59 protein-coding genes (2 of these 59 only partly in view) are annotated in these 54,021 nt (G+C 73.2%); 33 read left to right on the top strand and 26 right to left on the bottom strand.

Annotated features, from left to right (window positions below):
• Positions 1-764, bottom strand: partial view of an AfsR/SARP family transcriptional regulator gene (locus ACIQU4_RS08150; protein WP_403727243.1) — the 5' end (the start) only. The gene continues 2,197 nt to the left of window position 1, outside the view; only the first 764 of its 2,961 coding nucleotides appear in the window; it begins with the start codon at positions 762-764; its stop codon lies beyond the left edge, outside the window.
• Positions 765-881: 117 nt separating this feature from the next.
• Here ACIQU4_RS08150 and ACIQU4_RS08155 point away from each other — a divergent pair, with 117 nt between their 5' ends.
• The 3 genes from ACIQU4_RS08155 to ACIQU4_RS08165 are packed head-to-tail and all read left to right on the top strand — an operon-like array spanning position 882 to position 3,360.
• Entirely contained in the window at positions 882-2,318 is a 1,437-nt protein-coding gene (locus tag ACIQU4_RS08155) for a zinc ribbon domain-containing protein (RefSeq protein ID WP_403727245.1), read from the top strand.
• A 24-nt stretch (positions 2,319-2,342) separates the two neighbouring features.
• Positions 2,343-2,714, top strand: a complete 372-nt coding sequence (locus ACIQU4_RS08160; RefSeq protein WP_403727247.1) for a hypothetical protein — start codon at positions 2,343-2,345, stop codon at positions 2,712-2,714.
• Positions 2,715-2,733: 19 nt separating this feature from the next.
• Positions 2,734-3,360, top strand: a complete 627-nt coding sequence (locus ACIQU4_RS08165) for a hypothetical protein (protein ID WP_403727249.1) — start codon at positions 2,734-2,736, stop codon at positions 3,358-3,360.
• Positions 3,361-3,381: 21 nt separating this feature from the next.
• On the opposite strand, the gene ACIQU4_RS08170 is transcribed toward ACIQU4_RS08165, so the two are convergent.
• Together ACIQU4_RS08170 and ACIQU4_RS08175 are read right to left on the bottom strand one after the other, a co-directional pair.
• Positions 3,382-4,101 (bottom strand): beta-glucanase, encoded by a 720-nt coding sequence (locus ACIQU4_RS08170; RefSeq protein ID WP_403727251.1) that lies wholly within the window; start codon positions 4,099-4,101, stop codon positions 3,382-3,384.
• A gap of 95 nt (positions 4,102-4,196) precedes the next feature.
• Entirely contained in the window at positions 4,197-4,601 is a 405-nt protein-coding gene (locus ACIQU4_RS08175) for a DUF5997 family protein (protein ID WP_403727253.1), read from the bottom strand.
• 58 nt (positions 4,602-4,659) lie between these two features.
• Here ACIQU4_RS08175 and ACIQU4_RS08180 point away from each other — a divergent pair, with 58 nt between their 5' ends.
• Positions 4,660-5,478: a LysR family transcriptional regulator substrate-binding protein gene (locus tag ACIQU4_RS08180; RefSeq protein WP_403727255.1), complete on the top strand. Its 819-nt coding sequence runs from the start codon at positions 4,660-4,662 to the stop codon at positions 5,476-5,478.
• A gap of 47 nt (positions 5,479-5,525) precedes the next feature.
• On the opposite strand, the gene ACIQU4_RS08185 is transcribed toward ACIQU4_RS08180, so the two are convergent.
• The 4 genes from ACIQU4_RS08185 to ACIQU4_RS08200 all read right to left on the bottom strand — a co-directional run bounded on the left by ACIQU4_RS08185 (position 5,526) and on the right by ACIQU4_RS08200 (position 9,006).
• Entirely contained in the window at positions 5,526-6,266 is a 741-nt protein-coding gene (locus tag ACIQU4_RS08185) for a PP2C family protein-serine/threonine phosphatase (RefSeq protein WP_403727257.1), read from the bottom strand.
• A 37-nt stretch (positions 6,267-6,303) separates the two neighbouring features.
• Positions 6,304-7,449: a site-2 protease family protein gene (locus ACIQU4_RS08190; protein ID WP_403727259.1), complete on the bottom strand. Its 1,146-nt coding sequence runs from the start codon at positions 7,447-7,449 to the stop codon at positions 6,304-6,306.
• A gap of 90 nt (positions 7,450-7,539) precedes the next feature.
• Positions 7,540-7,896 carry a hypothetical protein gene (locus ACIQU4_RS08195; protein WP_403727261.1) on the bottom strand — a complete coding sequence of 119 codons (357 nt, stop codon included), beginning with the start codon at positions 7,894-7,896 and terminating at the stop codon, positions 7,540-7,542.
• 99 nt (positions 7,897-7,995) lie between these two features.
• Positions 7,996-9,006, bottom strand: coding sequence for a methyltransferase (locus ACIQU4_RS08200; RefSeq protein WP_403727262.1), 1,011 nt, complete (start codon positions 9,004-9,006; stop codon positions 7,996-7,998).
• Between the two features lie 300 nt (positions 9,007-9,306).
• Here ACIQU4_RS08200 and ACIQU4_RS08205 point away from each other — a divergent pair, with 300 nt between their 5' ends.
• The 15 genes from ACIQU4_RS08205 to hypE all read left to right on the top strand — a co-directional run bounded on the left by ACIQU4_RS08205 (position 9,307) and on the right by hypE (position 24,452).
• Positions 9,307-11,097, top strand: coding sequence for a hydrogenase maturation protein (locus ACIQU4_RS08205; protein WP_403727264.1), 1,791 nt, complete (start codon positions 9,307-9,309; stop codon positions 11,095-11,097).
• A gap of 114 nt (positions 11,098-11,211) precedes the next feature.
• Entirely contained in the window at positions 11,212-12,270 is a 1,059-nt protein-coding gene (locus ACIQU4_RS08210) for a hydrogenase expression protein HypE (protein WP_030155565.1), read from the top strand.
• A 100-nt stretch (positions 12,271-12,370) separates the two neighbouring features.
• Entirely contained in the window at positions 12,371-14,155 is a 1,785-nt protein-coding gene (locus ACIQU4_RS08215) for a nickel-dependent hydrogenase large subunit (RefSeq protein WP_403727265.1), read from the top strand.
• Positions 14,152-14,673, top strand: a complete 522-nt coding sequence (locus ACIQU4_RS08220; protein ID WP_403727267.1) for a hypothetical protein — start codon at positions 14,152-14,154, stop codon at positions 14,671-14,673. Before ACIQU4_RS08215 ends, ACIQU4_RS08220 begins: the two co-directional genes overlap by 4 nt.
• Before the next feature lie 68 nt (positions 14,674-14,741).
• Positions 14,742-15,359 carry a DUF5947 family protein gene (locus ACIQU4_RS08225; RefSeq protein WP_403727737.1) on the top strand — a complete coding sequence of 206 codons (618 nt, stop codon included), beginning with the start codon at positions 14,742-14,744 and terminating at the stop codon, positions 15,357-15,359.
• The gene (locus ACIQU4_RS08230) at positions 15,356-16,057 is read left to right on the top strand and encodes a DUF6084 family protein (RefSeq protein WP_403727269.1); all 702 of its coding nucleotides are present in this window, start codon (positions 15,356-15,358) and stop codon (positions 16,055-16,057) included. The genes ACIQU4_RS08225 and ACIQU4_RS08230 overlap by 4 nt, the downstream gene beginning before the upstream one ends.
• Positions 16,054-17,484, top strand: coding sequence for a hypothetical protein (locus ACIQU4_RS08235; protein WP_403727271.1), 1,431 nt, complete (start codon positions 16,054-16,056; stop codon positions 17,482-17,484). Before ACIQU4_RS08230 ends, ACIQU4_RS08235 begins: the two co-directional genes overlap by 4 nt.
• The gene (locus ACIQU4_RS08240) at positions 17,481-18,011 is read left to right on the top strand and encodes a hydrogenase maturation protease (RefSeq protein WP_403727273.1); all 531 of its coding nucleotides are present in this window, start codon (positions 17,481-17,483) and stop codon (positions 18,009-18,011) included. Before ACIQU4_RS08235 ends, ACIQU4_RS08240 begins: the two co-directional genes overlap by 4 nt.
• 9 nt (positions 18,012-18,020) lie before the next feature.
• The gene (locus tag ACIQU4_RS08245; RefSeq protein WP_385575052.1) at positions 18,021-18,125 is read left to right on the top strand and encodes a DUF6893 family small protein; all 105 of its coding nucleotides are present in this window, start codon (positions 18,021-18,023) and stop codon (positions 18,123-18,125) included.
• Positions 18,126-18,266: 141 nt separating this feature from the next.
• Positions 18,267-18,686, top strand: coding sequence for a hydrogenase maturation nickel metallochaperone HypA (locus tag ACIQU4_RS08250; RefSeq protein ID WP_403727275.1), 420 nt, complete (start codon positions 18,267-18,269; stop codon positions 18,684-18,686).
• A gap of 3 nt (positions 18,687-18,689) precedes the next feature.
• The gene (gene hypB, locus ACIQU4_RS08255; RefSeq protein ID WP_403727276.1) at positions 18,690-19,574 is read left to right on the top strand and encodes a hydrogenase nickel incorporation protein HypB; all 885 of its coding nucleotides are present in this window, start codon (positions 18,690-18,692) and stop codon (positions 19,572-19,574) included.
• Positions 19,574-21,955 carry a carbamoyltransferase HypF gene (gene hypF, locus ACIQU4_RS08260; RefSeq protein ID WP_403727278.1) on the top strand — a complete coding sequence of 794 codons (2,382 nt, stop codon included), beginning with the start codon at positions 19,574-19,576 and terminating at the stop codon, positions 21,953-21,955. The genes hypB and hypF overlap by 1 nt, the downstream gene beginning before the upstream one ends.
• Positions 21,924-22,253: a HypC/HybG/HupF family hydrogenase formation chaperone gene (gene hypC / locus ACIQU4_RS08265; protein WP_387286790.1), complete on the top strand. Its 330-nt coding sequence runs from the start codon at positions 21,924-21,926 to the stop codon at positions 22,251-22,253. Before hypF ends, hypC begins: the two co-directional genes overlap by 32 nt.
• Complete coding sequence (gene hypD, locus ACIQU4_RS08270) at positions 22,250-23,386, top strand: hydrogenase formation protein HypD (RefSeq protein ID WP_403727280.1); 1,137 nt, start codon at positions 22,250-22,252, stop codon at positions 23,384-23,386. The genes hypC and hypD overlap by 4 nt, the downstream gene beginning before the upstream one ends.
• A 76-nt stretch (positions 23,387-23,462) precedes the next feature.
• Complete coding sequence (gene hypE, locus ACIQU4_RS08275) at positions 23,463-24,452, top strand: hydrogenase expression/formation protein HypE (protein WP_403727739.1); 990 nt, start codon at positions 23,463-23,465, stop codon at positions 24,450-24,452.
• A gap of 33 nt (positions 24,453-24,485) precedes the next feature.
• Here hypE and ACIQU4_RS08280 read toward each other — a convergent pair whose 3' ends face one another.
• Positions 24,486-25,325 carry a class II glutamine amidotransferase gene (locus ACIQU4_RS08280; RefSeq protein ID WP_403727741.1) on the bottom strand — a complete coding sequence of 280 codons (840 nt, stop codon included), beginning with the start codon at positions 25,323-25,325 and terminating at the stop codon, positions 24,486-24,488.
• Positions 25,326-25,518: 193 nt separating this feature from the next.
• Between ACIQU4_RS08280 and ACIQU4_RS08285 the strand changes: the two genes are divergently transcribed.
• The 7 genes from ACIQU4_RS08285 to ACIQU4_RS08315 are packed head-to-tail and all read left to right on the top strand — an operon-like array spanning position 25,519 to position 29,823.
• Positions 25,519-26,007: a hypothetical protein gene (locus ACIQU4_RS08285; RefSeq protein ID WP_403727282.1), complete on the top strand. Its 489-nt coding sequence runs from the start codon at positions 25,519-25,521 to the stop codon at positions 26,005-26,007.
• Positions 26,004-26,294 carry a monovalent cation/H+ antiporter complex subunit F gene (locus tag ACIQU4_RS08290; RefSeq protein WP_403727284.1) on the top strand — a complete coding sequence of 97 codons (291 nt, stop codon included), beginning with the start codon at positions 26,004-26,006 and terminating at the stop codon, positions 26,292-26,294. Before ACIQU4_RS08285 ends, ACIQU4_RS08290 begins: the two co-directional genes overlap by 4 nt.
• Before the next feature lies 1 nt (position 26,295).
• On the top strand, positions 26,296-26,601 hold the full coding sequence (locus ACIQU4_RS08295) for a monovalent cation/H(+) antiporter subunit G (RefSeq protein WP_403727286.1): 306 nt from the start codon (positions 26,296-26,298) through the stop codon (positions 26,599-26,601).
• The gene (locus ACIQU4_RS08300; protein WP_403727288.1) at positions 26,594-26,884 is read left to right on the top strand and encodes a Na(+)/H(+) antiporter subunit B; all 291 of its coding nucleotides are present in this window, start codon (positions 26,594-26,596) and stop codon (positions 26,882-26,884) included. The genes ACIQU4_RS08295 and ACIQU4_RS08300 overlap by 8 nt, the downstream gene beginning before the upstream one ends.
• Positions 26,881-27,633 carry an MnhB domain-containing protein gene (locus ACIQU4_RS08305; RefSeq protein WP_403727290.1) on the top strand — a complete coding sequence of 251 codons (753 nt, stop codon included), beginning with the start codon at positions 26,881-26,883 and terminating at the stop codon, positions 27,631-27,633. The genes ACIQU4_RS08300 and ACIQU4_RS08305 overlap by 4 nt, the downstream gene beginning before the upstream one ends.
• Positions 27,633-27,980 (top strand): sodium:proton antiporter, encoded by a 348-nt coding sequence (locus tag ACIQU4_RS08310; protein ID WP_053693555.1) that lies wholly within the window; start codon positions 27,633-27,635, stop codon positions 27,978-27,980. Before ACIQU4_RS08305 ends, ACIQU4_RS08310 begins: the two co-directional genes overlap by 1 nt.
• A gap of 4 nt (positions 27,981-27,984) precedes the next feature.
• Complete coding sequence (locus ACIQU4_RS08315) at positions 27,985-29,823, top strand: complex I subunit 5 family protein (protein WP_403727292.1); 1,839 nt, start codon at positions 27,985-27,987, stop codon at positions 29,821-29,823.
• A 9-nt stretch (positions 29,824-29,832) separates the two neighbouring features.
• On the opposite strand, the gene ACIQU4_RS08320 is transcribed toward ACIQU4_RS08315, so the two are convergent.
• Positions 29,833-30,249, bottom strand: a complete 417-nt coding sequence (locus ACIQU4_RS08320; RefSeq protein ID WP_403727294.1) for a hypothetical protein — start codon at positions 30,247-30,249, stop codon at positions 29,833-29,835.
• Between the two features lie 209 nt (positions 30,250-30,458).
• Here ACIQU4_RS08320 and ACIQU4_RS08325 point away from each other — a divergent pair, with 209 nt between their 5' ends.
• Together ACIQU4_RS08325 and ACIQU4_RS08330 are read left to right on the top strand one after the other, a co-directional pair.
• Positions 30,459-31,106, top strand: coding sequence for a DUF4360 domain-containing protein (locus tag ACIQU4_RS08325; protein WP_403727296.1), 648 nt, complete (start codon positions 30,459-30,461; stop codon positions 31,104-31,106).
• Positions 31,107-31,154: 48 nt separating this feature from the next.
• Positions 31,155-31,829: a DUF4360 domain-containing protein gene (locus ACIQU4_RS08330; RefSeq protein ID WP_403727298.1), complete on the top strand. Its 675-nt coding sequence runs from the start codon at positions 31,155-31,157 to the stop codon at positions 31,827-31,829.
• Positions 31,830-31,949: 120 nt separating this feature from the next.
• Here ACIQU4_RS08330 and ACIQU4_RS08335 read toward each other — a convergent pair whose 3' ends face one another.
• The 3 genes from ACIQU4_RS08335 to ACIQU4_RS08345 form a co-directional block, all read right to left on the bottom strand.
• Positions 31,950-33,371, bottom strand: coding sequence for an Ig-like domain-containing protein (locus ACIQU4_RS08335; protein ID WP_403727300.1), 1,422 nt, complete (start codon positions 33,369-33,371; stop codon positions 31,950-31,952).
• Positions 33,372-33,617: 246 nt separating this feature from the next.
• On the bottom strand, positions 33,618-33,845 hold the full coding sequence (locus ACIQU4_RS08340) for a DUF6296 family protein (protein WP_385575028.1): 228 nt from the start codon (positions 33,843-33,845) through the stop codon (positions 33,618-33,620).
• Between the two features lie 115 nt (positions 33,846-33,960).
• Positions 33,961-34,629, bottom strand: a complete 669-nt coding sequence (locus tag ACIQU4_RS08345) for a 1,4-alpha-glucan branching protein (protein ID WP_403727301.1) — start codon at positions 34,627-34,629, stop codon at positions 33,961-33,963.
• Between the two features lie 186 nt (positions 34,630-34,815).
• Here ACIQU4_RS08345 and ACIQU4_RS08350 point away from each other — a divergent pair, with 186 nt between their 5' ends.
• Positions 34,816-35,238 (top strand): ribonuclease domain-containing protein, encoded by a 423-nt coding sequence (locus ACIQU4_RS08350; RefSeq protein WP_403727303.1) that lies wholly within the window; start codon positions 34,816-34,818, stop codon positions 35,236-35,238.
• Positions 35,239-35,368: 130 nt separating this feature from the next.
• Positions 35,369-36,346 (top strand): hypothetical protein, encoded by a 978-nt coding sequence (locus ACIQU4_RS08355; protein ID WP_403727305.1) that lies wholly within the window; start codon positions 35,369-35,371, stop codon positions 36,344-36,346.
• A 38-nt stretch (positions 36,347-36,384) separates the two neighbouring features.
• On the opposite strand, the gene ACIQU4_RS08360 is transcribed toward ACIQU4_RS08355, so the two are convergent.
• Both ACIQU4_RS08360 and ACIQU4_RS08365 read right to left on the bottom strand, forming a co-directional pair.
• Positions 36,385-37,005: an L-threonylcarbamoyladenylate synthase gene (locus ACIQU4_RS08360; RefSeq protein WP_403727306.1), complete on the bottom strand. Its 621-nt coding sequence runs from the start codon at positions 37,003-37,005 to the stop codon at positions 36,385-36,387.
• Positions 37,006-37,014: 9 nt separating this feature from the next.
• Complete coding sequence (locus ACIQU4_RS08365) at positions 37,015-37,731, bottom strand: TetR/AcrR family transcriptional regulator C-terminal domain-containing protein (RefSeq protein ID WP_403727308.1); 717 nt, start codon at positions 37,729-37,731, stop codon at positions 37,015-37,017.
• 108 nt (positions 37,732-37,839) lie between these two features.
• Between ACIQU4_RS08365 and ACIQU4_RS08370 the strand changes: the two genes are divergently transcribed.
• The gene (locus ACIQU4_RS08370) at positions 37,840-38,649 is read left to right on the top strand and encodes a DUF4386 domain-containing protein (RefSeq protein WP_403727310.1); all 810 of its coding nucleotides are present in this window, start codon (positions 37,840-37,842) and stop codon (positions 38,647-38,649) included.
• Here ACIQU4_RS08370 and ACIQU4_RS08375 read toward each other — a convergent pair.
• From ACIQU4_RS08375 to ACIQU4_RS08390, 4 genes are all read right to left on the bottom strand, one after another.
• A complete protein-coding gene (locus tag ACIQU4_RS08375; protein ID WP_403727312.1) occupies positions 38,574-40,217 on the bottom strand; it encodes an FAD-dependent monooxygenase in 1,644 nt (547 codons plus the stop codon). The two genes, ACIQU4_RS08370 and ACIQU4_RS08375, sit on opposite strands and share 76 nt — an antisense overlap.
• 145 nt (positions 40,218-40,362) lie before the next feature.
• The gene (gene lysA / locus ACIQU4_RS08380) at positions 40,363-41,700 is read right to left on the bottom strand and encodes a diaminopimelate decarboxylase (RefSeq protein WP_403727313.1); all 1,338 of its coding nucleotides are present in this window, start codon (positions 41,698-41,700) and stop codon (positions 40,363-40,365) included.
• 13 nt (positions 41,701-41,713) lie between these two features.
• Positions 41,714-42,073: an SAV_915 family protein gene (locus ACIQU4_RS08385; protein ID WP_403727314.1), complete on the bottom strand. Its 360-nt coding sequence runs from the start codon at positions 42,071-42,073 to the stop codon at positions 41,714-41,716.
• Positions 42,074-42,297: 224 nt separating this feature from the next.
• Complete coding sequence (locus tag ACIQU4_RS08390) at positions 42,298-43,344, bottom strand: cation diffusion facilitator family transporter (RefSeq protein ID WP_403727316.1); 1,047 nt, start codon at positions 43,342-43,344, stop codon at positions 42,298-42,300.
• A 70-nt stretch (positions 43,345-43,414) separates the two neighbouring features.
• On the opposite strand from ACIQU4_RS08390, the gene ACIQU4_RS08395 reads away from it, so the two are divergent.
• Both ACIQU4_RS08395 and ACIQU4_RS08400 read left to right on the top strand, forming a co-directional pair.
• The gene (locus tag ACIQU4_RS08395; protein ID WP_403727318.1) at positions 43,415-43,771 is read left to right on the top strand and encodes an ArsR/SmtB family transcription factor; all 357 of its coding nucleotides are present in this window, start codon (positions 43,415-43,417) and stop codon (positions 43,769-43,771) included.
• A gap of 10 nt (positions 43,772-43,781) precedes the next feature.
• Positions 43,782-44,750: an alpha/beta fold hydrolase gene (locus tag ACIQU4_RS08400; protein WP_403727319.1), complete on the top strand. Its 969-nt coding sequence runs from the start codon at positions 43,782-43,784 to the stop codon at positions 44,748-44,750.
• Between the two features lie 44 nt (positions 44,751-44,794).
• On the opposite strand, the gene ACIQU4_RS08405 is transcribed toward ACIQU4_RS08400, so the two are convergent.
• The 8 genes from ACIQU4_RS08405 to ACIQU4_RS08440 all read right to left on the bottom strand — a co-directional run.
• Positions 44,795-45,052: a hypothetical protein gene (locus ACIQU4_RS08405; RefSeq protein WP_403727321.1), complete on the bottom strand. Its 258-nt coding sequence runs from the start codon at positions 45,050-45,052 to the stop codon at positions 44,795-44,797.
• On the bottom strand, positions 45,049-46,959 hold the full coding sequence (locus ACIQU4_RS08410) for a peroxidase family protein (protein ID WP_403727323.1): 1,911 nt from the start codon (positions 46,957-46,959) through the stop codon (positions 45,049-45,051). The genes ACIQU4_RS08405 and ACIQU4_RS08410 overlap by 4 nt, the downstream gene beginning before the upstream one ends.
• Positions 46,960-46,967: 8 nt before the next feature.
• Complete coding sequence (locus ACIQU4_RS08415) at positions 46,968-48,323, bottom strand: hypothetical protein (RefSeq protein ID WP_403727325.1); 1,356 nt, start codon at positions 48,321-48,323, stop codon at positions 46,968-46,970.
• 96 nt (positions 48,324-48,419) lie between these two features.
• Positions 48,420-49,841 carry a cytochrome P450 gene (locus tag ACIQU4_RS08420; RefSeq protein ID WP_403727327.1) on the bottom strand — a complete coding sequence of 474 codons (1,422 nt, stop codon included), beginning with the start codon at positions 49,839-49,841 and terminating at the stop codon, positions 48,420-48,422.
• Positions 49,838-51,244, bottom strand: coding sequence for an FAD-binding oxidoreductase (locus ACIQU4_RS08425; protein WP_403727329.1), 1,407 nt, complete (start codon positions 51,242-51,244; stop codon positions 49,838-49,840). Before ACIQU4_RS08425 ends, ACIQU4_RS08420 begins: the two co-directional genes overlap by 4 nt.
• A 58-nt stretch (positions 51,245-51,302) precedes the next feature.
• Complete coding sequence (mdlC, locus tag ACIQU4_RS08430; protein WP_403727331.1) at positions 51,303-52,910, bottom strand: benzoylformate decarboxylase; 1,608 nt, start codon at positions 52,908-52,910, stop codon at positions 51,303-51,305.
• A gap of 217 nt (positions 52,911-53,127) precedes the next feature.
• Positions 53,128-53,514, bottom strand: coding sequence for a VOC family protein (locus tag ACIQU4_RS08435; protein ID WP_403727332.1), 387 nt, complete (start codon positions 53,512-53,514; stop codon positions 53,128-53,130).
• 113 nt (positions 53,515-53,627) lie between these two features.
• Positions 53,628-54,021, bottom strand: partial view of a MarR family winged helix-turn-helix transcriptional regulator gene (locus tag ACIQU4_RS08440; protein WP_385574989.1) — the 3' portion only. It continues 80 nt past the right edge of the window; the window shows 394 of its 474 coding nt (coding positions 81-474); its start codon lies off the right edge, out of view; the stop codon is at positions 53,628-53,630.

The raw sequence follows: 54,021 nt of genomic DNA on the forward strand, positions 1-54,021 counted from the left end.
CGGCGCAGCACCGCTTCGTACACCCGGCTGAGCGCGTCGCCGGGGCTGACCCCGAGCTCGTCGCGCAGCCGCTCGCGCATGCCCTGATAGGCGTTCAGCGCCTCGGCCTGGCGCTGGTTGGCGTACAGGGCACGCATGTGCAGGGCCAGGAGCGACTCGTCGTACGGCTCGGCCGCGGACAGCGTGGCCAGACCGTCCAGGGCCTCGGCGGCGCGGCCCAACAGGAGGAGGCATTCGAGCCGCTGCGACTGGAGTGTCCTTCGGCGTTCGGTCAGCCGCCGCCGCTCGGCCTGAGCGAACGGCCCCGGCAGCCCGGCCAAGGGCTCTCCCCGGAACATCGCGAGGGCGTCGGCGAGCAGGGCCATCGCGGTGGCCACGTCACCGGACGCCTTCACCCGCCGCGCCTCCTGGACCAGCTCGGCCAACTCGGCCACGTCGACGCGGATTGCGTCCACGGCCATGCCGTACCGGCCCTGGCTGCTGCGGATCACCGACTCCTCGTACCCGGTTCCCTCCGGGTCGAGGGCCTTGCGCAGGGCGTAGACGTAGCTCGGCAGGACCCGGTGACCGGAGCCCGGCAGCGCCGAGCCCCACACCCCGTCGAGCAGGTCCTCGTGGCTCACGGTGCTGCCCGGCCGCAGTGCCATCGCGGCCAGTACGGCTTGGCGCCGGACGGGTCCCAAGGCCAGCGGCGTCGTACCCCGCCAGGCCCGTACCGGTCCGAGCAGCTCGATCCTGAGCCGCTGCGGAGATTCCCCGTCCACTCGAACCCCTTCACGCACATCATCGAAATTTCATCAGCATTGCAGTGCCCCCGGCCACGCTTGGCAAGGCTCATGGTGCACGAGTGCATGCGGAATGGCTTGAAATCGGGGGGAGTCATGACGGGTTCGGCCCCTGCGCGCCGCACCGCCGTGCCGGGTTGGGGCGGCAGCCGGGACGTGACCAGATATTTGTGCGCGGCCGCGTACCTGGATCGCGCCTACGCGACGTCGCTCGTCAAGGACGTGGCGGCTGAGCCGCATCTGGGCGTGGCCGCGGCGCCGGCGTGCGACGTCCCGGTGGTGCTCAGGCACGCGTACCTCGCGAACGCCCGCAGGCACAGCCGGGACATCCTGCTCGTCTTCCTGTTGCTGTTCGCCGTCATCTTCCAGCTATTGGTGGGAATGCCCGGGATCGCCCTGTTGATGTTGTTCCTCGCGTGGGTGACGGTGTTCTCGTTCGAGCTCTCCACCAAGTACGGCCGGTCGATGCAGGGTCTGCGCCCGGACAGCTTCGACCCCGCGGCCGCCCCTGAGCCGATCAGCAGGAGCGTCGCCGCGCGCCTGCGTGAGGTCGGCGAGTACGCCGAGGGGAACGTCACCACCTACAGCGGCTACTCGCCGTTCGCCGGGTACGGGTCCGCACGCGACTCGTGGTCACTGGCCTTCGACGTCACCTCGCCGAGCCGGCCGGGGGTCGAACCGCGGGATTTCGACGTGACGGACCTGTACGCGCACGTCGCGGGACGGCTCGGCACGCTGGGCCTGCCCTGTCTGGAAATCGAGGAGCGGGTCTTCGTCGACGGCTCGGCCGTCCGGGAGGACCGGCGCTTCCTGCCCGATCCCCTCGGCCGGCCCGTCACCGTCATCACGCCCGAGGCCATGGACGCGCTGAAGCGGTCGCCGGAGGAGAAGGTCCGGCCCTACCTCGCCGTGCACTCCACGGGCTGGGGCGGTGAGCTGGTGACGTCCCTCTTCATCCGCCTCGTCCGCTCGGATTCGAGCCTCGTCGTGGAGGCGGCCCCGACGGTGCTGTTCCCCCTGCGCGACAGCTACCGGGTCGTCGACACGCTGATGCCCAGCCCGCCCCTGTTCGAGGTCCTGAGGCTCGCGGCGGGAACCCTCGTACCGACCGTGTTCGAGCTCCTGGCCTCGCCCGTGCGCGCGATCGCGGGATTCGCCCCCGACTTCTGGATGTACTTCCGGGTTCGGGGGCAGGACAAGCTGATCACGCAGTTGCGCCGCTTCGACTACGGGGCCCGGCAGGCAGTGCGTCGCAACGTCGCCGACAAGAGCCACCAGCGCTACTTCCAGGAAGCGGACAGCGGCATGGTCCTCAAGGCGATCGAGAAGAGGGTGCTGAACGCGATCGTGGAATTCGCGGAGGCTCATGGAATCCACACGGACGAGCTGGTGCAACGGCAGGAACTGATCATCAATCACGGGATCATCGCGAGTCACGGAGCGAGTGTCCGAGGCAGCTCGGTCGCCTCCGGTGAGAACTCCAAGGCCTCGTCGAGAATCCTCAGGAAAATGCCGCGCGTGAAAATGGACTGACCATGGTGAGGGGCGAGGAGAGAAATGCGGAGTAACGAAGGGATCATCGCCACGGGGGGTTCGCAAGTCGTCTCCTCCGCCGTGGCGAGCGGCAGGAACGCGCACGCCGAGGTGCACAGCAGCGGGTCGACGCAGATCGGAGACGGGCGACAGCGATCGCCCCAGGAGATCCGGGACCTGTTCTCCCGGCTGATCGACGAACTCGGCCGTTCCGATCACCCCGACCGCGCCGATCTGATCGAGATCGCGGAGGACGCGCGTGAGGAACTCGCCTCCGAGAACCGGCGTATGGGAAAGCTGAGGATGCTCGCCAGGATGCTCCTGAGTGCGGTGGCGGGATTCACCGCGCTGGTCTCCCTCGCGGAGCCGATCGAAGAGGCGATCCGCGGTCTATGAGTGAGGGAGCCCGCAGGAAATGACCACGCCACCCACCCGGCCCGCCGGGCTCGGTTACGTCCGCGTGGGATTCACGGTGCTTCCCCGGTGGCTGCTGTGGCTGGTGGCGGCCCTCGTGGTGGTGGGCGGGGGGAGCGCGGCCGTTCTGCTCGCCGTGGCTCCCACGCCCGGGGAGCGGGCGGCCGCCGCGGCCCCGAGCGGCCCGCCGCCGGGAGCGGACAGCGGCTCCTCCCTGCCGTCGGCGGTCGTCCCGCCTCCCACCCCGCGATCGAGCGATCCCATTCCTCCCGCCTTCCCCTCCGCATCGGCCACCCGGCTCGTCCAGCCTCCGGTCGAGCCGAGTCCGGCGCGTGCGGACGACCCGGGCGAGGTCGTGGAGGAGTACTACCAGGACATCGCGAACCGGGACTTCGCCGCGGCCTGGGAACTCGGCGGCAAGTACATCGCCCACACCTCCTACGCGAAGTGGGTGGCGGGGTACGACACGACGGCGAGCATCTCGCTCGGCTCGGCGAGCACGGTGGACCCCGGCCGGGTCCGGGTCGTGATCCGTGCGTTCCAGACGGACGGCACGCTGAGGGCGTACGAGGGGACCTACACCGTGTCCGGTGGTGTGATCGTCGGCGCCCAGGTCACCGAGAAGTGACCCTGATCCGCCGGACACCCCCTAACTGCGGTACACGCGGAGGTCCGAGACCTCGTACGACATCTCCCGGACGTCAGGGTCGGGGGCCGGGTGGTAGCGGCCCGCGCACACGGAGAGGTTGACGATGAGGTACGCCCGCCAGCGCCGGCCCACCCCGCTGTGGTCGGAGTACGCGCGGGTGCCGTTGACCCACCAGACGACCGTGTTCGTACCGAACTTGACCTTGAGGTCGACCCAGGCGCCGGGGCGGATGGCGGGGTCGTGGAAGTAGTGCGAGCCCCCGCCCCGGACGTGGTTGGAGAGTTCCAGCAGGTCCGGGTTGTCGGGGTGGTACTCGAAGACGTCGACCTCCTGGCCGCCGTCCCGCCAGGTCCAGATCGCGGGCCAGGCGCCGACCGCCTCCGGGAGCCGGACCCGGGCTTCCAGCACGTCCTCGGCGCGCAGCAGGAAACCCTCGTCACTGCCTTCGGTGGTCAGCAGTCCGGAGTCCCAGTTGCCGTCCGGCCGCCGGGTGGCGCGGAAGGTACCGCCGCGGCTGTAGGAGGGGTCGTCGACCAGATGATCGAGTTTGTTGTCGCCCGGATTGACCGGGCCGTTGTCGGGAAAGGCCGAGGTCCGGCCGGCGACCCAGCGGGAGGTCGAGCCGAAGTCGGCGGAGAAGACGAGGGTGCGGGGGCTCCGGAACGGGGCGAGGAGTCGGGAGATCACGCCGCAGCTCTGCCCAGGGCGCGCCGTCCGCATTCCGGTGATCTTTGTCGAAATGCGGACGGGAGGGGCGCTTCAGGGCACTTCCGGCCACCGAGGCGCCGCCCCGGCGCCCCACGGGCGCACGTCGGTCAGGAGCCGGACTGCTGCTGGCGCTCGGCCTGCTCGGCGTGCTTCTCCTTGATGCGGACCGCTTCCTTGCGGACATCGGCCTGGGTGCCGCGCTCCTTCTGGAGCCACTCCGGGTTCTCCTGCTTCAGCGCGTCGATCTGCTCCGTGGTGAGGGCCTCGGTGACCCCGCCGCGCGCGAGGCCGGCGATCGAGACGCCGAGCTTGGACGCGACCACCGGGCGGGGGTGAGGGCCGTTGCGTCGCAGTTCCTGCAGCCACTGGGGCGGCTCGGCCTGCAGCGCGTTCAGCTCGCTGCGGGTCACGACACCCTCCTGGAACTCAGCGGGGGTGGCTTCGAGGTACACACCCAGCTTCTTCGCCGCGGTGGCGGGCTTCATGGTCTGGGTGGTCTTGTGCGACGTCATGGGGTCAAGGGTATCGAGCGCGTGCGCTACTTCTGACCACGGCCGGTAATCTGGGCGGGTGACAGGCTCGGAAGCATCTCCCACGGCATCTCCCACGGCATCTCCCTCGTTCCGGCTCGCGTACGTCCCCGGAGTGACGCCCGGCAAGTGGGTGCGGATCTGGAAGGAGCGCCTGCCCGACGTCTCGCTGACCCTCCTCCAGGTGTCCGCCGCCGAGGCCCCGGACGTACTGCGGGGCAGCGACGCCGACGCCGCCTTCGTGCGGCTGCCGATCGACCGGACGGGCCTGGCCGCGATCCCCCTCTACACCGAGACCACGGTCGTCGTGGTCCCGAAGGACCACCTCGTGGCGGCCGTGGAAGAGGTCTCCACCGGGGACCTCGCCGACGAGATCGTGCTGCACCCGCTGGACGACACCCTGGACTGGGAGAGCCTGCCCGGGCGGCCCGCGCTGGAACGCCCCGCCACGACGGCGGACGCGATCGAGCTGGTGGCGGCCGGGATCGGCGTCCTCCTCGTCCCGCAGTCCCTCGCCCGCCTGCACCACCGCAAGGACCTCACGTACCGGACGGTGACGGACGCCCCGCAGTCCCGGGTGGGCCTGTCGTTCCTCGAACACGACGGTGAACCCACCGACCTGGTCGAGGAGTTCATCGGGATCGTGCGCGGCCGGACCGTCAACAGCACGCGCGGCCGCGGCGCCCCGACCCCGCCGCAGCCGAAGCAGCGCAAGCGCCCCGACGCGGCGGGCGCGGGGCGGGGGTCCGCGGCCGGGAAGTCGGGCGGCAAGAACCCGCGCGGCGGCTCCGGCGCAGCCAAGGGCGGCGCCAAGGGCGGCAAGAGCAGCAAGGGCGGCAAGCCCCGCCGCCGGCCCTAGCGTACGGTCACGGTCACGGTCGGTCACCGCCCGAGCCGAAATGGATGCTAGTCGCCGATCCTGACCAGGGCGAGCGTGATGTTGTCGGGGCCGCCGGCCTCGATGGCGGCCTTCCACAGCTCGAACGCCGCCTTGCCGTCGTCGTGCACCCGCAGCAGCTCTTCGAGCTCCTCGGGCGGCACCGGGTCGGTCAGCCCGTCCGAGCACACCAGGTAGCGGGCTCCGGCCGGCAGCGGCTCCGTCGACACGTGAGGGGTGATCCCGCTGTGCCGGCGGGCGCCGCCGAGCGCCTGGGTCAGCAGGGACGTGGTGCGCTGCCCCGGTTCCAGCGGCGGATTGTCGTCCACGCTCACCTGCCGGACCTCCTGCGCCGTGGCGTCGAGCACCCGGCTGTCGCCGACGTTGAACGAGATCAGCGAGTCCTCCAGTACGACCGCACCCGCCACGGTGGTGCCCATGGTGGCCAGCTCCGGATCGCTGTCACCGGCCGCGTACACCGCGTGGTTGCACAGGGCGAGCGCCTCGCGGACTGCTCCCTCGCTGTCCAAGGAGGTCCCGAGCATCGCCAGTTGGCGTACGACCAGCGCACTGGCCACCTCGCCCGCCGGCTGTCCGCCGATCCCGTCGGCGACCGCGACGACGAGCGGCGAACCGAGCGGGAACACGAACGTCTGCGGATTGCGGGTCACACCGGCGCACAGCGTCCACGGCCCGACGACGAGGCTGTCCTCGTTGTGGTCGCGTACCAGCCCGGCATGGCTGAGGGCGCTCACGGCTATGTACGTCATCGCACCCCCATTGTCCCGCCGCGCACCCGCCCGTGCCTCACTCGGGCTCCCGGCCCCCGGCCCCGCCCCCACCGAGCGCCTGCCGCTCCATGAGCCGGGTGACGTCCTTCGCGGTGACGATCCCGACCAGCCGGTCCGAGTCCACCACCAGGAGCGGCAGCCCGGTCCCCGGCCGCAGCGCGTCCAGGGCCTCGCCCAGCAGATCGCCCGGGGCCGCCACCGCGCACCGCTCCAGCGGTGTCCCCACGTCACGCACGCGCAGCGCCTCCCGCTGCGCCTCCGGCAGCCGGGCCAGCCCGCGTACGTGCACCACCCCGCTGGGGCGGCCGTCGAAATCGAGCAGCGGCAGGGCGGAATGCCGGGATTCCACGGCCACCTCGTCGATGAACCGCCGCACGCTCAGCCAGTCGGCGCCGGTCGCCACCGGGCTGGACATCGCATCGGCCACGTGCACGCCCCGCAGCCCCGTGCGCAACACGGCGTGCTGGCGCTCCGCGCCCGCGACGAACGTGATGAAGAGGCCGATGAAGACGAGCCACAGCCCGCTCGACACCCCGCGCAGGAAGGAGATCCAGCCCACGGCCATCAGCAGCACGCCCATGACCTGCCCCATGCGCGAGGCCGCCCGGTCCGCCCGGTCCCGGTCGCCCGTACGCCACCACAGCAGAGCCTGAAGCACCCGTCCGCCGTCGAGCGGCGAGGCCGGCAGCAGGTTGAAGACGGCGAGGAAGAGGTTCGTCCAGCCGAGCCAGACCAGGACGGCGGCGGGCACCGCCCAGCCGGGCAGGGTGTGCAGCCCGATCCCCGCGCCGACCGCGGCGCCGCCGATGACCAGGCTGGTGAGGGGTCCGCTCACCGCGACCGCGAAGGCCGCCGGGGCGGTCTGCGGCCGTCCCATCCTCGTCATCCCGCCCAGCGCCCACAGGGTGACGTCCTCGACGGAGATCTTCTTGCGGCGGGCCGTCGCGGCGTGCGCCGTCTCGTGCAGGAGCAGGCTGCCCATCAGCAGCAGGGCCCCCACGACGCTGGCGAGGGTGTACACGGCGTTCGAGCGCCCCGGAGTCCACACGGGGAGGGTCTGGCGGCCGAGCCCGTACGCGAACAGCACCACCAGCAGCGGCACGCTCCAGTGCATGCGCAGCGGCACTCCGACGACACGTCCGATAGGGACCGAGCCGTTCATCTTCGTCTCCTGCCGGCTCGGCAGTGGTTCACACCCCCATTGTCGCTCCGGAACGGCGGACCCGTACCGGAGCGACAGGTGCCGCGGGGCTCAGGCCTCCGTGGCGGCCGCAGCGGCCAGGGCCTCGTCGAGCTCCCACGCGTGCCGCTTGTACTCGCGCAGGAAGTCGCCGTGGTCCTCCCACTGGCGGGCGATACCGCGCAGCACGTCCCAGTGGTGCTCCACCGACTGGTCGATGACCCGGCGCAGCGCCGGTTCGGCCGCCGCCCGCTTCTCGATGAGCCCCTTGACCGCGGAGGCCTCCAGCACGGCGTTGCGCAGCGCGCGCAGCGCCCGGGAGGTGTCGTCCATCGCGAAACCGCGCTCGCTGCCGGTGGCCTCGTCGAACAGCGGGGTCAGCCGCGCCTCGATGAATGCGGTGATCCGCTCGAAGTGCTGCACGTCCATCGGGGCTCCATCTCGTCTGCTTCCTGGCGCCGTGGCTGCTCGCCGGCGCGGATGAACAATATCCGCTGAAGATCGGGAGGGGACGGGCGGCGGGCGCGATCAGACGGCGACGGCCTCCAGCACCGAGGGCACGGACGGGGTGGGCAGGATGCGGTCCAGCCGGAAGCCCGCCCGTGCGAGCAGCGACTCGAACTCGGCTGCGGTCCGCTCGCGGCCCGTGACGACCATCAGCATCACGATGTCGAGCTCCACGCCGGGATGCGGGGCGCTGCCCCCGGGCAGAACGGCGTCCACCACGAGCAGGCGGCCACCGGTGCCGGCCGCGCGCCGGATGGAGCCGAGGATGCGCAGCGCGTCCTCGTCGCTCCAGTCGTGCAGGATGTGCTTGAGCAGGTAGAAATCGCCCCCGGCCGGCACGGCGGTGAAGAAGTCCCCGCCCGCCGTCCGCCAGCGGCCCGCCAGCTCGGGCCGGTCCAGTACGTGCTCGGCGACGGTGGCGGGTTGGTCGAAGAGGGTGCCGGACAGGGTGGGCTCCCGGGTCAGTACGGCGGCCAGCAGCCCGCCGCGGCCGCCGGCCACGTCGACGAGGCGGGCGCCCGCCGGGAAGGCGTAGCTCTGCGCCACCAGTTCCTCGACCGGGCCCGAATGCGCCGCCATGCCGGCGTCGAACGCTGCCCGGTCCTCCGGGGACTTGAGGAGGTGCTCGAAGAACGGCATGCCGTGGGCGAGGCCGAAGGCGGACTCGCCCGTACGCAGGGTGTCCGCGAGCCGGCCGGCGGACCGCGCGTACATCGGGTCGGTCAGCAGCAGGACGCTCGCCAGCTGCGATCCCGGCGCGCCGCCGACGAGCGACTGCCCGGCCTCCTCCAGCCGGAAGGCGCCCCGGCCGTCCTCGCCGAACAGCCCCCGCGTCGCCAGGAACCGCAGGATCCGCCGCAGCGCGGGCCCGTGCGTGCCGGTACGGGCGGCGAGCTCCTCGGCGGTGCGCGGCCCGTCGGCGAGGTGGTCGGCTATCCGGTGGACGGCCACGGCCCGTAAGGCTGCGGCGTGGACGTGCCCGTACATGAGGTCGTGCAGCGGGGACGGGGCGAAGGGGTCGATGCTGGCCACGGTCCGGCTCCTGTCGGCTCGATGCGGTGCGGGTCGGATCGGGGCACGCGGGCGGTCATGCGGCCCGCGGGGCCCACCTGCGCAGTGCATGGCGCGTACGGGCCCCCCGTCCAGCCCCTTTCCGGGCATCTCCGCGCGTCCCCGGCCCCGCCCCTCCACCAGGTGGCGGTTCCGGGTGGCCACTTCCGGGTGACACCCCCGTAGGCCTCACCGGCCCGCGGGCGCCCGTGGTCGACGATCGCCAGCGGCCGTACCTGCCGCGGCCGCAGGTCGCCGGGGGCCGGACGCTTGGGAGATCACGTGCACATCCTGCTCGCCGCCAGCGCGTTCAACAGTCTCACTCAGCGCGTACACGCAGAACTGAGGGACCGCGGGCACAGCGTGGCGGTCGAGCTCGCCCTGCCCGGCGTCTCCCTCGCCGAAGCCGTCGACCGCCACCGGCCGGACCTCGTGCTCGCGCCGATGCTGAAGACGCCCATCCCCCGGGAGGTCTGGTCCGCCCACACCTGCCTGATCGTCCACCCGGGGCCCGTGGGCGACCGCGGGCCCTCCTCGCTCGACTGGGCCGTCACCGAGGACGCGACCCGCTGGGGCGTCACCGTGCTCCAGGCCTGCGAGGAGATGGACGCGGGCGACGTCTGGGCCACCGCGGAATGCCCGCTGCCGCCCGTCGGCAAGAGCGACGCGTACCGCGGCGAGATCGCCGACGCCGCACTGTCCGCCGTGCTGACGGCCGTCGACCGCTTCGCCTCCGGCACCCACGTCCCCGAGCGGCAGCGATCCGGCCGCGCCCGGCCGTACCTGCGCCAGGAGCTGCGCCGGATCGACTGGGCGAACGACTCCACGCAGAGCGTCGTCCGCGCGCTGCGCGCCGCCGACTCCCAGCCGGGCGTACTCGACGAGCTGCTCGGCGGCCAGTGGTTCCTGCACGGCGGGTACCCCGAGGACCGGCTGCGCGGCCGCCCCGGCGAGCTGATCGCCACCCGCGCGGGCGCGATCTGCCGGGCGACCGCCGACGGAGCCGTGTGGATCCCCGAACTCCGGGCGCGGCGCATGCCCGGCGAGCCGGCTGAGCCGGCCCCCGTCAAACTCCCCGCCACCCTCGCCCTCGGCGACCGGCTGCCACCGCTCCCCGAGATCCCCGCGCCGCCGTACGCCGCCGACGCGGACCCGGACGGCCCGCGCACCTGGTCCGACATCACCTACCGGGAACAGGGCGGGGCCGGCTTCCTCACGTTCTCCTTCCCCGGCGGCGCCATGAGCACCGCGCAGTGCCGGCGCCTGCTCGCCGCCTACCGGGAGGCCTGCACCCGGCCCGTCTCGGTCCTCGTCCTCGGCGGCGGCCGCGACTTCTTCTCCAACGGCATCCACCTCGGCGTCATCGAGGCGGCCGCCGACCCGGCCGAGGAGTCCTGGGCCAACATCAACGCGATGGACGACCTCGTGGAGGCCGTCCTGACCACCACCGACCGGTTCGTCGTGGCCGCCCTCGGCGGCAACGCGGCCGCCGGCGGGGCCATGCTCGCCCTCGCCGCCGACGAGGTCTGGTGCCGTACCGGCGTGGTCCTCAACCCGCACTACCGGCTGATGGGCCTGTACGGATCCGAGTACTGGACCTACACCCTGCCCCGCCGCACCGGAACCGGCGTCGCCGAGCGCCTCACCGCCGATGCCCTGCCGATCAGCGCCGAAGCCGCCCGCCGGCTCGGGCTGGTCGACCGTACGATCGACTGCGCCCCGCAGGCCTTCGCCGACGAGACGTCCCGGCTCGCCGTCCGCGTGGCGGACTCGCCCGCCGTCCTGTCCCGGATCGCCGGCAAAAAGGCCCGCCGCGACGCCGACGAGAGCGTCCGGCCGCTCGCCGCCTACCGGGAGGCGGAGCTGGCGCGGATGCGGGAGGCCTTCTTCGACCCGCAGGCCCCGTACCACGCCCTGCGCCGCGCCTTCGTGCGCAAGGAGCCCGCCGACCGCACCCCGGCCCACCTGGAGCGGACCGTACCCGGACGGCGCACCGCGGCCCTGCCCTCCCGGCGGCCCCCGGTCACTGGACCGGCCGTACAAGACAGGGCGCCGGGCCCGGCCGGCTGCTAGCAAGAAGGGTGAGGCCGGCGCGGAGCACCTGCCCCGTCCGCCTCCCCGTTCCCGCCCCCTCCGCGTCCCCGGCCCCACCCACCCCCCCGCATCCCTTCCCAAGGAGCGATCCTCATGGATGCAGCAACGCCGAGCACGGCAGTAGAGGACCCCCCGATCCACATCCTCTGGATCAACGCCGGACTGAGCTGCGACGGCGATTCGGTGTCCCTGACGGCAGCGATGCAGCCCAGCATCGAGGAGATCGTCATGGGCGTCCTCCCCGGACTGCCCAAGATCGCCGTGCACTGGCCGCTGATCGACTTCGAGTGCGGACCGGTCGGCGGCGCCGACACGTTCATCGAATGGTTCTTCAAGGGGGAGCGCGGGGAGATCGACCCCTTCGTGCTCGTCGTCGAAGGCTCGATCCCCAACGAGAAGATCAAGCCCGAGGGCTACTGGTGCGGCTTCGGCGACGATCCGGAGACCGGCCAGCCCATCACCACCAGCGAGTGGATCGACCGCCTCGCGCCCAAGGCCCTCGCCGTGGTCGCGATCGGCACCTGCGCCACGTACGGCGGCATCCACGCGATGGAGGGCAACCCCACCGGGGCCATGGGCGTACCCGACTACCTCGGCTGGGACTGGACCTCGAAGGCCGGCATCCCGATCGTGTGCGTCCCCGGCTGCCCGATCCAGCCCGACAACTTCTCCGAGACCCTGACCTACCTGCTCTACCAGGCGGCCGGCTCCGCGCCGATGATCCCGCTGGACGACAAGCTGCGCCCCACCTGGCTGTTCGGCAACACCGTGCACGAGGGCTGCGACCGGGCCGGCTACTACGAGCAGGGCGAGTTCGCCCAGACCTACGACTCGCCCAAGTGCCTGGTCAAACTCGGCTGCTGGGGCCCGGTCGTCAAGTGCAACGTGCCCAAGCGCGGCTGGATGAACGGCATCGGCGGCTGCCCCAACGTGGGCGGCATCTGCATCGCCTGCACCATGCCGGGCTTCCCCGACAAGTTCATGCCGTTCATGGACGAGCCTCCGGGCGCGAAGGTCTCCGCCACCGCCAGCGGGGTCTACGGCACGCTGATCCGCAAGCTCAGGGCGATCACCGAGCACACCGTGGACCAGGAGCCCAAGTGGCGCCATCCCGGACGGCAGCTGACCACCGGCTACCGCAAGCCCTGGTGACCGGACCGCCCGCGGCCCCGCGTCCACCCGGCCCGCGCCCCACCGCTGCGCCTCTCCAATCCTCCAGCTCCCGTCTCCAAGAAGGGTCACGGCAGACAAGATGACACCGAAGACGAAAGCGGCCGGTGACGGCAGCGGCCTGGTGGAGATGGCCTGGGATCCGATCACCCGGATCGTGGGCAGTCTCGGCATCCACACGAAGATCGACTTCAAGCAGAAGAAGGTCGCGGAGTGCTACAGCACCTCGTCCGTCTTCCGCGGCTACAGCGTCTTCATGCGCGGCAAGGACCCCCGCGACGCGCACTTCATCACCAGCCGCATCTGCGGGATCTGCGGCGACAACCACGCCACGTGCTCCGTCTACGCCCAGAACATGGCGTACGGGGTGAAGCCGCCCCACCTCGCCGAGTGGATCATCAACCTGGGCGAGTCGGCGGAGTACATGTTCGACCACAACATCTTCCAGGAGAACCTGGTCGGGGTCGACTACTGCGAGAAGATGGTCCGCGAGACCAACCCCGGCGTCCTCGAACTCGCCGAGCGCACCGAGGCCCCGCACGCCGGCGACCACGGCTACCGCACCATCGCCGACATCATGCGCTCGCTCAACCCCATCGAGGGCGAGTTCTACCGCGAGGCCCTCCAGGTCAGCCGGTACACCCGCGAGATGTTCTGCCTGATGGAGGGGCGCCACGTGCACCCCTCCACCCTCTACCCGGGCGGCGTCGGCACCATCGCCTCCGTCCAGCTCTTCACGGACTACATGAGCCGCCTCATGCGGTACTGCGAGTTCATGAAGCGCGTGGTCCCGCTCCACGACGACCTCTTCGACTTCTTCTACGAGGCCCTGCCCGGGTACGAGGAGGTCGGCCGCCGGCGCGTCCTGCTGGGCTGCTGGGGCGCGCTCAACGACCCCGAGTACTGCGACTTCACGTACGCCAACATGACCGACTGGGGACGGAAGATGTTCGTCACCCCGGGCGTGGTGGTGGACGGGAAGCTGGTCACCAACGACCTCACCGAGATCAACCTCGGCATCCGCATCCTGCTCGGCAGCTCGTACTACGACGACTGGCAGGGCCAGGAGAAGTTCGTCACCCACGACCCGCTCGGCAACCCGGTCGACGCCCGCCACCCGTGGAACCAGCACACCATCCCGGCCCCGCAGAAGCGGAACTTCGACGACAAGTACAGCTGGGTGATGTCCCCGCGCTGGTTCGACGGCAAGGACCACCTCGCCCTCGACACCGGCGGCGGCCCCCTCGCCCGCCTGTGGTCCACCGCCCTGTCCGGGCTCGTCCACACCGACTACGTCCAGGCCACCGGCCACAGCGTGGTCATCACCCTGCCCCGCACCATGACCAAGCCCGAGACCCGCTTCGAGTGGAAGATCCCGAAGTGGAGCAACGCGCTGGAGCGCAACCGCGCCCGCACGTACTTCCAGGCGTACGCGGCCGCCATCGCGCTGCACTGCGCCGAGAAGGGCCTGGCCGAGGTCCGCGCCGGACGCACCCAGACCTGGGAGAAGTTCGAGGTTCCGGACGAGTCCATCGGCGTCGGCTTCACGGAGGCGGTGCGCGGCGTGCTCTCGCACCACATGGTGATCCGCGACGGCAAGATCGCCAACTACCACCCGTACCCGCCGACCCCGTGGAACGCCAGCACCCGCGACACCTTCGGCACCCCCGGACCGTACGAGGACGCCGTCCAGAACACCCCGATCTTCGAGGAGAACTCCCCGGAGAACTTCAAGGGCATCGACATCATGCGCGCCGTGCGCAGCTTCGACCCCTGCCTGCCCTGCGGCGTCCACATGTACGTCGGCAGCGGCAAGACGGTCAAGCAGATGCACGTGCCCACCGGACTGAGCGGACTCGGCGGATGAGCGCGACGGCGACCGACGCCCGCGAGGCGGGCCGGCGGGTGGACGAGGTCCTCGACCGGCTGGCCGCCTCGGGCGACCGGGAGGCCTGCGCCGCGGCCGAGGAACTGGTGCGCGTGCTCATGGACTTCTACGGGGCCGGGCTCGCCCGCATCGTGGAACGCCTCGGTGTGGAACGCCTCGGCGGGCTGCTGGACGACGAGCTCGTCGCGAGCCTGCTCGCCCTGCACGACCTGCACCCCGAGGACGTCCACACCCGGATCGCCCGCGCCCTGGAGACCGTAGGGGACCCCGTGGAGCTGATCGGCTTCGACGCGGCCACCGGCGTGCTGCGCCTGCGGTCCGCGCCGGGCGGCGGCTGCGGGTGCGGTTCCGGCGGCGACGCCGCGGCGCAGGGCGTCGAGGACGCCCTGGCCTGCTTCGCGCCCGAGGTGACCGCGGTGGAGCTCGAAGCGGCCGAGCCGCCCCTGCCCCTGCTCCAGATCGGCACCCGCCCGCAGGCCCCGGCGCGGGCCCGGTGAACGCGCCGCACCCCTGGGCGACGGCGCAGCCGGCCGCCGGCTCCGCCGGGCCGCGCGCCGCGCGCGGCCTGCGCCGGTTCACGGGGCCCCGGCCGCCCCGGCCCGAGCGCTGCGAACTGTGCGCGGTGGCGGTCTCCGAGGACGGCCACCGCCACTTGGTGGAGGTCGAGAAGCGGGCGCTGGTCTGCGCCTGCACCGCCTGCTCCCTCCTGTTCGACCGGCCCGGCGCCGCCACCGGAGGCTTCCGCGCCGTACCCGACCGCTACCTCACCGACCCCGAACACCGGCTCGGCGAGGGCGCCTGGGAGCAGCTCCAGATCCCGGTCGGCGTCGCCTTCTTCTTCCGCAACGCCGCCCTCGACCGGCTGGTCGCGCTCTACCCGAGCCCGGCCGGAGCCACCGAGAGCGAACTGGACCCGGCCACCTGGCAGGACGTACTGGGCGGCGGGGCGCTCGCCGCGCTGCTCGAACCCGACGTGGAGGCGCTGCTGCTGCGCCGGATCGAGGGCCGCACCGAGTGCTACCTCGTCCCCATCGACATCTGCTACGAGCTGGTGGGGCGGATGCGGCTGCTGTGGCAGGGATTCGACGGCGGGGCCGAGGCCCGCGCCGCGCTGAACGCCTTCTTCGCGCAGGTGGAGCGCAGGGCCAAGGTCCCGGCCGGGGCGGGGGAGGGGCGGCCGTGACCGACTTCGCCTTCACCTGCACCGGGGTGCGCGCCGACCCGTACGCGGCCGGCCCCACCCTGGTCTTCCGGCTGCGCATCACCACCGCCGCCGACAAGCGCGTCCACGCGCTCGCGCTGCGCTGCCAGATCCGCATCGAGCCGGCCAAGCGCGGCTACGGCACCGGCGAAGCCGCCGCGCTCCACGACCTGTTCGGCGAACGGGCCCGCTGGGGGACCACCCTCCAGCCCCTTCAGTTCGCCCAGGTCTCGGTGATGGTCCCCAGTTTCACCGGGGAGACCGAGACCGACGTGGTCGTGCCGTGCTCGTACGACATGGACATCGCCTCCGGCCGCTACCTCAGCGCCCTGGAGGACGGCGAGGCACCGCTGCTGATGCTGTTCTCCGGAACGGCCTTCACCGGCGCCGGGGGCTTCCAGGTCGAGCCCGTTCCCTGGGACCGGGAAGCCCCGTTCCGGATGCCCGCCGAGGTGTGGCGGGAGATGGTCGAACAGCACTTCCCCGGCTGCGGCTGGCTGCGGCTGCCCCGCGACACCATGGCGGACCTGCTCGCCTACCGCTCCCGCCACGCGCTCGCCTCCTGGGAGGCGACCGTACGGACCCTGCTGGACGCGGCGTCGACCGCCGAGCCGCCGCCCCCGGACCCCGCCTGGGCCGGCGCCGTACTGCCGCGGGCCGCCGAGAGGACCGCGCCATGACCACGACGGCCCTGCCCGAATCGCGCTTCGCCGTCGCCCGGCAGGTGGCCGACGCCGTCCTCTTCGAGGGTTACGTCCTCTACCCGTACCGGGCTTCGGCGGCGAAGAACCGGCTGCGCTGGCAGTTCGGCGTCCTGGTCCCGCCCGCATGGGGCCCCGCGCACGGCGAGCACTCGTTCCAGCGCACCGAGGTGGTCATGGAACCGCGCGGCGCGGCCACCCTCGCCGTCGAGCTGCGCTTCCTGCACGCGCAGCGGCGTACGGTCGAAGAGGCCGGCGCGGACGGCTCGTTCGCGGCAGTTCCCGAACTGCACCTGCCCGACCGGGTCCTGGTCCCGTGGGACGAGGGAACCGAGGAACGGGTCGAAATGACCGTACCCGTCGCAGAGCTGGAGGAGGGCGAGGTCTGCCTGCCCTTCGTCCGGCCCGCCCGCGAGGAGACCGAACCCGTCCTCGACGCCGACGGCCGGGAGGTGGGCCGCCTGGTCCGGCGCACCGAGCGCGCCGACGGGGTGCTGCGGCTGCGCGTGGAGCAACTGGACGTCCCGTACCGGGCGTTCAGGCTCACGGTGGTGGTCGAGAACACGAGCGACTGGACGCCGGACGCCGAAGGCGCCGCCGGCGCCGATCGCGATGTCGTGCTGCCCCGCTCGCTGGTCGCGGCCCACCTCCTGATGGGCCTCAGCGCCGGTTCCTTCCTCTCGATGACCGACCCGCCCGAGTGGGCCAAGGCCTCCGTCGCGACCTGCGCCAACCGGCACACCTGGCCCGTCCTCGCCGGCGAACCGGGCAGCAGCGATGTCGTGCTGTCCTCGCCGATCATCCTGGAGGACCACCCCGGCATCGCGCCCGAGTCCATCGGGGCCATGTACGACGCCACCGAGATCGACGAGATCCTCGCCCTGCGCACGGCGGCCCTGACCGACCAGGAGAAGCGGGAGGCGCGCGGCACCGACGCCCGCGCGGCCGCCGTCATCGACCTGGCCGAGACCATGCCGCCCGAGGTGCTGGAACGCCTGCACGGCGCGGTCCGGGCACTGCGCGAGATCACCGACCCCGGTGCGCCCACCCCCGAGTCGTTCGCCGAACTCTTCGACGAGGACGCCGTGTTCAAGCCGGACACCCCCTGGTGGGACCCGGCGCACGCGGATCCCGCCGATCCGGCCCGCGACCGGATCCTGATCGACGGGTCCTCGGTGGGACCCGGCAGCCGGGTGGTCCTGCGCCCGGGCCTGCGGCGCACGGACGCCCAGGACCTGTTCCTCCAGGGGGCCACGGCCCAGGTCGAGGCCGTCCTCCACGACGTGGACGGCGGAGTGCACCTCGCCGTCACCGTCGAAGGGGACCCGGGCGCCGACATCCGGCGCGAACAGGGCCGGTTCCTCTACTTCCAGCCCGACGAGGTCGCCCCGCTGGAGGGCGCGTGAGCGGCCGCGTCCTGATCGCCGGCATCGGCAACGTCTTCCTCGGCGACGACGGCTTCGGCGTCGAGACCGTCCGGATGCTGGCCGGGCCCGGGCACGCGCTGCCCGAGCACGTCGAGCTGGTGGACATCGGCGTACGCGGCGTCCACCTCGCCTACCAGCTCCTCGACGGCTACGACACGCTCGTCCTGGTGGACGCCACCGCCCGCGGCGGAGCCCCCGGCACCCTGTACCTGATCGAGGCCGCCGAGCCCGGCTCCCTCGCCCCGCAGGGCCCCGTACTCGACGGGCACCAGATGTCGCCCGACGCGGTGCTCGCCCTGCTGGACACCCTGTGCGCCGGAACCGGCAGCGCGCCGCCCCGGCGGATCTGGGTCGTCGGCTGCGAACCCGGCTGTCTGGAGGAGGGCATCGGCCTGAGCGCGCCGGTGGCCGCAGCGGTCCCGGAGGCCGTACGGATGGTCCTGGACCTGGTCCTCCGCCCGGACGAGGAACTGCTCGACCACGAGCGCAACGCCACCGCCAACTGAGGAGAACCCATGAAGAAGGCCATCATCGGCGGCGCGGCCGTCGCCGTCCTCGCCTGCGCACTGAGCGTGGTGCTCCCCGACATCCAGCGCTATCTGAGGATCCGCCGCATGTGACCCGTGACCTGCGATCCCCGCGATCCCTGACGTGCGACCGCCCCGGCGCCCGAATGGCGTACGGGGCGTCGGCGCGTCGGCGTGCCCGAGCGCCCCGTACGGCGCCGGCCGGTCTAATGAGGCCTGGCAGGACGGAGTCCCATGCACGAGATGTCGATCGCCATGGCCGTGGTGGGCCAGGTGGAGGAAGCCGCCGAGGCCGGCGGCGCGACCGCCGTCACCTCGGTCCGGCTCCAGGTCGGAGAGCTGGCCGGGGTGGTGCCCGACGCCCTCGCCTTCTGCTTCGAACTGGCCTGCGCCGGAACGCTCCTCGAAGGCGCCGAGCTCGTGACGGAGTCGGTCGCCGCCCGCGCGCACTGCCGTTCCTGTACGGGCGACTGGGCGGTCGGCATGCCGCCCCGGCTGGTCTGCCCCGGCTGCGGGCAGGCGGCGGACGTCGAACTCCTCACCGGGCGCGAGCTGCAGATCCTCAGCGTGCACTGGGAGGAAGGCCCCGGCCCCGACCGCGTCCGGACCACCGCTCCCGCCCCCACCCGCGAACCGATCTCCGAGGAGCGCTGAACCATGTGCCGTGTGGTCGACCTGAAGCAGGCGGTCCTCGCCAAGAACGACTCGGCCGCGCACACCCTGCGCGCCGAACTCACCGCCCGCGGCACCACGGTGGTCAACCTGCTCTCCAGCCCGGGCAGCGGGAAGACCGCCCTGCTGGAGCGGGAACTCGGCCTGGCGCGCGAGCGGGGCGTGCCGGTCGCCGCCCTCACCGCCGACCTCGCCACCGAGAACGACGCGCTGCGGTTGGCGCGTTCGGGTGTTCCCGTCAAGCAGGTGCTCACCGACGGGCTCTGCCACCTCGAAGCCGCCATGCTGGGACGGCACCTCGACGGCTGGCTGCCCGAGGACACCCGGCTGCTGTTCGTGGAGAACGTCGGCAACCTCGTCTGCCCCGCCTCGTACGACCTCGGCGAGTCGCTGCGCGTCGTCCTGGCCTCGGTGACGGAGGGCGAGGACAAACCGCTCAAGTACCCGACGGCCTTCGGGCTGGCCCAGCTCGTCGTGGTGACGAAGACGGACATCGCGCAGGCCGTGGAATTCGACGAGCCCGCCTTCCGCGCGCACGTCCAGCAGGTCAACCCAGGGGTGGAGGTGGTGCTGACCTCGGCCCGCGGCGGCGAGGGCGCGGGCATCCTGCTCGACCGGGCGCTGGCGGTCGGCGCCGGCGGCGCGGTGCACGCCCCGGTCATGGCCCAGCAGCCCCCCGCACACCACCATCACCACGCCGAGGGCCACGACCACGTTCCCGGCCACGCCCACGAGCACGTTCCCGGCCACGCCCACGAGCACGGCCCCGGGCATGCCCACGAGCACGGCCCCGGGCGCGGCCCGGGTCACGACCACGGCCCCGGTTCGCGGCACACGCACCCGCACTCCGGCGTGGTGCCGACCCGCTGATGGAAGCCGTGGAGCGCCGCCGGGTCATCGTGCGCGGAGTGGTGCAGGGCGTCGGCTTCCGGCCGTACGTGTACACCCGCGCGACCGGACTCGGCCTCGCCGGGCACGTCACCAACACCCCCGAGGGGGTCGTCGCCGAGGTCGAAGGCGCGCCGGCGGCCGTATCGGCCTTCTGCGAGCGGCTCGCGGCCGACGCCCCACCGCTGGCGGTCGTCGACGCCGTCGACCACCACGAGGTCCCCGTATCCGGCGGCGCGGGCTTCACCATCGTCGCCTCCCGCTCCGGCGGCCCCGCCCGTACCCTCGTCTCCCCGGACGTGGCCACGTGCGCGGACTGCCTCGCGGAGCTGGCCGATCCGGCCGACCGGCGCCACCGGCACCCCTTCATCACCTGCACGCACTGCGGACCCCGCTTCACCATCGTCACCGGAGTGCCGTACGACCGGGCGCACACCACCATGGCCCGCTTCCCGATGTGCCCCGACTGCGCCCGCGAGTACGCCGACCCCGCCGACCGGCGCTTCCACGCCCAGCCGGTGGCCTGCCCCGCCTGCGGGCCCCGGCTGCGCCTCCTCGCCGGATCGCCGCCGCGCGAGGCCGCCGCCGACCCCGTGGCCGAGGCCCGCCGGCTGCTGGCCGACGGGGCGATCCTCGCGGTCAAGGGCCTCGGCGGCTACCACCTCGCCTGCGACGCCGCGCACGCCGGAGCCGTCGCCGAACTGCGGCGCCGCAAGGCCCGCGGGGACAAGCCGTTCGCCCTGATGGCCCGCGAACCCGCCGACATCGAGCACCTCGTCCACCTCGGCCCGGCCGAACGGGACCTGCTCACCGGGCCCGTCCGGCCCATCGTCCTGCTGCGCCGCCGCCCCGGAGCCGACGCGCAGGAGCTCGTCGCCGACGCCGTCGCCCCGGGCAGCCCCGACCTGGGCGTGATGCTCCCCTACACCCCCGTGCACCATCTGCTGCTCGGGCTCCCCGGCGACCCGCCCGGTCCCCGGCTGCTCGTCATGACCAGCGGCAACCTGTCGGGCGAGCCCATCGTCACCGACGACACCGAGGCCCTGGACCGGCTCGCCCGGCTCGCCGACGCCTGGCTCACCCACGACCGGCCCATCCACGTCCCCTGCGACGACTCCGTGGTGCGCGTCTGCGACGGCGAGGCGCTGACCCTGCGCCGCTCCCGCGGCCACGCCCCACTGCCGCTGGCGCTGCCGCTGTCCGTCCCCGCCACGCTCGCCGCCGGGGGCGACCTCAAGAACGCCTTCTGCCTCGGCGAGGGCCGCAAGGCCTGGCTGTCGGCGCACATCGGCGACATGGACGACCTGGCCACGCAGTACGCCTTCGAACGCGCCGAGCAGCAGCTGGAGTCCATCACCGGCGTCGCGCCCGGGCTGCTCGCCGTGGACCGGCACCCCGGCTACCGCTCGGGCCGCTTGGTCCGCGGCCGGGCCGGCGCCCGCCCGGTCCTCGGAGTCCAGCACCACCACGCACACATCGCGTCCGCGATGGCCGAACACGGCCAGGGCGGCACCCGCAAGGTGATCGGCATCGCGTTCGACGGCACCGGATACGGCGACGACGGGGCGGTGTGGGGCGGGGAGGTGCTGCTGGCGGACTACGCCGGCTACACCCGGTTCGCGCACCTCGCCTACGTCCCGCTGCCGGGCGGCGACGCCGCCGTGCACCGGCCGTACCGCATGGCCCTGTCCCATCTGCGCGCCGCCGGGCTCGGCTGGGACCCCGACCTGCCCTGCACGGCGGCCTGCCCGCCCGAAGAACTACGGCTGCTGCGACGCCAGTTGGAGCGCGACCTGCACTGCGTGCCGACATCCAGCATGGGCCGGCTCTTCGATGCCGTCTCCTCCCTGGCGGGCGTCTGCCACCACGCCGGGTACGAGGCCCAGGCCGCCATCGAGCTGGAGGGCGCGGCGCTCACGGGGTCCGGGACGCAGGCGGACGGCGGGTACGCCTTCGCGCTGCACCAGGGAGAACACTGCGGCGAGAGCCCGGTAACGGCCGACCCCGCCCCCGTACTGGCGGCAGTCGTGGCCGACGTACGGGCGGGCACGCCCAAGGCCCTGATCGCCGCCCGCTTCCACGTGGCCGTCGCCGAACTCGTGGGCACGCTGGCCGCCCTCGCGCGCGAGCGGCACGGGCTCGACACCGTCGCCCTGACCGGCGGGGTCTTCGCCAACACCGTGCTCTCCACCGCCTGCGCCCGCCTCCTGCGCGAGCGCGGCTTCACCGTCCTGCGCCACCACCGCGTCCCGCCTAACGACGGGGGGCTGGCCCTCGGCCAGCTGATGGTGGCGGCCTGCACCCCGCAACACCCACAGCAAGGAGAGGGCCATGTGCCTGGCGGTACCCGGCAGAGTGCTTGACATCGGGGAGAAGGACGGCACCCGCATGGCGACCGTCGATTTCGGCGGTGTGGTCAAGGAGGTGTGCCTGGAGTACCTGCCGGACCTCCAGGTCGGCGAGTACGCCATCGTCCACGTCGGCTTCGCGCTGCAGCGGCTCGACGAGGAGTCGGCCCGCCAGACCCTCGAACTCTTCGCGCAACTCGGCATGCTCCAGGAGGAGTTCGGCGACCCCTGGGAGCGGGCGGCGGCCGAGTCGGGCGCGGCGGACTGGCCCTTCACGGAAGACATCGCGGAGCAGGAGGCGCAGCAGCAGTGAAGTACCTCGACGAATTCCAGGACCCCGAGCTGGCGCGCCGCCTGCTCGACGACATCCACTCCACCGTCACCCGCCCCTGGGCGCTGATGGAGGTCTGCGGCGGCCAGACGCACACGATCATCCGACACGGGATCGACCAACTGTTGCCTGAACAGGTGGAGTTGATCCACGGGCCGGGCTGTCCGGTGTGCGTGACCCCGCTGGAGGTCATCGACAAGGCGCTGGAGATCGCCTCCCGCCCCGAGGTCATCTTCTGCTCGTTCGGCGACATGCTCCGCGTGCCCGGATCCGGCCGCGACCTGTTCCAGGTGCGCAGCGAGGGCGGCGACGTACGGGTGGTGTACTCCCCGCTCGACGCCCTGCGGATCGCGCAGCAGAACCCCACGCGCGAGGTGGTGTTCTTCGGCATCGGCTTCGAAACCACCGCGCCCCCCAATGCCATGACGGTCTATCAGGCGAAGAAGCTCGGCATCCCCAACTTCAGTCTGCTCGTCTCCCACGTCCGGGTTCCCCCGGCCATCGAGGCGATCATGACCTCCCCGAGCTGCCGGGTCCAGGGCTTCCTCGCCGCCGGACACGTGTGCAGTGTGATGGGCATGGGGGAGTACCCGGAGCTGGCCGCGCGCCACCGGGTCCCCATCGTGGTCACCGGGTTCGAGCCGCTGGACATCCTCGAAGGCGTACGCCGGGCGGTAGGGCAGCTGGAGCGGGGCGAGCACACCGTCGACAACGCCTACGCGCGCGCCGTGCGCCCGGAGGGGAACCCGGCCGCCCTCGCGATGCTGGAGGACGTCTTCGAGGTCACCGACCGCGCCTGGCGCGGCATCGGCGTCATCCCCCACAGCGGCTGGCGGCTGTCCGCCCGCTACCGCGACTACGACGCCGAGCACCGATTCTCGGTGACCGGCATCGCCACGCAGGAACCCGCCGAGTGCCGCAGCGGCGAGGTCCTCCAGGGCCTGATCAAGCCGCACGAGTGCGAGGCGTTCGGCACCACCTGCACACCGCGCACCCCGCTCGGCGCCACGATGGTCTCCAGCGAGGGCGCGTGCGCCGCGTACTACCTCTACCGGCGCCTCGATCTCGCGCCGGCCGCCCGGACCGCACCGCTGGAGGCGAGCCCCGTTGTCTGAAGCCCTGTCCGAAGCCGTACTCGACGTCACGGGCTGGACGTGTCCGGCCCCGCTGCGGGACCGCCCCCGCGTGGTGATGGGTCACGGAGGCGGCGGGGCTCTCTCCGCCGAGCTCGTCGAGCACGTCTTCGCACCCGCCTTCGGCGGCGAGGTGCTCGCCCGGCTCGGTGACTCCGCCGCGGTCACCCTGGGCGGGGCCCGCCTCGCCTTCTCGACCGATTCGTACGTGGTGCGGCCGCTGTTCTTCCCCGGCGGCAGCATCGGCGACCTCGCCGTCAACGGCACGGTCAACGACCTGGCCATGAGCGGCGCCCGCGCCGCCTACCTCTCGTGCGGGTTCATCCTCGAAGAGGGCGTCGAGATCTCCGTGGTGGCCCGGGTCTCCGAGGACCTCGGCGCGGCCGCGCGGGCCGCGGGCGTCGAGGTGGCCACCGGCGACACCAAGGTCGTGGAGGCCGGCCACGGCGACGGCATCTACCTCAACACCGCCGGCATCGGGCTCATCCCCGACGGGGTGGACCTGCGCCCGCAGCGCGTCGTACCGGGCGATGTCGTCATCGTCAGCGGGGAGATCGGCCTGCACGGCGTGGCCATCATGAGCGTCCGCGAAGGCCTCGAATTCGGGGTGGACGTCAAGAGCGACTGCGCGCCGCTGGGCGGGCTCGTCCAGGCCATGCTCGCGGTCACCCCCGACCTGCACGTCCTGCGCGACCCCACGCGCGGCGGGCTGGCAGCCGCCCTGAACGAGATCGCGGCCGCCTCGCGCACGGGGGTCGTCATCCACGAGGGCCGGGTGCCCGTCCCGGAAGCCGTCGGCAACGCCTGCGCGATCCTCGGCCTCGACCCGTTCTACGTGGCCAACGAGGGCAAGCTGGTCGCGTTCGTACCCCGACAGCACGCCGAAGCCGTCCTCGACGCGATGCGCGCGCACCCGCTGGGCCGCGACGCCACGGTGATCGGCGAGGCGGTCGAGGCCCACCCCGGCCTGGTGGTGGCCCGCACCGGCCTCGGTGGCACCCGCGTGGTCGACCTGCCGATCGGAGAACAGCTGCCCCGCATCTGCTGACTCCGGGACCCTGCGCGGTGGCGGTCCGTGAGCTCAGGGGAGCTCGGGGATGAAGGGGAGGTAGTCCTCCGTGGCCGCGGAGGGGAGGACCGCGTAGCTGGCCTCGGGGAGCTCGTTCCACACCCCCGGGAGGTCGCCGAGCGGTTCGGAGACCACCAGCCGCGTCGCGTCCGACACCTCCCGCAGGAACGGCAGCTCCGGGTACAGCTGCCGCACGGTATCGGCCCTGCTGCTGTAGAACAGGGAACGCGACGTGCCCGCGCTGGAGTAGCGGAAGGCCCAGACGCGCTCTCCGTCGCTGACGGCGATCGTCATCTGCATCGGGTCGGCGACGCCGTGCTCCTTGCCGACGCGCTCCACGAGGCCCGTCATCCGGGCGACCGCGCCAGGGGGGTCCTGGTCGAGGCCGTAGGTGACGGCCAGGTAGAACATCACCTCGGAATCCGTGGAGCCCTCGATGCAGGGGAACAGCGCGGGGTCGACAGCCATGCACAGATCGCGCTGGAGGCGGTGGAAGTCGGTGATGGCGCCGTTGTGCATCCACAGCCAGCGGCCGTGCCGGAACGGGTGGCAGTTCGTCTGCTGAATCGCCGAGCCGGTGGAGGCGCGGACATGGGCGAAGAACAGCGTCGAGCGGACGTGCGCGGCCAGTTCCCGAAGGTTGCGGTTGTTCCAGGCCGGTCCGATGTCCCGGAAGATCGCCGGAGTGCCGTCACCGTCGGCGCTGTACCAGCCGATGCCGAAACCGTCGCCGTTCGTCGACTCGACACCCATCCGGGCGTGGAGGCTCTGATCGATCAGCGAGTGTTCCGGCTGATAGAGAACCGCGTCGAGCAGCATCGGCGAACCGGAGTAGGCGAGCCAGCGACACATCCGCATCATCCCTCTCCTGCGCCCCGTACGAGCCTATCGCGGCCTCCCTCCCGCCGCCTCGCGCCTTGACGCGCACGCCCTCCATGTGCTTGCGCCGGACGGGTGGCATCTCCCGTGCCGGGCGCCGCGCTGGAGGGCGGACGGCGGACCGGTGCCGAGAATCTGTGTCTGCGGCCCAGGGAAGGGGAGACAGGTGCGCGGCGCGGCGGTCGAGATCCTCGTGTGGTGGGCGGTGCTGATGGGGGTGACGGTGCTGTTGATCAGCTCCCTGAGCCCCGTGGAACTCCTGGTGGCCGGTGTCGCGGCGGCCGGTGCGGCCGTGGTCGTACGGGTCATGCGGCGGGCGGCGGACGTGCGGGTACGCGGAACCGCCGGGGCGCTGCGGGCGGTTGCGGGGCTGCCGCTCGCCGCCGTCCGGGGCCTCGCCGTACTGACGGGCGTCGTGACGGGACGGGGACCGGGATCGGACCGGGCATCGGAACCGGCAGCGGGCCGGATCCGGCGGATCCCGCTGCGCGACGGGGCGGATCCGGGCTGGGCGGGGGTGGTGCTCGGATGGTCCGCCGACACATGCGTGATCGACCTGCCGGACGGGCGCGCGGAGGCCGTCGTCCACAGCTTCGGAGCGGCGCCGGGCAGCGGGCCGGAACGCGCGGTGGCCCGCCGGGACGGTGCGCGGTGAGTGCCGTCCCGGCGCACGCCTGGTCGGCGGCCGCGCTGGTCCTGCTCGCCGCCGCCTGGCCGGCCTGCCTGTGGGCGGCCTCCCGCGGCAGCGCCGTCGGGCGGCTGGCGGGCCTCTGTCTGGCGGGCACGGTGACCGGCGCCGTCCTCCTGCTGCTGCCCATGGCGTACGGCCGCTCGTCGTACCAGGACCTCGCCCTCGTGTTCGCGGTGCTCTCCCCGGCCGGGGTGCTGGTCTTCACCCGCTTCGCCGGAGCCGACTCCGGCCCGTCCGGCGAGGACGGCTGAAGTGGCCGGCGTGCACGCGGTGGCGGCGGTCCTGCTCTGGCTGGGCGTCGCCTGCCTGCTCGCGGCGGTGGCAGCGCTGCTGCTCCTGAGCGGACGCGGAAGCCTGGGGCGGCTGCACGCGCTGGCCCCGGCCAACGGGCTCGGCGTACCGCTGATCGCCTGCGCGGTGGCCCTGGAGCAGGGCGCCGGGCGGGCAGCCGGGAAGACCCTGGCGATCGGGCTGCTGCTCGCCGTCGGCGGGACCGTGACCCTCATCGCCGTCGGCAGCGCCACCGCGGACGAGGAGGGCCGGGGCCGCCGTGGATGACGCCCTGATCGCCGTCGCCCTGCTGCTCGTCGTGGCGGCCGCGACCCTGGCCGTCCTGTGCCGGGAGCCCGTGCGGCAGGCCGCGGCCCTCGCGGTGCTCGGGCTCGCACTGACCCTCCTTTTCCTCGTACTCCAGGCCCCCGACGTGGCGCTTTCACAGCTCGCGGTCGGCACGGCACTGACACCGCTGCTGATCCTGCTCGCGGCGCGCAAGGTCCGCCGCAGGCCCGCCGAGGAACCCGGCCCCCGACACGCGCGGCGCGGCCCGCAGGAGCGCCCGTGAAGGACCGGACCCGGCTGGTCCTCCTCGGCTGCGCCGCCGCTGTGTTCGCGGGCTTCTTCACCGCCGCCTGCCCGCGGCTTCCCGCCTTCGGCACCGGCCACCACCCGTACGGGGACCGTGCGGTGGCCGCCGCGCTGGCCCACCACACCGCCAACGTGGTGTCCTCGATCAACTTCGACCTCCGGGCCCTCGACACCCTCGGTGAGGAGTCGATCCTCTTCGTCACCGTCCTCGCGTCGACCCTGCTGCTGCGCCTCGCCCGTGACGAGCGCAAGGCAGCGCCCAGGACCGAGCGGGCCCTGCCCACCACCCGGCTGTTCGGGACGGTCCTGCTGCCCGTCGCCCTCGTCGTGGGCGTGTACCTGGTGGCGCACGGGCAGCTCACTCCCGGCGGCGGCTTCCAGGGCGGGGTCGTCCTCGCCACCGCCCTCCACCTGGCCTATCTCGCCGCCGACTACCGGGTCCTGGAACGGGTCCGGCCACTCGCCGCCCTCGATGTCACCGACGCGCTGGGGGCGGTGTCGTTCACGGCTCTGGGCCTGGTGGGCCTCGCGGCCGGCGGTGCGTTCCTGGAGAACGTCCTGCCCTTCGGCGCGTTCAACCAGATCACCTCGGGCGGCATGGTCCCGCTCTTCAACGCGGCCGTCGGCGTCGAGGTGGGCTCGGGCCTGATCGTGCTGCTCGCCCATTTCCTCGACCAGGCCGTCGAGATCCACGAGGACGACGAGGTCCCGGAGGAGGACACATGATGGCTGCCCTGCCCTTCCTGGCCGCCGGATGGGTGCTGCTGATCGCCCTGTACGGCCTGGTGACCAGCCGCAACCTGATCCACGCCATCGGCTGTCTCGCCGTCGCCCAGTCGTCCACCTACCTGATGCTGCTGGGCGTCGGGTACCGCCGCGGGGCCACCGCCCCCGTGTACGGAGACCTCGTACCCGGCAGCCGGCCCGTCGTCGATCCCGTCGTCCAGGCACTGACCCTCACGGACATCGTGGTCGGCGCCACCGTGACCGCCCTCCTGCTCGCCCTCACCATCCAACTGCGCAAGCGCCACGGAACGGTCGACCCCCAGGCGCTCACCGCGCTCAAGGGCTGAGGCCGTGGCGGACGCCGAGACGCTTCTGCCGCTGGCCGTGGCGATCCCGCTGATCGGTGCCGTCCTGCTGGCCGTGGCCGGACGGTGGCTGCCCCGGCTCGGCTGCGACCTCCTCGCCACCGCGACCGCGGCGGCCGACCTGGGGTGCCTGGCCGCCCTGTGGCCGCACACCGCGGACGCGGCAGGAGCCGGGGCGGGGTTCGCGGAAGGCGTCCGGATCGGCGGGCACCCGGCGGACATCGGGATCGTCCTGCTCGCCGACCCGCTCGGGAACGGACTCGCCCTGCTGGCCTCGACGCTCGTCCTCGCCGTGATCGTCTACTCGTGGCGCTACTTCGACGAACCGGCCGGGGACCGGGCCGGGGTCTTCCCCGCGCTGATCCTGCTCTTCGAGGCGGGCATGGTCGGCTTCGCGCTGACGGCCGACCTGTTCAACGCCTTCGTGTTCTTCGAGCTCATGAGCGTCGCCGCGTTCGCGCTGACCGGCTACCGCATCGAGGACCCGCGGCCGCTCCAGGGCGCCCTCACCTTCGGGATCGTCACGTCCTTCGCCGCGTACGGCGCCCTCCTCGGCATCGCCTTGCTGTACGCCCGTACCGGCGAGCTCAACCTGGCCCGCCTCGGGGAGCGGCTCGCCGGGCAGCCCACCGACGCCCTGACGGTCGTCGCCTTCGTCCTCGTCGTCACCGCGTTCCTGGTGAAGGCGGCGGCCGCGCCGTTCCACTTCTGGCTCCCCGATGCCCATACCGTCGCGCCGACCCCGGTCTGCATGCTGATGTCCGGGGTCATGGTCGAGCTGGGTGTGTACGGGGCCGCCCGCGTGTACTGGGCGGTGTTCTCGGGGCCCGGCGGGATCCCGCACACCGCCTTCCGGACCACCTTCGTCGCGGTCGGCGTCGTCACCGCACTGCTCGGCGCCCTCATGTGCTGGCCGCAGCGGCACCTGAAGCGGATGCTGGCCTTCTCCACCATCAGCCACGTGGGGCTGTTCCTCGTCGGCGTCGCCCTCCTCACCCCGGCGGGCACCGCCGCCACGGCCGTGTACGTGGCCGGCCACGGCTGCGCGAAGGCGGCGCTCTTCGGACTGTGCGGGGTCCTGCTCGACCAGTACGGATCGGTGGACGAGCGCGGCCTCCACGGCAAGGCGCGCGCCCTGCGGGCCGTGGGCCTGTTGTTCGCCCTCGGCGCCTTGGTCCTGGCCGGTCTCCCGCCGTTCGGCGCGGGCCTGGGCAAGGCGCTCGGAGAGGAGGCGGCGGGGACCGTGCTGCTGCCGGTGTTCCTCCTGACCTCGGCGGTGACCGGCGGCGCGCTGCTGCGCGCGGCCGCCCGGATCTTCCGGGGCGCGGGACGGCCCCCGAGCCCGGCGCCCGCGGATGCCGAGACCAGTGGGGAGGGGGAGGAGCCGGAGGTCCGGGAGCCGCGGAAGGCACCGCACCCGCCCATGGTCGTGGTTCCGGCCGTACTGCTCTTCCTGGGGCTGCTCGTCGGCACGGTTCCGGCGGTCGCGGAGAGTCTCGGCCACGGCGCGGCGCTCTTCTCGGACCGGGCCGGCTACGCGGCCGCCGCGGGCGGCGGCGGGACTGCGGGCGGCGGTGCGGCCGCGGAAGCCGTCCCGACGGAGTGGACCGCGGCGGGCGCGGTGCTCGGCCTGGCCTCGGCGGCCCTGGCGTGCGTGTTGGCCGGGGCCGCGCTGTGGTGGCCGGGCGGCGCGGGCCCGCGCAGGGCGGCCACCGTCGCGGTCCTGCCGCTGCGCCGCCTGCATTCGGGGCTGGTCGGGGACTACCTGGCCTGGCTGGCCGTGGGCATGGCCGCCCTGCTGCTGGCGGTGGCCCTGCAGGCGTAGGCGCCTGTCCTACAGCCGCTCTTCCATCCGGATGGCGGACTCCAGATCCTCGTGGGCCTTGCCCGCCGCGTCCTTGCCCCGGCCCTGGCCTTCCTGGCCTTCCTGGCCTTCCTCGTCCTCCTGCTGCTCCAGCAGCGCCGCGGCGATCGCGTCGAGTTTGCGCTGGATCGCGTGCTCGGCGCGGCGCTCGGAGTTCTTCAGCAAGGCCAGCAGCAGCAGGGACACCGCAGCCATGGCGTCGCCCGCGAGGTGCTGCCACTCCGTGGACAGCCCTGCCAGGTGTACGGCCACGAAACCGGCCACCAAGAGCACGCACAGTACGGAGAAGACGGCGGAACTCGTGAAATTGGAGGCGAGCTCGGCCAGCTTCTCGAAGCGGGCGGCGCGCCCCTCGTCGGCGCGTTCCGCCGGGTGCCGGAGAGCCATACCCGGCGCCTGCCCATCCGTGCCCTCCCCACACCCAAAGCCTCGTATCCGGTCCCGTCGTGCCCGAATTCGGCCAGGGCGGTGCGGAACCGAGGTATTGGCCGTTTCGCGTCCTTCCCGGCGCGCGCCCACTGTGGTGGCATGTGCATGCCGAAATGAGAGTCGGTTCCGGTTCCGGTTGTGCCGGACCCATGAATGGAGAAACGACGATGTTGCTCCGCAGATTCACCGTCGGCGCGGCGGTCGCGGCGTTATCCGCCCTGACCGTTCCCGCGCAGGCCGATACCGTGGACACGCCGCCCGGCAGAATCACCGTCGAGGTGGTCGGCGTCAACGGATCGGGATGCCCGCAGGGGACCGCGGGCGTCACCGCGGCCTCCGACAACACCTCGTTCAGCGTCACGTACAGCAACTACCTGGCCCAGGCCGGCGCAGGCTCCGGCGGCACCGAGTTCCGCAAGAACTGCCAGCTCGCCCTCCAGGTCCACGTACCGCAGGGGTTCACGTACGCCATCGCCCGCGCCGACTACCGCGGCTTCGCCCACCTCCAGCGCGGGGCCTACGGCCAGCAGCGCGCGAACTACTACTTCCAGGGCATGCCGCAGACGGCCCGTACGACCCACCAGTTCGGCGGCCCGTACTCCGACAACTGGCAGGCGAGCGACCAGACCGAGTACCAGGACCTGGTCTTCGCGCCCTGCGGCGAGCAGCGCAACCTCAACGTCAACAGCGAACTGCGGGTCTACGCGGGGACGTCGAACCCGCAGGCCCTGAGCTTCATGAGCATGGACTCGACGGACGGCAGCGTGAGCACGGTCTACCACTTCGAGTGGAAGGAATGCCCGGCGGCGGCCTGACGTGGCGCGAGCGCAGGAAACACCGATCGATGATCAGGAGTGACAACGATGTCTCATTCCCTGTCTCGTACCCTGCTCACCGGTGCCGCGGCGGCCGTGCTGATCGCCACGGCGGCGACCTCCGCCGGGGCCGCCGGCCACACCCCGCAGATCACCGCTCCGCCCGACAAGATCGTGATCGAACTCGCCACCGTGAACGGATCCGGCTGCCGCGAAGGCACCGCCGAGGTGGCCGTCGCACCCGACAACACCGCCTTCACGGTCACGTACAGTGAATACCTCGCGCAGGTGGGGCCCGGCGCGCCGCCCACGGCATTCCGCAAGAACTGCCAGCTCAATCTCCGCGTCCACGTTCCTTCGGGATTCACCTATGCGATCGTCCAGGCGGATTACCGCGGATTCGCATTCCTCCAGCCCGGTGCGTGGGGTCAGGAGCGGGCGAACTACTACTTCCAGGGAATGCCGCAGACGACCCAGCGCACCCACCAGTTCAACGGGCCGCACAACGACAACTGGCAGGCGAGCGACAAGACCGAGTACGCGGATCTGGTCTGGGCTCCGTGCGGAGAGAAACGAAACTTCAACATCAATACGGAGCTGCGCGTGAATGCGGGCACGTCCAATCCGCAGACCGCCACGAGCTTCATGGCCATGGACTCCACGGACGCGAGCGTGAGCACGCTCTACCACCTCGCCTGGCAGGTCTGCCCCACGCCCAGATAGTCCCTGACCGCCCGGGTGCCGTAGCCGCCCGAGCGCCGTACCCGCCCGAGCGCCGTAGCCGCCTGAGCGCCGTACCCGGCGGATCCGCCGGGTACGGCGCTCAGGCGCGTTGCGCGTCGCTCACGTCAGGGGGCGCAGCCGGGTCGCGGTGTGGGGGGACACCGCCGGGAGGACGGCCGCCGGGACGGTGGCGTCGGAGGAGGCGAGGGCACTGCCGGCCTGCCAGGCCCGCCAGTCCAGGTTCCAGTCGCCGAAGCCGTTCTCGAACGGAGCCATCGGCTCCCCTTCGCTGTTCACCACCTGCACGACGTCCCCCTCCCGTACGGTCTGGAAGAACCAGGCGGCCTCCGCCGTGCTCATGCCCGTACAGCCGTGGCTCACGTTCTCCTCGCCCTGCGACGCGACCGACCAGGGTGCGGCGTGCACGTACTCGCCGCTCCACGTCACCCGCGTCGCGTAGAAGACCGGCAGGTCGTAGAACTCGCTCGTGCCGCGCTTGATGCCGACGGAGTCCCCGCGCATCCGGACCTGGTACTCCTTGCCCAGCACGACCTTGATGCCGCTGCGGGTCCGGAACCCCGCCTTGCCGGTGGTGACCGGGATCGTCCGGATCACCTTGCCGTTGCGGCGTACGGTCATCTCGTGCGCCTCGGCGTCGGTGACCGCCTCGATCCGGTCCCCGATGGTGAACTCCGTGGAGTCGGAGGGGCCGCCGTAGTCGTGGTCGCCCACCTCGACCCCGTCGAGACCGCTCGTCACGTGTACCTCGGCGTGCGCCGGCCAGTACGTACGCGGCCGGTAGTGCAGCGTCGAATCGTCCACCCAGTGCCAGCCGCCCTCGACGGCCGGCTCCGAGGTGACCTGGAGCGCCCGTTCCACCCGGGCCCGGGCCGTCCGGTCGGCGGCGGGAACCGGCCGGCTCAGGGCGGCCGTCACGATCTGCCCCGCGCCGTACGTGCCGGGCCGCGGCCCGAACTCCACCGTGAGCCGGCCCTCGTCCGGGGGCGGCGCGGTCCGGAACGCCATGGTGACGCCGACCGGAGTCCCCGCCGCGTCCTGGGCGCCGACCTGGACGGTGTAGAGCTCGCCGGCCCGCAGCGGCTCGGTGTTGGTCCAGTGGCGGCTCCTGGGGGCGAGTTCGCCGCCCACGTAGCGCCCGTGCCCGTCGTGGACGGTGACATCGGTGAGCTGCCCCGCCTCGGCGAGCGCGATCTCCAGCGGACCGCCGGAGTTCGTGGGGAGGACGACCGTACGACCCGCCCCGCCGGCCTCACGGGACGCCGGCCCGCGCAGGACCGACCCCGCTCCCCGGGAGGTGGCCCGTACCCGCTGCTGCCGCCAGCCGGTGCACAAGCCGTCCCGGAACGCCTCCAGCGCGCACCGCGCGGCGATCCCGCCGTCCCCCTGGTCCAGGGCCCGGCCCACGAGCAGGGTCACGGCGGCGTCCGGGCCGCTGGCCGGCCGTCCGGCGGCATCCTGCTCGGGAACCCGGCCCGGTGCCGCGGCGACGACGAGGGCGGCGCCGGTCACGGCGGCCACCACGCTCCACGTCCTGGTCCCCGGTGCCCCCAGGGCCCGTCGTACCCGTCGTTCCTTTTGTGCACGGTGCGTCGATGACATCGCCACGCAGCCTTCCCAGCTCGCCCACGGCCCGTTGGGAGCATCAAAACGATTGCGCGGCTAAATGATGATCATGCGCTCGGGCAGTGCGACCGAACGGGCACGCAAGTGAACTCGGACGGAGCAACGGTGTGTTCAGGGTGCGTGCCGGGCGCGTTCGGGCCGCGCTCAGGGCAGCGGCCGGATCCGGACCACGCGGGCCGGGTCCTGGCCGCCGCCGGAGGCCAGGATGCGCACCTCTTCCTGGTCGCTGATCTCCGCACGGACGATGCCGGACGCGTCCGCGTAGACCGGGTGGCCGCCCGGTCCGGCCTGGCCGGTGGCGCTCACCACGACGACGTCCTCGCTCGTGTCCGCGTCCTCGGAAAACACCAGCTCGTAGCGCTGGGCACTCATCCGCGCCCTCCTCTGCCGGGCGAAAGGAGCCTTCCTCACCTCCCATGATGCGCGCAGCTCCCGGTCCGCGCCGCCCGCGCGCCTCCGCCCGGCCCGCGCCCTGCCTCCGCCCTGCCTACGCGCGGACGACGGCGTACCGGCCGCGCGCCTTCGTGCCGTCCGGCAGCGTCCACTCCGCGGTGACGTGCCCCAGCGGCCGCTGCTCGCCGGAGTCGTCCTGCGCCGGTGCGGGCCGCAGGACGCGCTGCACGCAGAGCGTCAGCTTCCCGTCCGGGGTCTGCACGGGCACGTCGGTCGTCTCCGGCCCGTCGGACACGCCGAGGACCGCGACCGGACCCGGGTGGCCGGTCTCCGCGTACCAGCCCGTGACGGACGGGTCGGGCTGGTCGCTCTCGCTCTGCGCCTGCGGTTCCGCCTCGCCGCGTACGAGCGCGTACAACCGCTCGACCAGAACGGGGTCGTGGGTCCCGTCGTAGATCCAGCGGCGACCCAGCACCCCGTGCTCGGAGGTGCCGATGAGGGCGTGCTCGGCCCCGTCCAGCGGTGCCCCGCGGTACGTGAGGGGCACGTGGTACGTGACCGGCCGGTCTCCCGCACCGTCGGAGACCGCCATGAACTCGATCCCGACCTCGCCCCGCGGGTCGTCGAGCCGGAAGCCCCCGGCTCTGGCCGGCTGCGGGGAGCTCCCCGCACCGGGGTCCTGGTACCAGGACCGAGTGGGTAGCCAGGAAGCGAGCAGCTCCAGCTTGCCCGGGGTCATCGTGGTCCGGTGGACGACGGCCATGGTGCGGCACCTCTCTCGGTCGACTGCCGGTCATCCTGCCATCGGCGCCGCGCGGCCCTCAGGTTGCGTCCGCCTTACGTGGCGCCGACGTTCGTGCCACGCGCCGACCATGGCCGGTGAACAGGCGGGAAACTCAGTGCAGTTGGCGTTGACGGCCACCGCTCTACGCGCGTCATCATGGGCCGCATGAGAATCCCCCCACGCTTCGTGACCCTCGTCGGCGCCGCAGCAGTCGCCGGCGCACTCCTCACCGGACCGGCCGCCTCGGCGGCCCCCGCTCCCGCGTCCGCCCCCGTCTCCGCCGCGGCCGCCGCCGCGGCATCGGTCGGCAGCATCTGCTACTCGGCGCTGCCTTCGCAGGGGCACGACACCCTCGACCTCATCGACCAGGGCGGCCCGTTCCCGTACTCCCAGGACGGCGTCGTCTTCCAGAACCGGGAGCGGCTGCTGCCGATCCACGGCAGCGGCTACTACCACGAGTACACCGTCATCACCCCGGGCTCGCCGACCCGCGGGGCGCGCCGGATCATCACCGGACAGCAGTGGGAAGAGGACTATTACACCTCCGACCACTACGCCTCGTTCCGCCGCGTCAACTTCGGCTGCTGACCTGCTGACCTGCTGATTCCGCTGTGCGCACGCCCCCCGGCGGGCACCGGCCCGTGCGAGGCCACGGGCCGGGGGTTCCGCCGGGACCGGTGTGCCGGTACAACTTCCCCTGGAATCAAGGGGGATGCGGATGAGCGAGCGGCATACGGGCCGGACCGGCGCGATCGGAGCCTGGCTGTTCGGCGCCGTCGGCCCGGTCGAGCCGCGGACGATGGCCGAGGCCCTCGGCCTCGCCGAGGAAGCTCCCGGCCTGCAGCGGCTGCGGGACGGGGAGCCGCTGCAGCTGGCCCGGGTCGAACGGCTCCACACCGCCGCGCAGCGTGCGTTCGAGCAGCGCACGGGTGAGGCCGTGGGCCGGGCCCTGGAAGCGGCCGTACGCGCGGGCATCCGCGAGAGCGCGGCCGGCCCAGCCGGGCGACCGTCGGGAACCGGAACCGGAACCGGAACCGGAACCGGATCCGGAACCGACCGGCTCAAGGCCGAGGCCGATGCCGCCTCCCAGCGGCTCGCGGCCGATGCGGCGCTCGCCGGCGGGCGCGGGCTCAACACGGGCCTTGCCTTCGGCATCGGCCTCAGCCCCGTGGTGCTCGTACTGGCCCTGTTCGCCGGCCGGTTCGTGCCGCCCCTGTTCGACAGCGCCATCGGCTGCCCCGAAGAGCTGATCCTGATGGACTCGCTGGTCTGCTTCGCGGGCGGGGCGATGGGCGCGGTCTTCAGCGTGATCATCCGGCTGCGCGACGCCTACCAGCTGATCCAGCCGGCTCCCGGCCGCTCCGCGCCCGCCGACATCCCCGCGGACCCGGTGCAGCTCGCCCGCATGATGCGTCAGGAGGGCTGGTACCGGGTGGTGGTCGGCTGGTTCCTGGCCAGCTCGCTCTTCCTGCTCATCAACGGTGGCATCCTCACCCTGCTCGCCCCGCCGGCCGCCCCCGAGGACATGTGCGGACCGGTGCCGCTGTCCGTGGCCGGGCACCAGGCCCTGATCAAGGCCTGGTTCTTCTGGGGCGGTGTCGGCTTCCTCGCCGGTCTGAACGAGCGCTGGGCGTACGGTCTGGTCCGCCGCGGAGGTGAGCCCCGGCCGGCCGGTCCGCCCCCGCCCGCCGGGTGACGCAGACCTGCATCACTCGGCGGACGGGCGGGGCTGCGTCACTCGAACCGCGTGGTGTCGCCCGCCCCGCGCCGTACGATCTCGGTCTCGCCGCCGGAGAAGTCGATGACGGTGGTCGGCTCGGTCCCGCAGTCGCCGGAGTCGACCACGATGTCCACGAGGTAGTCGAGCCGCTCCTTGATCTCCCAGCCCTGCGTCAGCGGCTCCGGCTCGTCGGGCAGGAGCAGGGTGCTGGACAGCAGCGGCTCACCGAGCTCGGCGAGCAGGGCCTGCGTCACCGCGTGGTCGGGGATGCGTACGCCGACCGTCTTCTTCTTGGGGTGCAGCAGCTGGCGCGGCACTTCCTTCGTCGCGGGAAGGATGAAGGTGTAACTGCCGGGCGTGGACGCCTTGATCGCGCGGAACACGTCGTTGTCGATCTGCACGAACTGGCCCAGCTGGGCGAAGTCCTGGCACACCAGGGTGAAGTGGTGCCGGTCGTCGAGGTTGCGGATGGACCGGATCCGGGCGAGGCCGTCACGGTTGCCGAGCTGGCAGCCCAGCGCGTAGCAGGAGTCCGTCGGGTACGCGACGAGCGCGCCGGAGCGGATGCTGTCAGCGACACTGCCGATGGTGCGCTGCTGGGGGTTCTCGGGGTGCACGTCGAAGTACTTGGCCATTGGCCGAGCCTACGCGATCAGGCCACCCCCGGCTCGCCGGGCGCCTGACGTCCAGCCCTGCCGGCGGAGGCGTTCGAAGCCGTCCAGGAGCAGGTCCAGCGCGAACTCGAACTCGAACTGGTCGTCGCAGCCCCCGCCCACGACGGATTCCCCGTCGTGGGCCGCGGCCCCGGCCAGTTCCGCCACATGGGGGTAGGCCGCCGCGGCCTCCGGCGGCATGGCCGCCCGCCCCGCCGGATCCGGGTCCGGGGCGGCGTCGAACACCTCCTGGGTGAACCCCAGGACGCGGCTGCCCAGCGCGTGCATCACGTGATGGGTGAGATCGACCGAGAAGCCCCCGGCGCGGAACACGCCGATCACGGAGTCCAGGTACGCGAGCACGGCCGGGGTCGGCCCGGTGCGCGAGCGGATCACCTGGGCCGCCCAGGGGTGCCCCAGCAGGGCCGCGCGCGCCGAGAGGATCCGCTGCCGCACCGCGCCCTGCCAGTCGGATCCGCGGGCCGGGGGATCGATCTCGCCCACGACGGCCTCCACCATGCCGTCCAGGAGCTGTTCCTTGTTGGCGACGTGCTTGTAGAGCGCCATCGGCACCACGCCCAGCTCCTGGGCGAGCCTGCGCATGCTCAGCGCCTCGATCCCGGTGCCGTCGGCAAGCTCGACGGCGGCGCGCAGCACCCGGTCCCTGCTCAGCGGCGCCCGGGGCGCGGCCTCCGGTCGGCGGGTCATGTCGATCGGCTCCTTCGTCGTCGGTTCCCGGCTTGACGAGTGTACGGCGTACACCTACCGTATGGCTCAGGTGTACGCCGTACACCTCTCAAGGGGGAGTGGTTCCGCATGGGTTCGACCAGAAAGACCGCGGTCGTCACAGGGGTGTTGTTCCTCGTCACCGAGGTCGCCGCGATCGGCGGGCTCGCGCTGTACGGCCCCGTCCTGCACGACGCCGGCTACGTCCTCGGACCCGGCACCGACACCCGGGTGTTCCTCGGGGCACTGTCCGAGTTCGTCCTCGCGCTGGCCGTCATCGGCACCGGGGTCGCCCTGTACCCGGTCGTCAAGCGGCAGAACGAGGGTGCCGCGCTCGGCTACGTCTGCGGGCGGCTGCTGGAAGCCGCCGTCATCCTCGTCGGCATCATCAGCGTGCTGTCGGTGGTGACGCTGCGCCGGGAATCCGCCGCAGCGCCGGGCGGAGGGGGCGCCTCCCTCGTCACGGCCGCCGACACCCTCGTGGCGTTCCACGACTGGACGTTCCTCTTCGGGCCCAACTTCGTCCTCGGCGCGAACACCCTCGTCCTGGCCGGCCTGATGTACCGCTCACGGCTCGTCCCGCGGCCCCTCGCCGTGCTGGGGCTCGTCGGCGGCGCGCTGATCTGCGCCTCGGCGACCGCCGTGCTGTTCGGCCTCTACGAGCAGGTCTCGGTCGCCGGATCGCTGGCCGCCCTCCCGGTGTTCGCCTGGGAGGTGGGCCTGGCCGTCCGGCTCCTCGCCAAGGGGTTCACCGGGGCCGGGGGAACGGGAGCCGAGGGAACGGGTGCGCAGGGCGCGGGAGCCGAGGGGCCCGGCGAGCCCGCTCAGCTCCCGAACACCCCGGAGAAGTGGGCGGCCAGCCCCGAGACGGTCGGCGGGCACAGCCTGGCACCGAGGTAGCCGTCCGGCCGGACCACGAACGCCGCCGGCTCGCGCACCGCGTACATCCGGGCGAACTCGCCCCGGCCGTCCCGGTACACGGGCACCGGCGTCCCCCGGTCGGCTTCGGCCTCGGCGTCGGCGAGGATCGCGCACACCCCGACCCGGCCCGTCGCGGAACCCCGTACCGCGGAGGCGAGCTCGGCGAGGCCGTCCAGCGCCGGGCCCGGCCCGTACAGCAGCAGCATGTGATCGCGGCCGCGCAGCAGGTCGTACAGCCGCACCGGATACGCGGCGATCTGCCCGGAGAGCCCGCCGCAGTCGGGTGCCCGGTCGCCGGGCCGCGGCCCGGGCCCGCCCTCGTCCTCCGGGCCCGGCGGCTGGACGAGGGGGCTGCCCCGGTAGCCGACGAGCAGTTGGGCCTGGCGCATCATCAGCGTGTCCGCGTCCTCCGGATCGGCCTGGACGCCCTCGGCGGCCTGCCGCACGGTACGGCCGACGACCTCCTCGCCCACCGGCCGGCGCTCGGCGTCGTAACTCGCGAGCAGCCCCGGACCGCCGGCGCCCCGCACGGCCAGTGCCAGCTTCCAGGCCAGGTTCCAGGCGTCCTGGATCCCCGTGTTCATGCCCTGCGCCCCGGTCGGCGGATGGATGTGCGCCGCGTCCCCGGCCACGAAGACCCGGCCCTGCCCGTACCGGTCCACCAGCCGGTGGCTGATCCGGAACACGGACGACCAGCGCATGGCCGACGCCGTGGTGGGCTGTGGGGACAGCCGGTCCAGGACGGCCTGGATGTGTCCGAGTTCGGGGGCCCGGCCGCCCTCCAGCCCGTGCGCCACCGCGTCAGCGCCCTGCGGGGGAGCGGTCGACAGCTCGGGCGGCACCATCATCGACACCCGGTAGCGGCGGCCGCCCGGCAGCGCAATGCACACCAGCAGGTCGTCGACGGCGCCCCGGGCATCGTGGTGCATGGCCCGCACCCCGTACGCGTACGGCAGGTCCCAGTCGAGCTCCACGTCGGCGAGCATGTACTCCTCGGGGAACGCCCCGCCCTCGAAGGCCAGGCCGAGCCCCTTGCGGACGGTGCTGTGCGCGCCGTCGCAGCCCACCAGGAACCGGGTGCGGACCTCCTCCTCCCCTGCGGGAGTGGCGAGCCGGCAGGTCACCCCGTCGGCGTCCTGGACGAACGACACCAACTCGCAGCCCCGCTCGATGCGCGTCCCGAAACCCGCCAGGAACTCCTCGATGATCCGCTCGGTCTCGTACTGCGGCAGCGCGGCGAAGCGGTACGGGACCTCGGGCGGCAGCACCAGGTCCAGCCGGGGCTGCTCCACGCCGTTCACGTACGTGAGCTGCCCGCGCATCGGGACGGCCGCCTCCAGCGCGGTCCGGACGAAACCCATCCGGTCCCAGATCTCCAGGGTCCGCGGCTGGATCCCCACCGCCTTGGCGTACGGCAGCCGCGCCGGGAGCCGGTCGACGATCCGGCAGGCGATCCCGCGCCGCCGCAGCTCGGCGGCCGCCGTCAGCCCGACCGGGCCGGCCCCCGCCACCAGGACGTCCGCGGCCGCTCCATCGGTGTGCACCATCGGCGCCTCCCGGGCGAGGTCCCCGTGGATACGGATCTCCCTCCATGGTGGCCCGGACGCCCCCGCCCGGCGATCGGGCCGGTCGAAAACCGCGCAGGCCGGGGCACCGGTCGGCCGGCGGACCGACCGGTACCCCGACCGGACCTCAGTCGCCGATGTCGCGGCGGCGGAAGTCGTCCAGGGTTTCGCGGCGTACGAGGAGCCGGGCCGTGCCGTGGTCGACGGCGACGACCGGCGGACGGCCGACCATGTTGTAGCCGGAGGCCATGGACAGCTGGTAGGCGCCCGCCACCGGCACGGCGAGCAGGTCTCCCGGGTGGACGTCGCCGGGGAGTTCGACGTCGGCGGCGAGGATGTCGCCCGCCTCGCAGTGCCGGCCGACCACCGTGGCCGTACAGGGCCCGGCGGTGGAGTGGCGGCCGATCAGGCGGGGCGCGTACCGGACCCCGTACAACGCCGGCCGGGGATTGTCGCTCATGCCGCCGTCCACGGCCACGAACACCCGCTCCCCGGTGCGTTTCACCGCGAGGACCCGGTACAGGGCCACCCCCGCCGGACCGGCGATCGCCCGGCCCGGCTCGATGGCGAGCCGGGGCGCGGGCAGCCCGGCCGCCGCGCAGCTCTCGACGAGCTCGGCGCGAAGCCGGCCGGCCAGGGCCGTGAGGTCGAGCGCGGGTTCGCCCGGGCAGTAGGCGATGCCGTGGCCGCCGCCCATGTCGAGCTCGGGGAGCGAGACGCCGTGGGCGTCGCGGATGCGGGCCATCAGGCCGACCACGCGGCGTACCGCCGTCAGGTACGGCTTCACGTCGGTGATCTGGGATCCGATGTGGCAGTGCAGACCGACGAGTTCGAGCTGCGGCTGGCCCAGGATGCGGGTGACGGCGTGCTGCGCCGAGCCGTCGGTGAGGGACAGGCCGAACTTCTGGCCGTCCGTGCCGGTACGGATCTTCTCGTGGCCGCCGGCCGAGATGCCGGGGACGACGCGGACCAGGACCTTCTGGTGTCCGCCCGGGCCGACGGCGGCGGCCAGTCGGGCGATCTCGGACGGGCTGTCGATGACGATCCGGCCGACGCCGAGCCGCAGGGCGGTCTCGATGTCGCGGGGCGACTTGGCGTTCCCGTGCAGGAGGATGCGGTCCGGCGGGAATCCGGCGGTGACGGCGAGTTCGAGCTCGCCGGCCGAGCAGACGTCGAGTCCGAGGCCCTCCTCGGCGACCCAGTGGACCATGGCGCGGGAGAGGAAGGCCTTGGCGGCGTAGAGCACCTCGGCCTCGGGGAAGGCGTCGCGGTAGGTGCGGCAGCGGGCCCGTACCTCGCCCTCGTCCAGTACGTACGCCGGGGTGTCGAAGCGGTCGGCGATCTCGGTCAGCGGGACCCCGCCGACGGCGAGGCCCCCCTGCGGCAGCCGGGTCGTCGAGGCCGGCCAGACGGACAGCTCGTCCGCGGAGCCCGCGGCGATCTCGGACAGGGTGACGGTGGTCATGGGACTCCTCCCCTCAGACGGCCTGGGCCGGGAACCGGCCCGGCCGCAGCGGCGCCGCGGTGGCGCTCGGAGCCGCCGGAGCGGCCGCCGGGGCCGACAGCGTCGGGTCGACGGTGATCAGGCCCGCGCCGAGCGGTTCGCACAGCTCCCGCAGCACGGACTCCGACAGCCGGATGTAGCCCTGGCCCTCACCGAGGGTGGCGGCCAGCAGATCCGTGCGCGTGAAGCCGACGGCCGTACGGGCGCCCAGCGGAGTGCGGAACAGGCGGATCACCGCCTCCGCTCCTCTTCCCGGCCGGACGGGCACGTACAGGAGCCCGGCCGGGACCCGTTCCTCGGGCTCGGGATCGTCTTCGTACCGGAACAGACACATGGGGCCCTCCCTGAGGAACCGCAAGAGGCGACTGGTGGCGCCCCGAGTGCGGGGAGGCAGTCCGGGGCGCGGCTTACGAAGCTATCCCCGCCCGGGGCCCCCTCGCGCGGGTCCCTGACGCCACCTTGACGGGAAACGGCCCACTCCATATACGCCGCTGACGCGCTCCCGGCCCCGGCATCAAGGCACCGTCAGGGATTGCGCCCCGGCGCCGTCAGCCGGTGTCAGCCCGCCCGGCCCGCGTGGTGGGCCAGGGCGGCGTGCGGGTCCTCGCGGTCGGCGGTGTGGTCGATGTGCACGGTGGCCGCGGTCAGCCGCGGGACGGCGTGGATCAGCGCGTGTTCGGCCTCGACGGCCAGGGCGTGCGCCTGCACCACCGTGAGGTGCGGGTCGACGACGATGTCGGCCTCGGCCCGCAGAGCGTGCCCGATCCACCGCATGCGGACCTGCCCGGTGCCCCGTACGCCGGCCACGCCGAGCAGCGCGCCGTGCGCCGTGTCGACCAGGGCCGGATCGACCGAATCCATGAGCCGCCGGCAGACCTCGCGCGCGGCGTCGCGCACCACGATGAGGATGGCCGCGGTGATGAGCAGGCCGACGATCGGGTCGGCGCTCTTCCAGCCGATCGCGGCGCCGCCCGCGCCGAGCAGGACGGCGAGCGAGGTGAACCCGTCCGTACGGGCGTGCAGGCCGTCGGCGACGAGCGCCGCGGAACCGATCCGGCGGCCGGTGCGGATCCGCTGCCGGGCCACCCACTCGTTGCCGAGGAAGCCGACCACCGCGGCGCCCGCGACCGCCCAGAGCTGGCTGATCTCGCGGGGGTGGAGGAGCCGGTCCACGGATTGGTAGGCGGCGAGGGCGCAGGAGGCCGCGATGGTCAGCACGACGACGATGCCGGCCAGGTCCTCGGCGCGGCCGTAGCCGTACGTGTAGCGGCGGTTCGCCGCGCGCCGCCCGAGCACGAACGCGACGCCGAGGGGAACGGCGGTCAGCGCGTCGGCGGCGTTGTGGACGGTGTCGCCGAGCAGGGCCACCGACCCGGACAGGGCGACGACGCCGGCCTGCACGGCCGTGGTCAGGCCCAGGACGCCCAGGGACAGCCACAGCGTGCGCATGCCCTGGCGCGAGGTCTCCATCGCCGGGTCGACCTTGGCCGCCGGCTCATGGCTGTGCGGGGTGAACGCGTGCGCCGGATGGCCGAGCCGGTGTCGAAGCCGGTGTCGCAGCCGCGCCCGGAAGGATCCGTCGTGGTGCTCGTGGTGGTGGCTCACGGCGTGCTCGCTTTCGACGAGGACGACAGGGAAGGGTGGACGCGAGCGTCCACCCGCCTATTGTGTGCGTATGAGCGCACGCATGCACCTATCACCTGCGCAGGGTTCGCACCCGCAAGAACCCGGCCCGCAGGCCTTCGAGGCCGCGGCCGGGATCCTGGGCCTGCTGGCCGACCGCACCCGCCTCGCTCTCCTGCACACCCTGGCCTCGGAAGAGGCCGATGTCGGCACCCTGGCCGCGGCGGTGGGAGCCGCCCGGCCGGCCGTCAGCCAGCACCTCGCCCGGCTGCGTATGTCGGGGCTGGTGACCACCCGCAAGGAGGGCCGCCGCGTGGTCTACGCCCTGACCGATGACCACCTGCCGCGTCTCGTCGCCGAGGCGCTCGCCGCGGCCGGGCCCGATCGCCCCGGTCACGGCAGGGTGTGACACTGGGCGGGTGTCCGGAGGAGGCCAGGTCCTGGCCGGTGCGGTCACCGTCGTGGCGACTCTCGCGCTCGCCGCGTGCGGCGGTCCGGCCGCGACCAAGGCCACGGCTACGCCAACGGCCACTCCTACGGCGACCGTGTCCCCGGGCGGTACCTCCGGGGATCCCTCCCACCTGGTGCCCATGGGCGGCGGCGGCCGCCGCATCCGGCTGGAGTGCCGGGGAACCGGGTCCCCGACCGTCGTGCTCGTCTCCGGGACGGGCGGTGCCGGGGACGAGTGGACCCATGTCGTGGACCCTGCCACCCCCGCGGCCGGCCTGAAACCCAGTGCGGCGGCGGTGCTTCCTACGGTCGCCTCGTTCACGCGGGTATGCGCCTACGACCGCCCCGGGACCACGCGGACCGACGGAAAGCCGACCTCCTCGACCCCGGTGTCCCAGCCCACCACGGCGCGGGCGGGGGTGCGGGACCTGCGGGCGGTGCTGTCCGCCGCCGGCGAGCACGGGCCGTTCGTGCTGGTCGGCGCCTCCTGGGGGGCGATGATCGCCGAGCTCTTCGCACGCACCGACTTCCCCCGGGTGTCCGGCCTCGTCACCGTCGACGGCGCGTCACCGTACCTGCGTGACACCCTGACACCGGCTCAGTGGTCGGACTGGATGCACAAGATCGAGGCGACGGACCAGGGGAAGGGCCTCGAAGTGCCCGACTACGAGGCCTCCGTGGCGGAGATCGGCAGCGCGCCCGCGATGCCGCACCCCCTGCCCGCCGTCGTGCTGACCTCCGACAAACCGTGGGACCTCGCGATCGGCGACAGCGGATCGACCTGGCCGGCCTGGCTTGCCGCCCAGGACGACCTCGCCCGCGAGCTCCACGCCCGGCACGTCACCGACACCGACAGCGGCCACGGCATCGCAGTCGAGCGGCCCCGGCTGGTCGCGGACGCGGTGCGCGAGGTGGTGGACGAGGCGAGGAAGCAGTGAGGAGCACGAGGGCCCGCTCCGCGGGCGGAGCCGGGCCCCCGCCGTCAGCGCGGGCGTACGGCCGCGTCCAACTGCTCGGCGGACCGTGCCAGGCCGGCCGCCGCCGTCGCGCAGCGGTCGGCCAGGGCCTCGATCCGCCACCGGAAGGCCTCGGCCTGCGGACCCTTCCAGTCCAGCGCCACGGCCCCCGCCCGCAGCCGTTCCGCGTGCCGCAGCAGCGCCGCGGAGTGTGCCCGCAGCCCCTCCGCGGGCTCACAGCGCCGCGCCCCCCGCTCCGTGCGCGGCGCCGGAATGCCCGTCACAGGGCCCTCCAGGGGGCGAAGGCGTTGGTCACGCCGTCGAGGGCCGGGGCCAGTTCGGGGTGGTGGCGCAGCAGGACGGAGACCATGCCGCCCCGGTCCACCCACTCCAGGCCCTCCGCCGTATACACCTCGGGCCGGTAATCGGTGGTGAAGAAGCGGTCGCTCTTCAGCCGCCTGCTCGCCATCAGGATGAAGATCCGGAACAGCGAGTCGCTGAAGCCGAACCCGGCCGGCCGCGGCTCCGCGAGATTGCCGACCAGCGTGTCCACCCGGTCGAGGCGCCCCTCGTACAGCTCCTTCAGCAGCGGAGTGTCACCCGGATGCCCGCCCGTCAGCTCCTCGAAGGAGGTGACCGGCCGCTTGCGCAGCATCTGCCGGTACGCGTTGTAGCGGGGGATCCCGCGCTCGCGGTCGCGCAGGATGTCGACCGTGCCCAGATCGATGTGCTCGCCGGTGAGCCGGGCCAGATTGCGCAGCGAGTCCGGGTGGTTGTGCAGCACGAGGGCCCCGGGGTGGGCCGTGCCGAAGCTGTAGAACAGATCGCTCATGCCGTACGCGTCGACCGCCTTGCGGGTGGTCGCGCCCTGCATGTCGTCGAATCCGATGGTCGCGCGGACGCCGCCCGCGCGGTGGTCCCGTACGGCCAGCTCGTCCGGGATCAGCGGGTGCAGCCGGTACGCGGAGACGAACTCCTCCGTCATCGAGAACGGAGCCGCGTGGTGGTCGGTCGCGGAGCCGAGGATTCCGCTGAGCATCTCGCCCTTGCCGACGCGCCCGTACGTCCGGCTGACCCAGCGCGGCAGCACCCCGTACCAGTTGGCGTCCATCGCGCGGTGCAGCACCGGGGTGTCGAGGATGCCCGGCGTCCACTCCACCGTGTGGATCTTCGCCATCAGCGCCGTGTTGACCAGCCGCGCGGTGTGGAAGAGCCGCTCGTCGTCCCAGGTCGGGTAGTGGGCGCGCAGGTAGTCGCAGATCGCGTTGTGCTCCTTGGCGAACAGCGTGTGCAGCAGCGACAGGCCCGCCCAGTAGTCGCTGTTCATGCCGGTCCAGTCCAGGCAGGAGTTCCCCGGCCGCGGATCGGCGGGCAGCCGGCCGTCCTCGACGATCAGCCGCCCGTGCTCGCCCGTGCGCAGCGCCCGGCAGCGGGCCTCGTCGGAGCCGTAGATCTGCGAGCCGTCCCACCAGTGCGTGACGGTGTTCTCGTACGTGGGCGGCGCGTCGGCCGCGGTGTGCGCGACCGGGTCGGGGCGGGTGCGGTTCACGCGCATCGGGCAGCCGCCGCCGTGCTCGGCCCAGTCGTCGTCCTCGGCGAGCGGGACCGTGAACGGCTCGGCCTCCTCGTTGTCGCCGTGGTTGGCCCAGCCGTGGTTCTCGAACTGGATCCAGGCGGCGGCCAGCAGGTTGAGGGTGGGCGCGGGCACGAACCCCCTGCGGGCCAGCAGCTGCCTGCTGATCTCCCGCGGGCTCGGCGACATCAGCTCCTCTTCGGAGTCCGGGAAGGCCAGGTGCAGCGGGGCGTTGCGGTCGAGCCGGGTGCCGACCCGGCCCATGTCCTCGTCGTACGGGTCGTAGCCCGAGCCGTCGTACGAGCGGAAGGGCGCGAGCGCGGCGGTCGGACGCCGGCGGTGCTCCCCGCCCGCGCCGTAGGTGTCGTACAGGTTCTTGCGGCGGAGGTCGTCGCGGAGCACCCGGAGGTTCAGCAGCCCGAGGGGGAGCGGCAGTTCGTGCCACTCGCGGGTGCGGTTGAGGCGGGCGAAGGCGGCCGAGCCGAGGCGTTCGAGGAGCCCGGGCGGGTCGTACGAGGGCGCCTGGCCGGGGCGGGCTGCCTGAGCGGGGACGCCCGCGGCCGCCGGGGTCCGACGGCTCGGGGCCGGGCTCGGCTCGGTGGAGGTGGTGTCGGTCATGGTGTTCCTCAGCGGTCGTGGAGCCGGAAGAAGCGGGCGGCGGTCACCCGGCCCCGGAAGGGCGCGAGGTCGGCGTCGACGTGGGCGCTCGCCTCGGGGACCGTGTGTTCGAGGTTGTGCGCGTACCGCTCGGCGGCATGGCACAGCGGGAAGGAGTGCGTGTCGTCGGTCCAGGTGAACTCGGTGAACTGCTCGGGCAGCGCATACGCGGAGACCGAGGAGCGGCCCTCCAGGCTCGGCACCACGTCGTGCTCGTTGACCAGCGAGTACACCCGGGTCCGCGGATCGGCCGGGCGTTTGCCGTCGATGGGGGAGCCGATCGCGACGACGTGCGTGACCCGGTGGATCGCGCAGAAGTCCCGGTCGGCGGCCAGGTTCATGGCGGTGATGCCGCCCAGGCTGTGGCCCACCAGGGCCAGTTCACTGCCCGAGGGGATCAGCAGGCGCAGCGCCTTGGCGACCGCCCTGGAATACGGGGTGGCGGGGCGGGCGACGGCGTGTCCGGCGCCCAGCAGGTCCTGGGGGCTCTTGTCGCTGACACCGGACATGCCGGCGAGCTGGACCACGTACCGCTGCACGTCGTCGGGACCCACGACCTGCTGGACCAGCAGCGTTCCGTCGGTGCCCACGGCGCCGATGTTGCGGACGTACCCGGCGATCGTGCCGGTGGTGTCGATGCGCTCGGCGAGTGCGGGGGAGGGGACGAGCGGTTCGGCGCGGCCCGGTCCGCGGTCGAGGAACGCCCAGACCCGGGCGCTGATGCCGAGGACCGGCTCGGCGTCGGCCAGGGTGCGGCCGGTGGCGATCTCCCAGCCCGCATCGTCGTTGAACGGGTTCTCGTCGGTGAGGGCGTTCCACGCGAGGATGTCGGCGAAGGCGGGGGCCAGCAGGGCGAAGGTGCGCTCGGCGCCCTTGGCGCCGAGGAGCGAGCGGAAGACGCGGACCGCCTCGCGCTGCCGGTCCCCCTGGACGGCCCGCAGCACGCGCGCGGTGTCCGGGTCGCCGAACAGTTCGGGGTGGGTCACGGCGGCGGCCCGGATGCGGGCCTTGAGGCCCGTCACGGCCAGGCTGACCGCGAGGCTCTCCCGGCTCGTGAACACCCCGGCGAGCCGGCCGATCCGGGCCAGGCCGCGGCCGCGCGGGGCCCAGCCCAGCCCCTTGGGGTCGGTGATCGTCCGCAGCAGGGTGCGCCGGGCGGCGCCGCCGCCGGCGACGCGCGCCAGCCGGGTGCCGAGGGCCAGTTCGGAGGCGTACCGGGAGGCGTCCCCCACTCCTTCGGCGGCTTCCGCGAGCACGCGGCACAGGTGGTGCAGGGAGCCGGTCTCCGGTTCGTGCCCGGTGACGGCTGTCGTGGCATCGGTCATGCAGGTGCCCTCCGGGGCATGGTGGGGTACGGATGGCGGTCCGCACGTGCGGCGCGGGGGCCCGGCGGGCGGCCGGCCCCGCGCCGCCGGACGTGCTCAGCGCAGGGCGAGGGTGAGCCGGATGCCGGCCGAGGCGAGGATCCCGGGCAGCGGGCGGCAGGGGTCCACCGCGGGCCTGCCGCCGGTGACCCGGTGGCCCCGCAGCACCGCCGCGGTCAGCACGGCCGCCGTCAGCACGCCCAGGTGCTCGCCCGGGCAGCGCCCGCCGCCGTGGCTGAACGGCGCCATCCGGATGTCCTGCTCCGCCCCGGACCGCAGCCACCGGGCGGGCACGAACTGGTGGGCCGCAGGCACGTGTTCGGGATCCCGCTGGTGGAACAGGGCGGGCACCAGCACCGCCGTCCCCGCCGGATAGTGGACCCCGCGCCACTCGGTCTCGGCCCGGGTGACCCGTACGAGGTCCGGCACGATCGGGAACAGCCGCAGGGTCTCCTCCACACAGGCCCGCAGCCGGGGCAGTTCCGCGCCCCCGCCGTCGACCTCGGTCCGCAGGGCCTCCTGCTCGGCGGGATGCGCGGCGAGCAGCAGCAGGGTACGGGCCACGGTCGGGCCGACGGTGTCGAGGGCGAGCAGCCAGTGGTGGGCCTGGCCCACCGCGTCCAGCGCGCCGGCGTCCGGTCCCGCGGCGGCCGGATGACTGCGGGCGAGCGCGGCCAGGGTGTACGGCTCGGCCCGGGCGGCGTACTCCTCGACGCGCGCGGCGGCCTTGCGGTACAGCGCCTCGGCGGCCACGGCCCGGCCCTTGCGCATCCGCATCCAGTTGGCCTCCTCGCGGATCACGAGCAGCCACCGCGCGAGCTCCTCGTCCCCCGCGGCCGCGTCGCCGAGGACCATCCGGCGCCCGATCCGGGCCACCGTACGCCGCAGCAGTGGGAAGTCCAGCTCGGAGCTCTGGATCAGGGCGGGCGCCTCCTGCGCGATCACCGCCCGGAACTCCTCGCACGAGGGGTGCACCGGCCGGTCGGCGGCGAGCACCTCGTCGTTGACGCGCCGTCGCTCCTCGCGCGTGTCGCCGTGGGAGCAGATGACGCCCGTGGGCTCCAGCAGCGACAGCCCCTTGTACTTGTCGGGCGCGTCCATGGCGAGGGTGCGCACGGGCAGTTCGTAGAACCGCCGGACGTCGGCCTGGTCCAGCAGGACCAGCAGCGGCCCGGACAGGCCGCGTACCTCGACGGGCGCCCCGCCGTGCCGGGCGCGCATGGCGCGCAGCGTCGCCGCCGACCAGCCCTGCTGGCCGAGGGCCGCCTGCGCCGCCACCACCCGGGGCCGCAGGTGGAAGGCCCCGCGGACGAACGCGGGCAGCGTGTGGGTCGCGGCGAAGCGGACGGTCTCGGCGCGCCCGGCCCGGGCGGGGCGCGGTACGGGGAGGGAGGCGGAGCCGGTGCCTTGGTCCGGGATCCCGGCGGCCCCCGTGGTGTTCTCGTCAGCGGCCCCTGAGCGGACCACGGCCTCGGTCATGCCTCCACGACCTTGCCGGGGTTGAGCAGGTTCTTCGGGTCGAAGAGGCGCTTGAGCCCGCGCTGGAGTTCCAGGCTCACCGGGTCGAGCTCGCGGGTCAGCCACTCGCGCTTGAGGGTGCCGATGCCGTGCTCGCCGGTGCTGGTGCCGCCGAGGGCCAGGCCCGCGGCCATGATGTCGTCGTACGCGGTCTGGGCGCGGCGGAACTCGTCCGCGTCCGATTCGTCGAAGACGACGGTCGGGTGCAGGTTGCCGTCTCCCGCGTGGCCGAGGGTGAAGATCCGAAGCCGGTTCCGTACGGCGATCTCCTCGATCGTGCCCATGAACTTGGCCAGTTCGGAGCGCGGCACGGCCACGTCCTCGATGAAGGCGGTCGGCCGGCCGCCGAGGGTCGCGGCGAACGCGCCCAGGGCCGGGGTGACCAGCCGCCGTGCCTCGATGACCTGCCGGGACTCCTCGGAGCCGGTGGCGGTCACCACGTTCCGGGACCCGGCCTCCTTGCACAGGAGGGCCATCGACGCGAGGTCGCGGGCGGGCTCGGCGGTGTCGCTCTCGATGATGAGCGTGGCCGCGGCGCCCGGGGTCAGCATCGGGTGCCCGTGGTCGGCGACGGCCTGGGACGTCGCCCGGTCGAGGAGTTCGAGGGCGGACGGGACGTGGCCGGCCGCGGTGATCGCGGCGACGGCGTCCCCGGCCGCCGTCAGGGTCGGGAACTGGGCGAGCATCGCCAGCGCGGGCGGCCGTACGGGGCACAGCCCGAGCGTGGCGCCGACGATGACGGCCAGGGTGCCCTCGGAGCCGACGAGCAGGCGGGTCAGGTCGTACCCGGCGACCCCCTTCGCCGTGTCCCGGCCGGTCCGCATCCGGCGGCCGTCGGCGAGGACGAGGTCCAGGCCGCGGACGTAGTCGGCGGTGACTCCGTACTTGACGCAGCAGATGCCGCCGGCTCCGGTGGCGATGTTCCCGCCGATGGTGCAGTGCTCCCAGGAGGCGGGGTCGGGCGGGTAGGACAGGCCGTGCTCGGCGACGGCGTCGTTCAGGCGCTTGGTGACCACGCCGGGCTCGCAGCGCACGAGCCGGTTGGCGGGGTCGATCTCCAGAATGCGGTCCATCCGGGCCGTGCTCAGGACGACGCAGCCGTCGATCGCGTTCGCGGCGCCCGCGAGGCCGGTGCGGGCACCCTGCGGGACGACGGGAACGCCGAGCTCGTACGCGGTGCGCATGATGTGCCGGACCTGCTCGGCGGTGCGCGGAAAGGCGACGAGGGCCGGGGTGCCGGCCGCGGAGAACGGCGCGGCGTCGCGTGCGTGCGCGGTGAGGGTCTCCGGGTCGGTGTGCAGGACGTCGGCGTGGTCGGTGAGGAGGGTGCGCAGGCGTGACAGCAGAGGGGTTTCGGGGGACATGAGGGGCCTTCTGACGGTGGTGGGGAGGCTGACGTCCGGGCTGGAGAGGGGCCGGGCCTCAGAGGGAGGGGAGCTCGGTGGTCACGGGCACGTCGATGAGCACCGGTCCGTCCTGCTGGGCCGCCGCGTCCCGTACGAGCTTGGTGAGTTCACCCGCGCCCTGGGCCCGGTGGGTGCGCACCCCGTAGCCGTCGGCGACTGCCGTGATGTCGAGACCGGGGATGTCGAGGCCGGGGGCGCCCTGGGCGTGTTCGAGCTGTGCGAACCAGTGGAGGATCGCGTACTTGGCGTTGCTGAGGACGACGAAGGTGACGGGGACCTTGTACGCGGCCGCGGTCCACAGGGCCTGCACGGCGTAGTGGATGGAGCCGTCGCCGATGACGCAGACCACGGGCCGGTCGGGCGCGCCGAGCTGCGCGCCGACGGCCGCGGCGGCCCCGAAGCCGAGGCCGCCGCCCGCGGAGAACAGGTAGGAGTCCGGGGCGGAGATGCGGGTGGCCTCGTGGAACTGCGGGACGTTGGAGGGTGATTCGTTGACCCAGAGGGTGTTCTCCGGGGCGCCCTGGGCGATGGCCGTCAGCGCGGCGAGCGGGGTGAGGACCCCGTCGGCCGACTCGGGGAACCGCACCTGCTCGTGCTGCGCGGGCGCGCCGGCGGGGGCGGCCGGGAGCCGCTCCGCGAGGGCCCGTACGGTCAGTGCCAGGTCCGCGACGACCGCGTCCCCGACGGGGGCCCGGGCGGCCTCCTCGGCGTCCCGGGTGAGGAGCACGAGCTCGGTGCCCTCGGGCAGGTGGGAGCCGGGGATGTAGGGGTAGTAGCGGAACACGGGGGCGCCGACCACGACGACCAGGTCGTGTCCCGCGAGCTGCCGGCCGAGCGGCCCGATCGCCGGGGCCAGATCCCCGCGGAACTGCGGATGGCTGCGGGGGAAGGAAACGCGGGCTGCGACGGGCGCCGCCCAGACGGGCAGTCCGGTGCGCTCGGCGAGTGCGAGGACGGCGTCCCAGGCGCCGGAGGCGTCGACGTCGTCGCCGACGACGAGGACGGCGGAGCGGGCGCGGGAGATCCGGTCGGCGAGCGCCGCGACCGTGGCGGCGTCGGGCGCGGCGGTGTGCGTGATCCGGCGGGCGGCGGCGGCCCGGCCGGCGAGGTCCTCCGCCTCGGTGAGCTCCGCGTCGAAATCGTCCATGGGGAGGGAGAGGAACACCGGCCCGTGGGGCGGGGTCTCGGCGATCTGCACGGCGCGGGCGAGCGCGGCCGGGACGTCGGCGGGGCGCGGGGGCTCGTACGCCCACTTGACGGCGGGCTGGGGGAGCAGCGTGGCCTGCGGGTTGGAGAGCAGGGCCTCCATGGTGAGCATGGCGCGCACCTGCTGGCCCGCGGTGACGACCATCGGGGTGCGGTTCGCCCGGGCGTTCAGGATGGCGCCCATCGCGTTGCCGGTGCCGGGCCCGGTGTGCAGGTTGACGAGGGAGGTGGTTCTGGAGGCGAGGGCGAAACCGTCGGCCATGCCGACGACGACGGCCTCCTGGAGGCCGAGTACGTACCGGAAGTCTTCGGGGAACCGCTTGAGCATCGGAAGTTCGGTCGAGCCGGGGTTGCCGAAGACCGTGGTGATACCACGTGCTCGTAGAACGTCCAGGACTGATTCGCGAACCGTGCGCATTCGGTGTCCTTCCGCGCAGCCGGGGGCACTGTCGGTGATCAATCCAGCACACTGAGTTGATCTTTACAAAAAGCCTCCACGGCATATTCATCTCTGCTATGCGCGTTCCGTGCACCCGCTCCCCTACTGGCCGCACGGCCGGGCCGGGTTGACGCCGTGTCCAGGGGGTGCACCCGATGTCCCCCCGATGGGTGGACGGGCTCAGGGGCTCAACGGCTCAGGGGCGGAACCGGAGCGGGTGGTCCGCCGGGACCTCCACCATGGCGATGCGGACGCCGTCCGGGTCGGCGATCCACATCTCGATCAGCCCCCAGGGCTCCCGCCGGGGCGGCCGCAGCACCTCGGCGCCCCGCGTCAGCAGCTCCTCGTACGCAGCCTGCGCGTCGGCGACTTGGAGCCACAACCGGAGCCCCGGGGCGGGCGGGCCCTCGGCGCGCCCCGAGACCTCCAGGAAGCCGCCGCCCAGGAAGTAGACCGTCCCGCGTTCCGGCCCGGTGCCGAACTCCCGGTGGACGGCGAGCCCCAGCGTGGCGCCGTAGAAGGCGCGCGAACGCTCCGGGTCCGTGGGGGTGAGCAGGATGCGGCTGCCGAGTACGTGCACCATGCCGGCGAACCTACCCCCGGCTCGGGCGCACCACACGGCGGACGCTCCCGGGCAGGGCTCGCATCAGCCGCAGCCCGGGACGTACGCAGTGCCCCGCCGATCGGCGGCGCGGGTCAGGCCTCGGGGACGGCGGCGTCGAGGGCCGCGGTGAGGCGGTGCAGGCGGATCTGGAGATCCCGGATCTCGGCGAGCTCGAAGCCCGTAGCGGCCGCGATCCGGCGCGGCACCTCCACCGCGCGTGCGCGCAGCGCCGTACCGGCCCCGGTGAGGCCGACGTGGACGGACCGCTCGTCCTCGGTGCTGCGCTCCCGGTGGACCAGTCCGGCCGCCTCAAGGCGCTTGAGCAGCGGCGAGAGAGTCCCCGAGTCGAGTCGGAGGTGGTTTCCGATCTCCTTGACGGGCGTCGTGCCGTGCTCCCACAGCACCAGCATCACCAGGTACTGCGGATAGGTCAGGCCGAGGTCCTTGAGGACGACGCGGTAGAGGCCGTTGAAGGCCCGGCTCGCC

Source organism: Streptomyces sp. NPDC090741, from assembly GCF_044769045.1.
GTDB lineage: Bacteria > Actinomycetota > Actinomycetes > Streptomycetales > Streptomycetaceae > Streptomyces.

Bases quoted from the DNA above. Each gene is read 5' to 3' on its own strand.
- ACIQU4_RS08155 (WP_403727245.1), top strand. From the start codon at position 882: ATGACGGGTTCGGCCCCTGCGCGCCGCACCGCCGTGCCGGGTTGGGGC.
- ACIQU4_RS08160 (WP_403727247.1), top strand. From the start codon at position 2,343: ATGCGGAGTAACGAAGGGATCATCGCCACGGGGGGTTCGCAAGTCGTC.
- ACIQU4_RS08165 (WP_403727249.1), top strand. From the start codon at position 2,734: ATGACCACGCCACCCACCCGGCCCGCCGGGCTCGGTTACGTCCGCGTG.
- ACIQU4_RS08170 (WP_403727251.1), bottom strand. From the start codon at position 4,101: ATGCGGACGGCGCGCCCTGGGCAGAGCTGCGGCGTGATCTCCCGACTC.
- ACIQU4_RS08175 (WP_403727253.1), bottom strand. From the start codon at position 4,601: ATGACGTCGCACAAGACCACCCAGACCATGAAGCCCGCCACCGCGGCG.
- ACIQU4_RS08185 (WP_403727257.1), bottom strand. From the start codon at position 6,266: ATGACGTACATAGCCGTGAGCGCCCTCAGCCATGCCGGGCTGGTACGC.
- ACIQU4_RS08190 (WP_403727259.1), bottom strand. From the start codon at position 7,449: ATGAACGGCTCGGTCCCTATCGGACGTGTCGTCGGAGTGCCGCTGCGC.
- ACIQU4_RS08195 (WP_403727261.1), bottom strand. From the start codon at position 7,896: ATGGACGTGCAGCACTTCGAGCGGATCACCGCATTCATCGAGGCGCGG.
- ACIQU4_RS08210 (WP_030155565.1), top strand. From the start codon at position 11,212: ATGGATGCAGCAACGCCGAGCACGGCAGTAGAGGACCCCCCGATCCAC.
- ACIQU4_RS08215 (WP_403727265.1), top strand. From the start codon at position 12,371: ATGACACCGAAGACGAAAGCGGCCGGTGACGGCAGCGGCCTGGTGGAG.
- ACIQU4_RS08220 (WP_403727267.1), top strand. From the start codon at position 14,152: ATGAGCGCGACGGCGACCGACGCCCGCGAGGCGGGCCGGCGGGTGGAC.
- ACIQU4_RS08235 (WP_403727271.1), top strand. From the start codon at position 16,054: ATGACCACGACGGCCCTGCCCGAATCGCGCTTCGCCGTCGCCCGGCAG.
- ACIQU4_RS08245 (WP_385575052.1), top strand. From the start codon at position 18,021: ATGAAGAAGGCCATCATCGGCGGCGCGGCCGTCGCCGTCCTCGCCTGC.
- ACIQU4_RS08250 (WP_403727275.1), top strand. From the start codon at position 18,267: ATGCACGAGATGTCGATCGCCATGGCCGTGGTGGGCCAGGTGGAGGAA.
- hypB (WP_403727276.1), top strand. From the start codon at position 18,690: ATGTGCCGTGTGGTCGACCTGAAGCAGGCGGTCCTCGCCAAGAACGAC.
- hypF (WP_403727278.1), top strand. From the start codon at position 19,574: ATGGAAGCCGTGGAGCGCCGCCGGGTCATCGTGCGCGGAGTGGTGCAG.
- hypC (WP_387286790.1), top strand. From the start codon at position 21,924: ATGTGCCTGGCGGTACCCGGCAGAGTGCTTGACATCGGGGAGAAGGAC.
- hypE (WP_403727739.1), top strand. From the start codon at position 23,463: ATGGGTCACGGAGGCGGCGGGGCTCTCTCCGCCGAGCTCGTCGAGCAC.
- ACIQU4_RS08280 (WP_403727741.1), bottom strand. From the start codon at position 25,325: ATGTGTCGCTGGCTCGCCTACTCCGGTTCGCCGATGCTGCTCGACGCG.
- ACIQU4_RS08310 (WP_053693555.1), top strand. From the start codon at position 27,633: ATGGCTGCCCTGCCCTTCCTGGCCGCCGGATGGGTGCTGCTGATCGCC.
- ACIQU4_RS08320 (WP_403727294.1), bottom strand. From the start codon at position 30,249: ATGGCTCTCCGGCACCCGGCGGAACGCGCCGACGAGGGGCGCGCCGCC.
- ACIQU4_RS08325 (WP_403727296.1), top strand. From the start codon at position 30,459: ATGTTGCTCCGCAGATTCACCGTCGGCGCGGCGGTCGCGGCGTTATCC.
- ACIQU4_RS08330 (WP_403727298.1), top strand. From the start codon at position 31,155: ATGTCTCATTCCCTGTCTCGTACCCTGCTCACCGGTGCCGCGGCGGCC.
- ACIQU4_RS08340 (WP_385575028.1), bottom strand. From the start codon at position 33,845: ATGAGTGCCCAGCGCTACGAGCTGGTGTTTTCCGAGGACGCGGACACG.
- ACIQU4_RS08345 (WP_403727301.1), bottom strand. From the start codon at position 34,629: ATGGCCGTCGTCCACCGGACCACGATGACCCCGGGCAAGCTGGAGCTG.
- ACIQU4_RS08350 (WP_403727303.1), top strand. From the start codon at position 34,816: ATGAGAATCCCCCCACGCTTCGTGACCCTCGTCGGCGCCGCAGCAGTC.
- ACIQU4_RS08355 (WP_403727305.1), top strand. From the start codon at position 35,369: ATGAGCGAGCGGCATACGGGCCGGACCGGCGCGATCGGAGCCTGGCTG.
- ACIQU4_RS08360 (WP_403727306.1), bottom strand. From the start codon at position 37,005: ATGGCCAAGTACTTCGACGTGCACCCCGAGAACCCCCAGCAGCGCACC.
- ACIQU4_RS08365 (WP_403727308.1), bottom strand. From the start codon at position 37,731: ATGACCCGCCGACCGGAGGCCGCGCCCCGGGCGCCGCTGAGCAGGGAC.
- ACIQU4_RS08370 (WP_403727310.1), top strand. From the start codon at position 37,840: ATGGGTTCGACCAGAAAGACCGCGGTCGTCACAGGGGTGTTGTTCCTC.
- ACIQU4_RS08375 (WP_403727312.1), bottom strand. From the start codon at position 40,217: ATGGTGCACACCGATGGAGCGGCCGCGGACGTCCTGGTGGCGGGGGCC.
- lysA (WP_403727313.1), bottom strand. From the start codon at position 41,700: ATGACCACCGTCACCCTGTCCGAGATCGCCGCGGGCTCCGCGGACGAG.
- ACIQU4_RS08385 (WP_403727314.1), bottom strand. From the start codon at position 42,073: ATGTGTCTGTTCCGGTACGAAGACGATCCCGAGCCCGAGGAACGGGTC.
- ACIQU4_RS08395 (WP_403727318.1), top strand. From the start codon at position 43,415: ATGAGCGCACGCATGCACCTATCACCTGCGCAGGGTTCGCACCCGCAA.
- ACIQU4_RS08410 (WP_403727323.1), bottom strand. From the start codon at position 46,959: ATGACCGACACCACCTCCACCGAGCCGAGCCCGGCCCCGAGCCGTCGG.
- ACIQU4_RS08415 (WP_403727325.1), bottom strand. From the start codon at position 48,323: ATGACCGATGCCACGACAGCCGTCACCGGGCACGAACCGGAGACCGGC.
- ACIQU4_RS08420 (WP_403727327.1), bottom strand. From the start codon at position 49,841: ATGACCGAGGCCGTGGTCCGCTCAGGGGCCGCTGACGAGAACACCACG.
- ACIQU4_RS08425 (WP_403727329.1), bottom strand. From the start codon at position 51,244: ATGTCCCCCGAAACCCCTCTGCTGTCACGCCTGCGCACCCTCCTCACC.
- mdlC (WP_403727331.1), bottom strand. From the start codon at position 52,910: ATGCGCACGGTTCGCGAATCAGTCCTGGACGTTCTACGAGCACGTGGT.
- ACIQU4_RS08435 (WP_403727332.1), bottom strand. From the start codon at position 53,514: ATGGTGCACGTACTCGGCAGCCGCATCCTGCTCACCCCCACGGACCCG.